Source organism: Kitasatospora sp. A2-31 (assembly GCF_022288725.1).
In the GTDB taxonomy this organism is placed as follows: Bacteria; Actinomycetota; Actinomycetes; order Streptomycetales; family Streptomycetaceae; genus Kitasatospora.
Genome location: NZ_JAKNTA010000001.1, coordinates 488,242 through 544,338 on the forward strand (window position 1 = coordinate 488,242; position 56,097 = coordinate 544,338).

Sequence of the window (56,097 nt, forward strand, 5' to 3'; positions counted from 1 at the left end):
GCCCGGGCGATGGGCGGCGGAGTGGAGGCGGGCGGTGACGTTCTCAGGGTGGCCGATGGTCATGGTCTCCCCCGTTCCGAGGCAGCGCGCGGGCCGGACGGCCCGTGCTCCTCCATGGTGAACGGCGCCACTGACAATGCGTCGGGTGCGGCCCGGGGCAGTCCCCGGGCCGCCCCCGGACGTGCGTGCGGGCGGCAGCCGCCGACCGTCTCCCTCCGCCGGTCCGCGTCCTGCCGCCCCGCACCCGCCGAACCGCCGTCCCCCCGCGGGCGGCGCTTCGGATTCCCCGGGTCGCCGGTCCCCCCTGACCCGCTCCGCCGCCCCGTGTCGGCGGTGCGCGCCTGCGGCCGGCTCCGGTGCGGACCCGCCGGTGGCGGCCGCCGTCCCCGTGAACCGGCGCCGCCACGTGTCCGCAGCCCCGGGCGCGGCGCCCGACGCGCCGCCTCCCGGTGCCCACCACTCTCCCGTCTCCGCAGGTCGGGGGCCATCCGCTCGGGTACTCAAGTGCGGTTCTGAGTATCCGTACTCACTCGGCGGGCCCCGGGAACCGACGAGCACGGCTCCGGCGTCCCGGTACGGTACGGCGGGCCGGACGGATCCGGCACCCGCCCCGTCGAGGAGGACCGGATGACGATCGTGCCGCTGATCTTCACCAGCGGACTGGCCAGCGGGATCAACGCCTACGCGGTGGTCCTGCTGCTCGGCCTGCTGGGCCGGTTCGGCGGGGCCGACTCGGTGCCGCCCGCGCTGGAGCGCACCGACGTGCTGGCCGCCGCGGCCGTCCTGTTCCTGCTGGAGGCGGTGGCCGACAAGATCCCGTACGTGGACAGCCTCTGGGACGCCGTCCACACCGTGGTCCGCCCCATCGCCGGCGCGACGGTCGGGGCGCTGCTCGCGAGCGCCGATCCGGGCTCGCTGGGCGAGGTCGCGGCGGGGGCGATGGGCGGCACCACCGCACTGGTCAGCCACCTGGTGAAGGCCTCGCTGCGGATGGCGGTGAACACCTCTCCCGAGCCCGCGAGCAACATCGCGGTCAGCCTGGCCGAGGACCTGGCGGTGGCCGGCCTGGTCACCCTGGCGATCTTCCACCCGTGGCTGGCCGCCTCGCTCGCCGCCGTCCTGCTGGCCGCGGGCCTGCTGCTGGTCTGGTTCGCGATCAACCGGATCCGCGCCTTCCGGGCCCGCCGGCGCGAGCGGAAGGCCGCCCGGGCGGCCGGCCGGGCGGCACCGGCGGCGGGGGTGCCCGCAGCCCGGCCATAGGATTCGGGCCATGGCACGGATCGTCATCATCGGCGCAGGAATGAGCGGGCTCGCGGCGGCCTCCCGGCTGGCGACCCTGGGACACCGGGTGACGGTCTGCGAGGCGGGCGCCACGTACGGCGGCATGGTCGGCCGCTACGAGCGGGACGGCTTCGCCTTCGACACCGGCCCCGGCCTGCTCACCCTGCCGGCGGTCTACCGCGACCTCGCGCTGAAGACCGGCAAGGAGCCGTTGGAGCAGCTGGTCGAGCTGGCCCCGGTCGACCCGGAGAGCCGCCACCTGCTGCCCGACGGCACCGACCTGGTGCTGCCCAACGCCTCCCGGGGCGGCGTCGTCCAGGCGCTGGACGGCGCGTTCGGTCCCGGTGCGGGCGCCCGGTGGGCCGAGGTGATGAACCACGGCCGCACGGTCTGGGAGGCCACCCGTCGCCCGCTGCTGGAGGAGCCGCTCCCGGCCGACCGCACGGCACTGCACACCGACCCCTACCCCGTCCCGCCGCAGCGCGGACTGCTCGCCCGGCTGCGCGGCCCGCGCGAGTGGACCCTCGCCGACGTGGCGCGGCACCAGCTGGGCGGCCACCCGGGCCTGACCGCGTTGCTGAACGAACACGCCCTGCGGTTCGGTTTCGTCCCCGACACCGCACCCGCCGGCGCGACCGTGCTGCCGTACATGGAGCTGTCCTTCGGCGTCTGGTACGTCAAGGGCGGCATCCGCGCGCTGGCCGGCGCCGTCCACCGGCGGTGCGAGCAGCGCGGAGTGGAGTTCCGCTTCGGCACCCCGGTCACGAGGGTGCTGGAGAAGGACGGCCGCGCGTGCGGCGTGGAGACCGCCGAGGGCCCCGTCGAGGCCGACCTGGTGATCTCCTCCATGGACGCCCGGACGCTGTTCCACGACCGGGTCGCGCAGTGGCCCGGCGGCGATCCGCAGGTGGGGGGGCACTCCGAGGTGCTCACGGGGCGGTTCGTCGTCCTGCTCGCCCTGCGCGGGGCCCGGCCCGCGGGCACCGCGCACCGCACCGTGGTGCACGCCGCCGTCCCGGCGCGGGAGATCGACGCGCTGACCCGCTCGGCCGGCCTCTGCGAACGTCCGACGGTGCAGGTGCTGCGCCCGGACGACCCGGCGCTGCGTCCCGACGACGACCACGAGACCGTCGTGCTCACCGCCACCGTCCCGGTGCAGGGCGACGTCGACTGGACGGCGCCGGGCGTCTCCGAGCGCTACGCGGACCGGCTGCTGGAGCACGTCGACGCGGCCGGTCTCGGCCTGCGCGAGCGGGTGCTGTGGCGGGTCGTCCGGACGCCCGAGGACACCCGCCGGGAGACCGCGGCGTTCGGCGGCGCCGTGCACCGGCCGGCCCTCGCCGGACGCGGCGGGGACTGGCTGCAGCTCGCCACCGAGTCGCCGGTGCCCGGCCTCCGTCTGATCGGCGGCGCCGCCCACCCCGGCGGCGGGCTGGCCCGCGTCGGGATGTCGGCCTGCATCGTGGCCGGCCTCGTCGGCCCGGCCTGAGGCCGGCTCGGGATCCGGCCCCGGGATCCGGCCGGGCGGCGTGCGGGCCCGGCCCGCGCCCGCGGGTCAGCCCTGCTGCTGCCAGGTGTTCGGCTGCTGGTAGCCGTAGTCGTACTGCGGCTGGTGCGGGATGCCCTGCTGCGGCTGCTGCAGGTCGGGCTGCTGGGGCTGCCACTGCTGCTGGTCGTAGCCGTACTGCTGGGCGGGTTGCTGCTGGTACCCGCCGTACGGGTCCACCTGCTGCTGGTAGCCGCCGTACGGGTCCGGCTGGAGGGGCTGCTGCGGGTAGCCGCCGTAGCCCTGGTCGTAGGCGAAGGCCGGCTGCTGCTGGGCCTGCCACTGCTGCTGGACCTGCTGGTCCCAGGCCTGCTGCTGGACCTGCTGGGCGGCCGGGTCGTAGCCGGACTGGTAGGCGTCCGCGTACGGGTCCGGCTGGTGCTGGACCTGGGCCTGGAGCTGGGTCTCGGCCTGCGCCTGCTGCTCGTAGTAGGAGGAGGAGTAGACGCCGTCCGCCGTGAGCTCCTGCATCTCGAAGGCGGCGGTCTGCTCGACGGCCGGGAGGTCCTCGTCGGACGGCTCCGGCTCGGTGGTCGGCTCCACCTCGCTGACCGTGCCGATCCGCTCCACCGCCACCGCGGTGGCCGCGACCGCCGCGCCGCCGCCGGTCAGCGCGCCGAGCAGCGGCACCTTGGCGAGCGGGCCGGGCAGGCTGCCGTCGGCCGCGCGCAGCGACCAGCCGGTCGCGTAGCCGCGCTTCACGGAGAGGGTGACGAAGGTCTGGCCGACCGCGAACAGCGCGGCGCCGGCGCCGATCACCACGACGGAGCCCAGGGTCATGCCGCCGACCACGCCGAGGAAGCCGACCAGGGCCAGCCCGCGCCAGTGCAGCGGAGCCCGGTTCTGCAGCAGCAGCTCGGCCACCAGCCAGAGCGCCACCACCGCCAACGCGACGTACAGCAGCAGGTACCCGATGCCCATCCGCCCGCTACCTCCAGTCGCGTGCCCGCGCGCGCCGCGCGTGTGCGGCGACTGTACCCGTTCAACGGCCGGGGTACCGCATCGCGTTCCCGGCCGCCCCGGGCGGCCGCGGGGCCGGGGCGGCGGGTACGCGGGGCAGGTCAACGCCGGTGCAGGCCCAGGTTCTGGTAGATCTCCAGCGTCGCGGTGGAGTGGTTGAGCGTGATGAAGTGCAGGCCGGGGGCACCCTCCGCGAGCAGCCGCTCGGACATCGCGGTGGCGTGCTCCATGCCGATCTCGCGCAGCGCCGCCGGGTCGTCGATCGCGGCCCGCAGCCGGGCCTCCAGCTCGGCCGGGAAGGCCGAGCCGCTCAGCTGCGGGAAGCGCTCCAGCTGCTTGGCGTTGGTGACCGGCATGATCTCCGGGATGATCGGCGCGTGGCAGCCGGCCGCGGCGACCCGGTCCCGCAGCCGCAGGTAGTCGTCGACCTCGAAGAACATCTGGGTGATCGCGTAGTCGGCGCCGGACCGGATCTTGGCCACGAAGTGCCGGATGTCGTCGTCCCAGTTGGTCGACCGCGGGTGCATGTTCGGCGAGGCCGCGACGCCCACGCAGAAGTCGCCGATCCCCTTGATCAGCTCCACCAGCTCGTACGCGTAGGTGACGCCCTCCGGATGGCTGACCCACTCGCCCATCGGGTCGCCGGGCGGGTCGCCCCGCACCGCGAGGACGTTGCGGACGCCCTGGTCGGCGTACTGGCCGATGATGTTGCGCAGCTCGGCGACCGAGTGGTCGACCGCGGTCAGGTGCGCGACGGGCGTCAGGGTGGTCTCGGTGGCGATCCGGCCGACCATGTTGACGGTGCGCTCGCGCGAGGAGCCGCCGGCCCCGTACGTCATGCAGACGAAGTTGGGGTCGAGCGGTTCGAGCCTGCGGATGGCGTCCCAGAGGCGCTGTTCGCCGACCTCGGTGCGCGGGGGCATGAACTCGAAGGAGAAGGACCGCTTGCCGGCCGCCAGAAGCTCGCGGACCGTCAACGCGCGGTCGGTTCTGGTGGAAGCGATGCCGAGTGCCATGCTGGCAGGTTAACCACCGGTCGCACGGCCCGGACAACTCGATCCCAGCTATTGAGACAAGCGGTGGACACCGTTCCGCATCCGCCCCGCGGCCGTCCGGACCGGCTCGCGGACAGGGCGGCCCCGCCCCCCGGCCCGGACCGGGACCGGGCGGATCAGCCCCGCGGGCACTGCTCCGTACGGGTGTTCCCGGCCGCCCGGCTAGGCTTGCTGCACCCCAGCGAAACCCCCGGAGCCTCATCGTGACCTCGTCCAGCCCCCGGCCGGCCAACCCGATTGACGTGGAGGACGTGCGCGAGCGCGTCAACGCCGCCCTGGCCGGCTTCATGGACGGCCAGTCGGCCCTGCTCGGCAAGATCTCGCCCCGGCTGGCCCCCGCAACCGAGGCCCTGCGCGACTTCCTGCTCGACGGCGGCAAGCGGCTGCGCCCGGCGTTCTGCTACTGGGGCTGGCGCGGGGCGGGCGGCCCGGCGGCCGGCGAGGGCATCGCCAACGCGGCCGCGGCCCTGGAGCTGCTGCAGGCCAGCGCGCTCGTCCACGACGACCTGATGGACCGCAGCGACACCCGGCGCGGTCTGCCCTCGGTGCACCGCCGTTTCGAGGCGCTGCACCGCGAACACGGGTGGCGCGGCGACCGCGAGCAGTACGGCGCCTCGGCCGCGGTGCTGCTCGGCGACCTGCTGCTGATCTGGTGCGACGAGCTGTTCCTGCGCTCCGGGCTCGACCCGGCCGCGGTGCTGGCCGCCAAGCCGATGTTCGACCTGATGCGCACCGAGGTCATGGTCGGCCAGTACCTGGACGTGCTGGAGCCGGTCGCCGGCGACTCCGCCGACGGGGGCGCGCTGGAACGGGCGCAGACGGTGCTGCACTACAAGTCGGCCAAGTACACCATCGAGCGGCCGCTGCAGGTCGGCGCGCTGCTCGCCGGCGCCCCGACCGGGCTGGTCGAGGCGTACGGGGCGTTCGGCCTGCCGCTGGGCGAGGCGTTCCAGCTCCGGGACGACCTGCTGGGCGTCTTCGGCGACCCGGCGGTCACCGGCAAGCCGGCCGGTGACGACCTGCGCGAGGGCAAGCGGACCCTGCTGGTCGCCCACGCGATGCGCGACCTCCCGGCCGCCGACGCCCGCCACCTGGACGAGCGGCTCGGCGCGCCGGACCTCGCACCCGAGGAGGTGGACCGGCTGCGCGGCCTGATCGAGCGCAGCGGAGCGCCCGAGCGGGTGGAGCAGCGGATCGCCGAGCTGATGCGCCAGTCGCTCGCCGCGCTGGAGGCGGCTCCGCTCGCCGACGAGCGGGCCCGCGAGGTGCTGCTGGCGCTGGCCGAGGCCGCCACCGTCCGCAAGTACTGAGACGTACCGGCCGGGACGGCGGCGGGCCCGGGGCCGCCGGTCGCGGTGGCCCTCGAACCCCCGCGAGCGGGGGTTCGAGGACGGGCCCCGTGGGGTCAGGCGCGCAGGCGGCGGGCGAGCTCGGCGGCGGCCGCCTGCGGGTCGTCCGCGGCGGTGATCGCGCGGACCACCACGATCCGGCGGGCGCCTGCGGCCAGCACCTCGTCCAGGTTGCCCAGGTCGATGCCGCCGATCGCGAACCACGGCCGGTCGGTGGGCTGCTTCGCGGCGTACCCGACCAGGCCGAGGCCCGGCGCGTGGCGGCCCGGCTTGGTCGGGGTGGGCCAGACCGGGCCGGTGCAGAAGTAGTCCACGCCCGGCTCGGCGATCGCCGCGTCCACCTCGGACTCGGCGTGGCACGAACGGCCGATGATCACGTCCTCGCCGAGGACGGCGCGGGCGGCCGGCACCGGCAGGTCGTCCTGGCCCAGGTGCAGCACGTCCGGGCGGGCGGCGTGCGCGACGTCGGCCCGGTCGTTGACGGCGAGCAGCTTGCCGTGGCGACGGCAGGCGTCGGCGAACACCTCCAGCGCGGCCAGCTCCTGCCTGGCCTCCAGGCCCTTGTCGCGGAGCTGGACGACGTCCACCCCGCCGGCCAGCGCGGCGTCCAGGAACTCGGCGAGGTCGCCCTGCTCGCGGCGGGCGTCGGTGCACAGGTAGAGCCGGGCGTCGGCGAGCCGGGCGCGGGCCGCCGCGCCGGGCGTCGCGGTGGTCACAGCGCCATCGCCTGGGCGCGGCGCTTCACCTCGGTCGCACGGTTCTCCCAGAGCGCCTGGACCGGGGTACCGGGCAGCGACGGGTCCTCGGTGAACATCCACTCCAGGATCTCCTCGTCGCTGAAGCCGCTGTCGCGCAGCACGGTCAGCGTGCCGACCAGGTGTTTGACCGGGCCGGCGTCGTCGATGAAGGCCGCCGGCACCTGCAGCGACTTGTTCGGGCCGCGGCGGACCGCGATCAGGTCACCCTTCTTGACCATGTTGCGGACCTCGGTGACCACGACGCCCCACCGCTCGGAGATGTCGGGCAGGTACAGCCACTCGGGGACCAGGGACTCAATCTTGGCTTCGATCTCACTCACGGCACCAGACTGCCACCTCCGCGGCCCGCGGCGCACCAACCGGCCGCTCGCGCTGGCCGGCCCTACCCCGCGACGGCCGCCTTCAGCGGCACCGACGGGTCCGCCGCCCGGGCCGGGTCCAGCACCGCGCCGCGCTCGACCAGCCGGCGGGCCTGGGTGAGGTCGCGCGGGCGGTCCACCGTGAGCACGGCCCGCAGCGCGCCGTCGCGCAGCCAGAGCACCGCCCAGGTCGGGTCCTGCGGCGAGCCGCGCCAGACCTGATCGTCCCCCGCGCCGTGCCGGCCGACGTACTGCACCGTCCGGCCGAACTGCTCCGACCAGAAGTACGGCACCGGGTCGTAGGGCGCGTCCGCGCCGAGCACCGAGGCGGCCGCGGCCTGGCCGGACTGCAGCGCGTGGTCCCAGTGCTGGACGGTCAGCCGGGCGCCGGCGCGGGCGGACGGGTAGTTCGCGCAGTCGCCGGCCGCGAAGACGCCGGGCAGGCTGGTGCGCAGCCGGTCGTCGACCACGACGGCGCCGGCCGCGTCCAGCTCGACACCGGAGCCGGCCAGCCAGTCGGTCGCCGGGCGGACGCCGATGCCGACCACCACCTCGTCGGCCGGCAGGCGCGAGCCGTCCGCCAGCAGCACCGCACCGGGCTCGACGGCCGCCACGGCCGCGTCGCACCGCAGTTCCACCCCGGCCTCGGCGTACCAGGCGGCCATCGCGCTGCCGACCGCGACCGGCAGCGCGCCGGGCACCGGCGCCGGGCCCGCCTCCACCACGGTGACCCGGCAGCCGGCCGCGCGGGCCGCGGAGGCCACCTCGGCGCCGATCCAGCCGGCACCGACCAGCACCAGCCGCAGGCCCGGGCGGAGCAGGGCCCGCAGCGCCAGCGCGTCGTCCAGGGTGTGCAGCAGGTGCGCGCGCTCGGCGCCCGGCAGCACCCGCGGGGCGGCGCCGGTGGCGATCACCAGCGCGCCGTACGGCAGGTCGCCGCCGTCGGTGTGCAGCACGCCCGGGGTCAGCCCGGTGGCCCGGCGGCCGGCGTGCACCTCGATGCCGAGGTGCGGGAAGTCGATGTCCAGCGGGGTGGCGTCGGCCTTGCCCAGCAGGACCTCCTTCGAGAGCGGCGGCCGGTCGTACGGGGCGTGCGGCTCCTCTCCGACCAGGACGATCCGCCCCTGCCAGCCGCCGCGCCGCAGCCCGGAAGCGCACTGCGCCCCGGCCAGCCCGGCCCCGACCACGACCACCTGATCCGTTCCGCTCAGATCTGCCACGCCCGTCACTGTACTGGTGTGCGGTGCGGCGGCCGGGCCGGTCCCACCCCTCGTACGCGCCTTCAGCCGTGACCGGGCTCGGTCTAAGGTGGTGGCACCATCACGGGAGCCCGGCGTACCGGGCTGAGAGGCGGGCTGGCACGGCCCGCGACCGTCCGAACCTGATCCGGGTCATACCGGCGAAGGGAGAAGCGACTTTGACACGCTTGGCAGCGGGCACCCGCGCCGACGTGCTGGTGATCGGCGGCGGCGTCATCGGCCTCGCCGTCGCCTGGCGGGCGGCGCAGCGCGGGGTCGGGCGCGTGTGCGTGGTCGATCCGGACCCCGGTGGCGGCGCCGCCCGGGTCGCGGCCGGCATGCTCGCCCCGGTGACCGAACTCCAGTACGGCGAGGAGCCGTTGCTGCGCCTCGGGATGGCCTCGAACGAGCGGTACGCCGACTTCGCGGCCGAGCTCGCCGAGGCGGGCGGCGGCGCGGACACCGGCTACCGGCGCTGCGGCACGCTGGCCGTCGCGCTCGACTCCGACGACCGCGAGGAGCTGCGCGAGCTGCACGCCTTCCACCGGCGGCTCGGCCTGGACTCGCAGTGGCTGACCGGGCGGGAGGCCCGCAAGCTGGAACCGATGCTGGCGCCCGGCGTCCAGGGCGGCCTGCACGTCGCCGACGACCACCAGGTGGACGGCCGCCGGCTGCTGAGCGCGCTGCTGCGGGCCTGCGAAGCCGCGGGCGTCGTCGTGCACCGCGCCGAGGCGGTCGAGCTGCTGGTCGAGCACGACCGGGCGGTCGGCGCCCGGCTGGCCACCGGGGAGGTGGTGACGGCCGGGCGGACCGTGCTCGCCGCCGGCCCGCACAGCCACCGGCTGCCCGGCCTGCCACCGGGCGTGCTGCCGGCGATCCGCCCGGTGAAGGGCCAGATCCTGCGGCTGCGCATCCCCGAGCCGTACCGGCCGTTCCTGTCCCGCAACGTCCGCGCGGTGGTGCGCGGGCAGCACCTCTACCTGGTCCCGCGCGAGAACGGCGAGCTGGTGGTCGGCGCGACCAGCGAGGAGCAGGGCTACGACACCACCGTCACCGCCGGCGGCGTCTACGAGCTGCTGCGCGACGCCCACGACCTGGTCCCCGGGATCACCGAGCTGCCGCTGGTGGAGACCACCGCCGGACTCCGCCCGGGTTCGCCGGACAACGCGCCGCTGCTCGGGCCGACCGCCCTGCCCGGCCTGGTCGCCGCGACCGGCCACTACCGCAACGGCGTGCTGCTCACCCCGGTGACCGCCGACCTGCTCGCCGAGTACCTGGCCACCGGCACCCTCCCGGCCCTCGCCGAGCCCTTCTCCCCCACTCGCTTCACCACGAAGGTCCCCGCATGAGCGACATCCCCCTCACCGTCAACGGCCGGCCTCGCGAGGTGCCCGCAGCGACCACGCTCGCCGAAGTGGTGGCCACCCTGAGCAAGGCCCGGTCCGGCGTCGCCGCCGCGCTCAACGAGACCGTGGTACCGCGCAGTTCGTGGCCGGACACGCGGCTCTCGGCGGGCGACCGGATCGAGATCCTCACCGCCGTCCAGGGGGGCTGACCGATGGCCGACACCACCCTCGACGACAAGGACTTCCTCACCATCGCCGGGACGGCCTTCGGCTCCCGCCTGATCATGGGCACCGGTGGCGCCCCCAGCCTGGAGGTGCTGGAGCAGGCACTGCGGATCTCCGGCACCGAGCTGACCACCGTGGCGATGCGACGGGTCGACCCCGGCACCCAGGGCTCGGTCCTGGACGTCCTGACCCGCAACGGCATCCGGGTGCTGCCCAACACGGCCGGCTGCTTCACCGCCGGCGAGGCCGTGCTGACGGCCCGGCTGGCCCGCGAGGCGCTCGGCACCGACTGGGTGAAGCTGGAGGTCATCGCCGACGAGCGGACCCTGCTGCCGGACCCCATCGAGCTGCTCGACGCCGCCGAGACGCTGGTCGACGACGGCTTCACCGTGCTGCCCTACACCAACGACGACCCGGTGCTGGCCCGGAAGCTGGAGGACGTCGGCTGCGCGGCGATCATGCCGCTGGGCTCGCCGATCGGCTCCGGCCTGGGCATCCGCAATCCGCACAACTTCCAGCTGATCGTGGAGAGCGCCGGCGTCCCGGTCATCCTGGACGCCGGCGCCGGCACCGCCTCGGACGTCGCGCTGGCGATGGAGCTCGGGTGCTCCGCCGTCATGCTCGCCTCCGCGGTGACCCGCGCCCAGGACCCGGTGCTGATGGCCGAGGCGATGCGGCACGCCACCGAGGCCGGCCGGCTCGCCCACCGGGCCGGCCGCATCCCGCGCCGCTTCCACGCGGAGGCCTCCTCGGCGATGGCCGGCCGGGCCGACCTGGACACCCGCGAGCACCCGGCGTTCTGACGGAGCGGGGGCCGGCGGCCGGGGCCCGCGGTGGGGGGCGCCCTCCACCGCGGGCCCCGGCCGCCGGTGCGTCGGAGGCCGGCCGCCCGGAACGGGCGCGCGCGGAACCCTCGCACTGTCACAGCCCGGCCACGAAGCCAGGCGCGCGCCCCCGGGGGCGGCGCCGTGCCCGGGCCCCGCCACTAGACTCGCCGGGTGGACAAGGCGGACATGGCACTGCACGACCCCCTGATCGGATCCCTCCTCGACGGCCGCTACCGGGTCGAGCAGCGCATCGCGTCCGGCGGGATGTCCACCGTCTACAAGGGCACCGACACCCGGCTCGACCGGATCGTCGCACTCAAGGTGATGCACCCCTCGCTGGCCGGCGACGAGGGCTTCACCGGCCGGTTCATCCGCGAGGCCAAGGCGGTCGCCCGGCTCGCGCACCCCAACGTGGTCAACGTCTTCGACCAGGGCGCCGACGGCGGCACCGTCTTCCTCGCCATGGAGTACGTGCCCGGCCGCACCCTGCGCGACCTGCTGCGCGACCGCGGCGCGCTGTCCATCCGGGCCGCGCTGGACGTCCTGGAGCCGGTGCTGGCCGCGCTCGGCGCCGCCCACCGGGCCGGCCTGGTCCACCGCGACGTCAAGCCGGAGAACGTGCTGATCACCGACGGCGGCCTGGTCAAGGTCGCCGACTTCGGCCTGGTCCGGCTGCTCGACGCGGGGGACGGCGCGGCGACGTCGGGCACCGCCACCACCGGCACCGTGCTCGGCACCGTCTCCTACCTGGCCCCCGAGCAGATCCGCCCGGGCGCCCCCACCGACCAGCGGGTCGACGTCTACGCGGCCGGCATCCTGCTCTACGAGATGCTCACCGGCCACCGCCCGCACACCGGCGAGAACCCGGTCCAGGTCATGTACCGCCACCTGCACGAGGACGTCCCCGCGCCGTCCCTCGCCGTGCCGAACGTCGTCCCCGAGCTGGACGCGATAGTGGCCGCCGCCTGCTCCCGTGACCCGCAGGGCCGGCCGTACGACGCGGTCGAGCTGCTGGCCGCCCTCCAGCGGGTGCGCCGCACGCTCACTCCGGCCCAGCTGGACGCCGAGCCGCCGGCCTCCACCCGGCCCAGCCCGCAGTACCCGACCAGCGAGCCGACTTCGGTGATCCAGCCCGCCGTACCCGCGCCGCCGGTGGAGCGGACCAGCGTGCTGGACGTCCCGCCGGAGGTGATGGAGCAGCTGCTCGCCGAGCCGCGTCCCTACGACGAGCCGCCCCCGCCGGGCCGCCCCCCGCGGCCGGGCCGGCTGCGCCGCCTCCCCCGCAGGCCGCTGATCTGGACCTCCGTCCTGACCGCCCTGGTGCTGCTGGTCGGCGGCGCCACGTACGCGCTCTCCTCCGCGCTCTACACGACGGTGCCGAGCGTGCTCGGCAAGGACCGGGCCGAGGCGCAGCGGATCCTGGACGGCGCGGGCATGCACGGGCGGTTCACCGAGGTCTACAGCGAGACCGTCCCGGCCGGGCAGGTCATCTCCACCGACCCGGGGGTCGGCGCCCGGGCCCGCAAGAGCGACGCCGTCGGCGTCACCGTCTCCCGGGGCCCGAAGCGGATCGCCGTGCCCGAGCTGGCAGGGAAGCCGGCCGACCAGGCCGCCGCCGCCCTGGCCGGCGCCCAGCTGGCGCGCGGCGGGGTGAGCGAGACGTACAACGACGCGGTGGCCGAGGGCGCGGTGATCAGCAGTTCCCCGGCGGCGGGGCAGCAGGTGCCGGAGAACACGCCGGTCTCGCTGGTGGTCAGCAAGGGCATGGTGCCGGTCCCGGACGTGACCGGGATGTCCAAGGACGACGCCGCGCGGACGCTGCAGGCCGCAGGGTTCGTGATGCAGAGCAGCGGGGTCAACCTCTTCGGCACCGGCAAGGTGTCCAGCCAGTCCCCCGCCGCGGGCGAGCGCCGCGCGCAGCGCACCGTGGTGACGGTCACCTTCCCGTTCCTGTAGGCCGGACGGGCCCGGCGGGAACGGTCGGACCCGCCTAGCGCAGCGGGCCGTCGCCGGGCTCCTCCTGGTAGGAGTAGCGCTGCTCGCGCCACGGGTCGGCGAGGTTGTGGTAGCCGCGTTCCTCCCAGAAGCCGCGCCGGTCGGCCCGCATGTACTCGACCGCCCGGACCCACTTGGGGCCCTTCCAGGCGTACAGGTGCGGCACGACCAGGCGGACCGGGAAACCGTGCTCGGCGCTCAGCGGCTCGCCGTTGCGGTGGGTGGCGAAGACGGCCGACGGGTCGGCGAAGTCGGTCAGCCGCAGGTTGGCGCTGTAGCCGTACTCGGCCCAGACCATCACATGGGTGACGCCCGGCGCCGGCGGCACCCGCTGCAGCACCTCGGACGCCGGCACACCCGTCCACTCGTTGCCGAGCAGCGAGAACCGGGTGACGCAGTGCAGGTCGCCACGGACGGTGGTGCGCGGCAGGGCGGTGAAACCCGCGAAGTCCCAGCTGTGCTTCTCCGCCGAGGCGGTCGCACCGAACACCTGGAAGTCCCAGGTCAGCGGCTTGAAGCGGGGCACCGGACCGTAGTGCAGGGCCGGCCATCCGCGCTGTCGGCGCTGGCCGGGTGGGAGCCTGGGGTCAGACGACGGCAGCGGTTCTCGTTCGGACTGACCCATGGCTCCATGGTGACAGACGGCGGGCGACGCCCGGCGCGCGCCCCTTTCCGGGGCTGTGCGCCCGCCCGTACGGGCCAAGGATCAACCCAAATCGGATATTCCGACACATGTCCTAGTGAGTGTGAACTTACTGGAATTTCTTCCCATCCCGGTGCCAGGATGCGTGCAGCCGGGAGGTACGGCCGAGGATCCGGACGCACAGCAGGAAGGCAGCCGCCATGAAGGGCGACGCAGAGGTCATCGAATTCCTCAACGAGCAGCTCACCGCCGAGCTGACCGCCATCAACCAGTACTTCCTGCACGCGAAGATGCAGGAGAACTTCGGCTGGACGAAGCTCGCCAAGTACACCCGGCACGAGTCGTTCGACGAGATGAAGCACGCCGAGACGCTCACCGACCGGATCCTCTTCCTGGACGGGCTGCCCAACTACCAGCGGCTCTTCCACGTCCGGATCGGCCAGACCGTCAAGGAGATGTTCGAGGCGGACCGCCAGGTCGAGGTCGAGGCGATCGACCGGCTCAAGCGCGGGATCGTGGTGATGCGGGCCAAGAACGACATCACCTCGGCCAACATCTTCGAGGACATCCTGGCCGACGAGGAGCACCACATCGACTACCTCGACACCCAGCTGGAGCTGCTGGAGAAGCTCGGGGAGGCGCTCTACCTGGCCCAGCTGATCGAGCAGCCCGAGTCCTGAGCCGCCCCGCTCAGGCCGCGCGCAGCGGCGCCGACGGGGCCGCCGGGGCTGCTTCCGACGGCGCGGCCTCCGGGTCGGCGAGCCCCAGCCTGGCGGCGAGCCGGGCGGTCGGACACGGCCGCGCGCCGTGCTCGCCCAGCAGGGCCTGTATCCGGCGGACGCAGGAGCCGCAGTCGGTGCCGGCCCGGCAGCCCTTGGCGATCTGCCGCGGGGTGTCGGCCCCGGCGTCGATCGCCTTCTTCACCTGGTCCTCGGTGACCGCATGACACATGCACACGTACATCGCGGTCTCTCCCGGGGTGGTGCGGGCCTCTTCGGCCTGGAACGATCTTGACTAAGGCTTGCCTTAGCTCACTAAGCCTCACCTTACCCAATGGGCCGGGCGTGAAAAAGCCTCTCCGGCCTCGGATGTCCCGAGACCGGAGAGGCTTCGCTCACATCCGCTCGTCCGAGCGGGCGCCGTCGCTCAGTGGCCGCCGCGGTACATCTCGGCCACCAGGAAGGCCAGGTCCAGCGACTGGCTGCGGTTGAGCCGCGGGTCGCAGGCCGTCTCGTAGCGCTGGTGCAGGTCGTCGACCAGCACCTCGTCGCCACCGCCGACGCACTCGGTGACGTCGTCGCCGGTCAGCTCCACGTGGATGCCGCCCGGGTGGGTGCCGAGGGCCCGGTGCACCTCGAAGAAGCCCTTGACCTCGTCGAGCACGTCGTCGAAGCGGCGGGTCTTGTGGCCGCTGGAGGCCTCGAAGGTGTTGCCGTGCATCGGGTCGCAGATCCAGACCGGCTGCGCGCCCGAGGCGGTGACCTTCTCCACCAGGGTGGGCAGGTGGTCGCGGATCTTGCCCGCACCCATCCGGGTGATGAAGGTGAGCCGGCCGGGCTCGCGCTCCGGGTCCAGCTTCTCGATCAGGGTGAGCGCCTCGTCGACCGTGGTGGTCGGGCCCAGCTTCACACCGATCGGGTTGCGGATCCGCGAGGCGAACTCGATGTGCGCGTGGTCCAGCTGCCGGGTGCGCTCACCGATCCAGACCATGTGGCCGGAGACGTCGTACAGCTCCCCGGTGCGCGAGTCCACCCGGGTCAGCGCGGTCTCGTAGTCCAGGACCAGCGCCTCGTGCGAGGAGTAGAACTCGACGGTCTTGAACTCCTCCGGCGCGACACCGCAGGCGTTCATGAACGCGAGCGCGTTGTCGATCTCACGGGCCAGCTGCTCGTAGCGCTGGCCGGCCGGCGAGTTGCGCACGAAGTCCTGGTTCCAGGCGTGCACCTGGCGCAGGTCCGCGTAGCCACCGGTGGTGAAGGCGCGGACCAGGTTGAGCGTCGCGGCGGACGCGTTGTACATCCGCTTCAGGCGCTCCGGGTCCGGAATGCGCGACTCCGGGGTGAACTCGAAGCCGTTCACCGAGTCGCCCCGGTAGACCGGCAGGGTCACGCCGTCGCGGGTCTCGGTCGACTTGGAGCGGGGCTTGGAGTACTGCCCGGCGATCCGGCCGACCTTCACCACGGGCACCGAGGCGGCGTACGTCAGCACGGCCGCCATCTGCAGCAGGGTCTTCAGCTTGTTCCGGATGTGTTCGGCCGAGACGCCGTCGAAGGCCTCGGCGCAGTCGCCGCCCTGCAGCAGGAACGCCTCACCACGCGCCACGGCACCGAGCCGGGCGCGCAGCTGGTCGCACTCGCCGGCGAAGACGAGCGGCGGATACGAGGCGAGCTCGGCAAGGGTCTTGCGCAGAGCCTCTTGGTCCGGCCATTCAGGCTGCTGCGCCGCGGGCAGGGACTGCCAGGGGTGGGGATTCGTCACGGTCACACGGCAAGGCTACGGGGTGCGACAACCGATTTGTGACCGTTGCCCGAGGGATGAGACACGTCGCGGACATTCGCGTGACCGGCCTCACCCGTCCGTCGCATCGGCTAGTCTCGACGCATGAACGCGCCGCACACCTGCTCCTGCTGGTGGGCCGACCCCTTGGGCGGCCCCCTCCTCGCGCGTTCCTAGACGAACACGACGGCCGCCCCCCGGGGCGGCCGTCGGCGTATCACCAGGCGGCCCTCCCGGGAGCGGAACCCAGCACCGCACCCCGCCCTCCACCCGGAAGGAAGCCGCACGTGACCACCGCCGCCGACCTGCTCGCCCGCCTCACCGGCCCGGACGCACCCGCCTTCGCCCTGCTGCACCGCCGCACGCCCCGGCTCGCGCCGGACACCGTCGAGGTGCTCCTGGGCACCGTCGGCGACTACGAGCACCTGGCCGACCTGCCGGTCCGCGAGGGCGTCCCCGCCGACGGCCCGGTGCACGACCTGCTGGCGCTCGTCCCGTTCCGCCAGCTCCGCGAGCGCGGCTTCCAGGTGCACGACGACGCCACCCCGCTGCGGGCCCTCTCGGTGGCCGAGCAGTACGCCCTCCCGCTGGCCGAGCTCGCCCCGCTGCTCCCGCGGGTGCCGGTCCCGCTCTCCGGCGGTTCGTTCGACATCGACGACCAGGAGTACGCCGCGATCGTCCGGCGGGTGATCGAGGACGAGATCGGCCGCGGGGAGGGCGCCAACTTCGTGATCCGGCGCGACTTCACCGCCACCCTGGGGGCCGGCGCCGGAGCCGCCGGCGGACACTGCCCGCCGGAGCTCGCGCTCTCGCTCTTCCGCCGGCTGCTGGAACAGGAGCGGGGCGCCTACTGGACCTTCCTGGTGCACACCGGGGACCGCGTCCTGGTCGGTGCCTCCCCCGAGGTGCACGTGCGCCAGAGCGGCGGGACCGTCGTGATGAACCCGATCTCCGGCACCTACCGCTATCCGGCCGGCGGCGCCGACCTCGACTCGCTGCTCGCCTTCCTGCACGACCCCAAGGAGCTGGAGGAGCTCACCATGGTGGTCGACGAGGAGCTCAAGATGATGTGCACCGTCGGCGACCTCGGCGGCCAGGTGCTCGGCCCGCGGCTGAAGGAGATGTCCCACCTCGCGCACACCGAGTACGAGCTGCGCGGCCGCACCTCGCTGGACGTCCGCGAGGTGCTGAAGGAGACCATGTTCGCCGCCACCGTCACCGGCAGCCCGGTGCAGAACGCGGCCCGGGTGATCAGCCGCTACGAGCGCGGCGGGCGCGGCTACTACGCCGGTGCGCTGGCCCTGATCGGCCGCTCCGCCAGCGGCGGCCAGCTGCTCGACTCGCCGATCTGCATCCGGGCCGCCGACATCGACCCGGCCAACGGCCGGCTGGTGGTCCGGGTCGGCGCGACCCTGGTGCGGCACTCGGACCCGGCCTCCGAGGTGGCCGAGACCCACGCCAAGGCCGCCGGTGTGCTCACCGCGATCGGCGCCCGCCCGGCGCCCGCCCGGGTCCCGGGCCCGGTCGGACCGCGACTCGCCGACGACCACCGCGTCCAGGCGGCCCTGGACGCGCGGCGCGCCGGCCTGGCCCCGTTCTGGCTGCGGATGCAGCAGCCGGCCGTCCCCGTCCAGGCCGAGCCGACCCTGGTGGTGGACGGCGAGGACACCTTCACCGCGATGCTCTCCCACCTGCTGACCTCGCTCGGGCACCGGGTCGGCGTGGTCCGCTACGACGAGCCCGGCCTGCGCGCGAAGGTCGCCGCCCACCGCGGCCCGCTGGTGCTCGGCCCCGGTCCGGGCGACCCGGCGGCCGTCGGCGACGCCAAGATGGCCGTGCTCCGCCCGATCGTCGCCGACGCGCTGGCGGCCGCCCGAGCCGGCACCCGGACCGCGCCGCTGCTCGCCGTCTGCCTGAGCCACCAGCTGCTCGCCGACGCGCTCGGGCTGCCGCTGGCCCGCAAGGCCGTCCCGTTCCAGGGCGCGCAGGAGGTGATCGACCTCTTCGGCACCCGGCACACGGTCGGCTTCTACAACACCTTCACCGCCCGCGCCTCGGACGAGGACGCCGCCCGGCTCGCCGCCGAAGGGGTCGAGCTCTCCCGCGACCCGCTGACCGGCGACGTCCACGCACTGCGCGGCGCCGGCTTCGCCGGGCTGCAGTTCCACCCGGAGTCCGTGCTCACCCGCAACGGCGTGGACATCGTCGCCGGCCTCCTGCGCGAGGCCGCCGCCGTCCGCGGCTGAGGGCGGGCGGGGCGCGCCGGCCGGCGCGCCCCGCTCAGATCCCGTCGTCCAGGCCCTGCTCGATCGCGTACCGGACCAACTCCACCCGGTTGTGCAGCTGGAGCTTGCCCAGGGTGTTCTGGACGTGGTTCTGCACGGTGCGGTGCGAGAGCACCAGCCGGTCGGCGATCTGACGGTACGACAGGCCCTTGGCCACCAGCCGCAGCACCTCGGTCTCCCGGGCGGTCAGCTTCGGCACCGCGGGCGCGGTCGGGGCCGCCGGCTCGGCGGCGAGCCGGCGGAACTCGCCGAGCACCAGCCCGGCCAGGCCGGGGGTGAACACCGCGTCGCCCACGGCCGTCCGGCGCACCGCGTCCAGCAGTTCCTCCCGGCCGGCCGACTTCACCAGGTAGCCGGTCGCGCCGGACTTCACCGCCTCCAGCACGTCGGCGTGCTCGCCGCTCGCCGAGAGCACCAGGACGCGCACCGACGGGTCCTGCGCGACCACCTGGCGGCAGACCTCGGCACCGGACAGCCCGGGGAGGTTGAGATCCAGCACCACCACCTGCGGCGAGCAGGCCCGCGCCCGGCGGACCGCCTCCTCGCCGTCGCCGGCGGTGGCCACCACGTCCAGCCCCGCCTCGGCGAGGTCGCGCGAGACGGCGTCGCGCCACATCGGGTGGTCGTCCACGACCATCACCCGTACCGGCCGGCCGGCCGCCGCCCCGTCGGCGGTCGCCCGGTCGGTGGTCGTCCCGTCAGCGGTCGTCCCGTCAGTGGTCGGCTGGTCGGTCATCGGAACCCTTCCTGGGGACGCGGAGTTCGACCTCGACGCCCTCCCCGGGCGCCGAGTACAGCTCGGCCGTGCCGCCGAGGTCCAGCAGGCGTCCGCGGATCGACTGGGAGACGCCCAGCCGGCCGGCCCGCTCCGCCTCGCCCAGCCGGCCGGGGGCGAACCCCGGGCCGTCGTCGCGGATGCTGACCGTGACGGCGTCCGGCTCGTCCTCGACCAGGATCCAGGCCCGGGCCCCGGACCCGGCGTGCCGGCGGACGTTGTCCACCGCGGCCCCGACCGCGGCGGCCAGCTCGCCCGCCGCCGGGGCCGGCAGCAGCACCGGGGTCCCCGGCGCGGAGAGCGTGATCCGCTCGTCCGCGTAGGGTCCGAGCAGGGTGCGCAAGTCCTGCGGCTCCAGCGGGGTGCGCTGGGCCGGCAGCGGACCGCCGCTCACCAGCGCCCGCAGTGCGCGCTCCTGCTCGCCGGCCAGCCGGCCGAGTTCGGCGAAGTCCGCGCCGGGCTCGCCGCCGCGCCGCTGGACCAGCGCGAGCACCTGGAGCACGCCGTCGTGGATGTCCCGGGAGAGCCGCTCGCGCTCGCGGGTGGCGGCCTCCACCTGGAGCGCCCGGGTGAGCGTCGCCTCGCTGGCCCGGGCCAGTTCGATCACGTAGCCGATGGCGCAGCCGGCCAGCATCAGCAGCACGATGTTGTGGATGTTGTCACCGGTCGGACCGCCGTGGCCGAGGATGTTCGCCACCCCGATCACCGAGCCGGCCGCGGCCGCCCAGCGCCAGCCCCCCTTGCCCGCGAAGCCGAGCACGGTGCCGGCCGCCCAGATGGTGGGCAGGGTGGGCGCGCCGTGGCTGATCCGGTCGGGATCGTCGGTCAGCCCGCTCATCACGATCCCGGTGACGGCGAGGGTGAGGTCGGTGCCCAGCACGTACCAGGTGCAGCGCTGCGGCCCCGCGAAGGCCCGGGTGCTGGCCAGCGTCCAGAGCGTCAGCGCGCCGAAGTAGATCCAGCCGGCGACGGGGTGACGGAAGGCCAGGTAGGAGTCCAGGTAGCGCAGCACCGCGTAGGCGAGCGCCAGGACCCGGAAGAACGAGATGGCCCGCCAGATCGGCAGCTCGACGGACATGCCGCCGGCCGCGACCGCCCCGCCGACCGACCCCGCTCTGCTGCCGTCCGTCATCGCCCCGCCCCTCCCCCGTCCGGGCCGGACCTAGGCCGACCCGTTCTCCTTCTGCTGCTCGGCCCTCTGCTCCTGCTCGGCGGCCTTCTGGGCCTTCTCGGCCTTCTCCGCCTCGGCCTTCTCCGCCTTGGCGGCGGCCTGCTCCGCCTTCTGGACGGCCTTGCGCTCGGCGTCCGCGCGCTTCTTGTCGTCGGCGATCTGGCGCTTGGCGGCGGTCGCGTAGATGTCCACGTACTCCTGGCCGGAGAGGCGCATGATCTCGTACATCACCTCGTCCGTCACCGAACGGAGGATGAAGCGGTCGTTCTCCATGCCGTGGTAGCGGGAGAAGTCCAGCGGGCGGCCGATCCGGATGCCCGGACGGATGCCGAAGTTGGGGACCACCTGGCCGGGCGGCTGCACCTTCTCGGTGTCGATCATCGCGACCGGGATCACCGGCGCGCCGGTGGCCAGCGCGACGCGGGCCAGCCCGCCGACCTTGCCGCGGTAGAGCTTGCCGTCGGGCGACCGGGTGCCCTCCGGGTAGACGCCGAACAGCTCGCCGCGCTCCAGGACCGCGATCGCGCTGCGGATCGCCGCCTCGCCGGCGCCGCGCACACCCGAGCGGTCGACCGGGAGCTGGCCGACGCCCTTGAAGAAGGCGGCCGTCAGCTTGCCCTTGACCCCGGGGGTGTTGAAGTACTCGGCCTTCGCGATGAAGGTCACCCGGCGCTTGATCAGCGCGGGGAAGAAGAAGGAGTCCGAGAAGGAGAGGTGATTGCTCGCGATGATCGCGGCACCCTCGGCGGGGATGTTCTCCTCGCCCTCGATCCACGGCCGGAAGAAGATCCGAAGCAGTGGCGCGACGATCATCTTCATCAGTCGGTAGAACAACCCGGGCCTCCTGTTATGCGGACCGGTCGATCCTAATGCCCCGCGGGCGCCGCCCGCGCCCCGCCCCGCCCCGGCGGGCCGCTCGCCGGACTCCGCCACCGGTCGTCCGGCCACCGTCCCGCGGGGTGTACGGCGCGGGCGCACCCGTGGGACGATGCGGTTCCCGCAGCTCCCGCTCCCGCGCGCCCCTCCCGGCGCCGCCACCGCGTCCTCGTACTCCAGCGTTCCCGCCCGTCCTCCGGCGTCCCCGCCCGTCCTCCAGCGTCCCCGCCCGCGAAGGAGTCCGCCATGCCGCTGCTGCCCGGTGCCGAACCGTTCCGCCACCGGGGCGGGCCGGTGGGCGTCCTGTTCTGCCACGGGTTCACCGGCTCGCCGCAGTCGCTGCGCCCCTGGGCCGAGGAGCTGGCGGCGGCCGGCTTCACCGTCTCGGTGCCGCTGCTGCCCGGGCACGGCACCCGCTGGCAGGACATGCAGGTCACCCGCTGGGAGGACTGGTACGCCGAGGTCGAGCGCGAGCTGCTGGCGCTGTCGGCCGAGTGCGAGCAGGTCTTCGTCTGCGCGCTGTCGATGGGCTCCGCGCTGGCACTGCGGCTGGCCGCGCTGCACGGTCCGACCGTCTCCGGGCTGGTGCTGGTCAACCCGTCGGTGCGATCGGACAACCCCGCGAGTGTGCTCCTGCCGGTGCTGCGGCACGTGGTGCCGAGCATGGCCGGAGTGGCCAACGACATCGCCCGGCCGGACGCGGTCGAGGTCGGCTACGACCGGACGCCCCTGCACGCCGCGTGGTCGCTGGCCCGGCTCTGGAAGGAGGTCCAGGGCCGGCTGCCTCAGGTGACCCAGCCGGTGCTGCTCTTCCACAGCCCGCAGGACCACGTCGTCTCCGCGGCCAACTCCGAACTGGTGCTGGCCCGGATATCCTCGACCGACGTGACGGAGCGGCTGTGCCAGCGCAGCTACCACGTCGCGACGCTGGACCACGACGCGCCGGAAATATTCGCGGCCAGTGGGGACTTCATCCGACGGCTGGCTTCCGCGCACGCGGCGGGCGCCACCCGGGTCGAATCCGACGATCACCAGGGCTGAAGGGCCGGAAGTGCACGAGAGCAGCACGGCGGGCGGCGAGGACGAGGCGCCCCGCGAGGACGCGCAGGACACGAAGGCCCAGGATACGAAGGCCCAGGACAGCAGGGCTTCCGCCGGGGCCGCGGAAGCCGGGCCGGCCGGGGCCGGCGCGGGTCGCGCCGACCTCGAGAAGGCGGACCGGAGCAGGGCCGACCTGGGCGAGGCGGCGCCCGGCGGCGCCGGCCCCGAGGGTGTGGCCCGGGGGGCCGCCGAGCCGCCGCGGGTGCGGCGCGCCCCCGAGCGCAGCCAGGCGGAGCAGGACGAGATCTTCGCCGCGCTGATCGCCCAGTTCGACGACCCCGTGGACCTCAACAACCCGGACTGGCCGGAGATCGAGGACCTGCGCGCCCGCGGCGAGCTGAAGGGCGGCTTCAAGGACGGCGCCGGGCCGCGCACCGATCCGGACGACCTCTCCGACCTCGCGCCGCAGCCCCGCCCCCGGTCCGGCCGGCCGGTGATGCCCGCCGCCGGTTCGGGTCCGCGGGACTTCGAGCTGGCCGCGGAGACCGACGAGGAGCACTTCGTCCCGCCGGAGCCGCCGCCGCTGCCCCCGGCCGACACCACCGCCAAGTTCGCCTGGCTGGCCGTGCTCGGCGGCCCGGCGCTGCTGCTCTTCGACGCGGTGGTCTGGCGCGAGGTCGCCGGCTGGCCGGCCTGGGTCGGCGTGACCGCCTTCCTCGGCGGCTTCGTCACCCTGGTGGTCCGGATGAAGGAGCGCGACGAGGACGAGCCCGAGGACCCGCACGGCGGCGCCGTCGTCTGACGGCAGCCCTTCTGCCGGCCCGGCAGAGGCCCGGCGCGGCGCGCCAGCGGGGTGGCCCGGCAGAGGCCCGGCCCGGCGCCCGTCCGGGGCCGCCCGGCCCCGGCCCCGGCACCTCAGCCCGGCGCCTCAGCCGGTCGGCAGCTCCAGGACGGCAAGCACCGGCAGGTGGTCGGTGGCGGCCCGCAGGTCGGCATCGGTGACCCCGGGCAGCCCGTGCGGGACACCGCAGGCGAGGACCCGGACGTCGGGAGTGGCGAAGACGGCGTCGATCCGCTGGTACGGGTTGTCCGGGACGGACGTGAACTCGCCGCCCCAGGGCGCGGCGAGGTGGCCGTCCTGCAGCCGCTCGGCCAGCAGGCGCCACCCGGGCCCGTCCGGGTGCTCGTTGAAGTCGCCCGCGACGACCCCGGGGCCGGCGGTCCGTAGCCGGTCGAGCAGCATCCCGAACTGGCCGTACCGCTCGTCCGGGTCCAGGCTCAGGTGACAACTGGTCACGGAGAAGGGCACCGAGCCGGCCACCCGGACCAGAGCGCCGGCGAAGCCGCGCGCGTGCAGGCCGCGGGTCTTGGGCAGCAGCCGGTCGTGCACCGCGAGCACGTCCACCGCGAGCCGGCCGAGCAGCAGCGGGCCGGCCGCGATCCGGCCGCCGCCGGAGAGCACCACGGTGCCGGTCTCCCGGGCGAGCCAGGCGGCCCGGCCCTGCGGGCGCCAGTAGCGCGGCGACTCCTGGATGCAGACGATGTCCGGCTCGCAGGCCCGGATCACCCTGACCAGGGCGTGCCGGTCGTCGCGCAGCGAGCGGATGTTGTAGCTGAGCAACCGCAGCCGGCCCGGTCCGGGCGGCGGCAGCTCGGTCGGTCCGGTGGTCATGCGCGGTCCTCCCCGTGCGTCCGGTGGCGCTCCGGTGACGACCGTACGGCAGCGGGCCCACCGGGCGGGGTGGAACACGGCGGCGGCGCGGCCGGAGCTCCGGGGGCTCCGGCCGCGCCGCCGTCGGGGTGCGGCCCGCGGTCAGACGGTGCGGGCCAGGTCGGCCGCACCGGCGATGCCGGCGGCCGAGCCCATCGAGGCGAGCACCACCTCCGCGCGCGGGCGGTGCACCCCCCCGGTCAGGTAGTGCTCGAAGGCCTTGGCGACCGGGTCGAGCAGCAGCCGGCCGGAGTCGGAGACGCCGCCGCCGAGGACGAACACCCCGGGGTCGAAGAGGGCGGCCAGGTCGGCCATCCCGCGGCCCAGCCAGTCGGCCAGCTCGGCGTAGCACTCCAGGGCGAGCGGGTCGCCCTCCTCCGCGGCCTGGGTGATGTGGATGCCGCGGATGGTCTCGGCGACGCCGTCGTTGAGCTCCAGCATCCGCGCCCCGCGGAGCGGGTCGGCGGCGGCGCTCTCGCGGCCGTAGCGGCGCAGCGCCCGGCCGGAGCCGTACTGCTCCCAGCAGCCCCGGCCGCCGCAGCCGCAGGGCAGGCCGTCCGGGACCATGTTGAGGTGGCCGATCTCGCCGGCCACGCCGAACCGGCCGCGGTGCAGCCGGCCGTCCAGCACGATCCCGCCGCCGATGCCGGTGCCGACGGTGATCAGCACCATGTCCTCGTGCTCGGCGGCGGCGCCGAAGCGGAACTCGGCCCAGGCGGCGCAGTTGGCGTCGTTCTCCACCACGGTGTCGAGGCCGGTGAGCTCCTCGATCCGGGTGCGCAGCGGCTCGTCCTCCCAGTCGATGTTGGGGGCGAAGATCACCGTGGAGCGGCTGCGGTCGACGAAGCCGGGGGCGCCGATGCCGGCGGCGACCACGTCGGGGTACTGCTCCTTGAGCTCGCGTACGGCCTGCGCGATGGCGTCGACGGCCCACTGGGGGTCGGCCGGGGTGGGCACCCTGGTCCTGGCCAGGATCTCGCCCGCCTCGTCGACCACGCCTGCCGCGATCTTGGTCCCGCCGACGTCGACGCCGATGGTCAGAGCCATGTGTCCCTCAGCTATTCACTCGTTCCCGCTGGACGGAACGCTACCGCCCAACCCAGCCCCCGTACACACCGTCGCATACATTAACCGAAGACAATTTGGCGGCCAGCGCGCCGGACTCCTTCAAAAGTCGTACATTCCCACCCGGTTTGTCACGGTCGGGATCCGGACGATCACCGGTCGGATGTCAGGGCTTCACTGCTTGTCGGAGGGCCCGTCAGGGGTGTCGAGGTCGATGTGCTCGCTGCGGGCGCGGTCGCCCGCGGTCCAGCGGTGCTCGTGGCCGACCACGGCGGCCCGGTAGGCGGCCACCAGCTCGGCACCGACCGCGGCCAGGCCGCTCCCCGCGGCGGCCAGGTGCCCGTACACGTCGGGCTGCTGCTCGCGCAGGCGGTCGGCGAAGCCGGCCAGCGAGATCAGGGTGTCGGCGCTCGCCTCCTGCGCCTTCTGGCCGACGGCGGAGGCCAGCCGTCGCACCTCGTCCACCAGCGGGCCCAGCTCCGGGCCGAAGGGGTGCTCGGCGGCCTGCTCGGTGCGGTCGTCGGCGGTGGTCATCGCGCGTCTCCTCGGCTCCGGCCGCGCCCGCGGCCACTGTCTCCGACGCTACCGGACAGCCCGAAGGATCCCGCCCGGGCGATCTTGCCGCACACCGGCACCACCGGCCGGGCGGGCCGGGCCCGGACGGGTCAGCCGCGGGGCCAGAGCGCCGGGTCCGGCGCGAAGCGGACGGCGAGCGCCCCGTTCTGAAGCCCCGCGCCGGCGACGGTGCAGCGGCGCAGCGCCGAGGGCAGCGGGAGGATCCGGCGGTGGGCGCCGAGGCCGACCACCAGCTCGTCACCGCGGCGGACCAGGTCGAGGTCGGCGCGCTCGGCGCCGGGCAGCGCGAGGTGCCAGACCAGCAGACCGTCCTCGGCCAGCCGGTCCTCCACGGTCCACGGTACGGGGGCCAGCGGGGCCGGGCCGGACCCGGTGCCGTAGAGGCGGTCGGCGACGGCCTCCAGGGTGGCCTCGGCGGGGCCGGTGGCCAGCACCGGGACGTCGCTCGCCGCGGCCAGCTCGGCCAGCTCCTCGCGGCGGCGGCGGGCCAGCCCGGCCAGCCACGGGTCCGGCGAGTCGGCGGCGGCGTCCGGGAGCACGCCGTGGAGGACCACGGCGTCCGGCCGGTGGCCGTGCAGGGCCAGCCCGGCGCGGATCCGGCGCAGCTCCTCGAACGGGTGGCCGTCGGCGCCGGCGACCAGCCGCACGCTGGTGCCGGGGGCGGTGATCGCGGCCCGGGCGGCGGCGAGCGCCTCGGCGGCCCTGGTCCGCAGCTCGTACAGCCAGTCGGCGGGCATCGGCACCCCGGCGAGGCCGGCCAGCAGCGGCCGCAGCGCCCGGGCCGCCTGGCGCTGCTCGGGGACGAGCCGGGCGAGGTAGCGCTCCAGCTGCTCGGGCAGCGCGAGGGTGGCGATCAGCTCGGCGGGCGGCGGGGCGAGCACCACCAGGACGTCGGCCTCCGCGGCGGGAAGGGCGCGCAGCAGGGCGAGCCGGGCCGTACCTGGGAGGGCCGTGAGCTCCTCGGGGTCGAGCGGGTCGGCGCCGAGCAGGTCGAGGGCGGGCTTGAGCCGGCCGCCGATCTCGCCGAGGGTGTGCCGGAAGGCGGCCTGCTCGTCGGTCCGCAGGACGTGCAGCCCGGGGGCCCAGGCGGTGGGCTCCGGCTCCACCCGGGTGCCGAGGACCGTGTCCAGGGTGCGGTGCGGGTCGTCGGCGGCCAGGAGCAGGGTGCGGTGCCCCTGCCGGGCGGCGTGCAGCGCGGTGGCGGCCGCCACCGTGGGTGCCGCCGCGTCTCCGCTGACCAGGATGGTGCGTGTCGCCGTCATGCCCTGCCCCGTTCCTCGGTGTCAGCCCTCGGCGCGCTTCCCGGCGCCGGTGTCCTCGACGCGCTTCTTCAGGCCGGCCAGGGCCCGGTCGATGATGACCTTCTCCGCCTTGCGCTTGATCATGCCGAGCATCGGGATCTTGACGTCGACGGCGAGCTGGTAGGTCACCTCGGTGCGGCCGCCGCCGAGCGGGGCGAGCGCGTAGGAGCCGTCGAGCGAGCGGAGCATCTGGCTGCGCACCAGGGTCCAGCCGACCTCGCGGTCGTCGTCCCAGGTGTAGGCGAGGACGTGCTCGTCGCGGATCGCGCCGGCGTCGAGCACCAGACGCACCTGGGCGGCGCGGCCGTTCTCGTCGCGCTCGAGCACCTCGACCTCGGTGACCTCACCGGTCCACGCCGGGTAGGCGGCGAAGTCGGCGATCACGGCCATCACCGCCGCCGGGGTCGCGTCGATGGTGATGCTCGACCTGGTGTGCTCCGCCATGGAATGGCCCTCCGCGTCGTCCCTTGCTGCCGGCCCGGCCGAGCCTGCTCGGTCGGGTGCGCCCGGAGCAGGCTATCGCGCCCGGCGCCGGCGTCCGGCCCGGGGCTCGGCCCGCCCGGGACGCTCCGGCGGGCGGGCCGCGGGCGGGGACGGCGGGCTACCGGCCGGTCACCGGGGCCCTGCCGTAGGGTGCCAGTCGAACGACCCGGTCACGGCCTGGTCGGACGGGTAAAGGTGTGACACTTCGAACACCGGAGCCGACCCCCCTGGTCGAAGCTGCCTACCGGGCAGTAACGTCCTGCCGTCCCGCAGCGTCGCGAACGAGGAGCAGTCTTGCTCGACTTCAGCCTTCCGGCCCTCTACCAGGTACCGAGCGGCGGTAACCTCTCCGACCTCGTGCACCAGAACGCCGAGCGGCACCCCGACGTCGCGGTGCTCAGCCGCAAGGTGGACGGCCGGTGGCAGGAGTTGACGGCCGCCCAGTTCCTGGTCGAGGTGCGCGCCGCCGCGAAGGGCCTGATCGCCGCGGGTATCGAGCCCGGCGACCGGGTGGGGCTGATGTCCCGCACCCGCTACGAGTGGACGCTGCTGGACTTCGCGATCTGGACCGCCGGCGCGATCACGGTGCCGGTGTACGAGACCTCCTCGGCCGAGCAGGTCGAGTGGATCCTCGGCGACTCCGGGGCGGTCGCCGTCCTCACCGAGACCGCCCAGCACGCGGCGGTGGTCGCGGAGGTCCGCGAGCGCCTGCCGGAGCTGAAGCACACCTGGCAGATCGAGAACGGCGCGCTGGGCGCGCTGACGGCGGCCGGGCAGGACGTCGCCGAGACCACCGTCGACGAGCGCCGCTCGGTGGCGAACGCCGACGCGATCGCCACCATCGTCTACACCTCGGGCACCACCGGCCGGCCGAAGGGCTGTCAGCTCACCCACGCCAACTTCATGGCCGAGTGCGGCAACGTGGTCGAGCGCCTGGCGCCGCTGTTCCGCACCGGCGAGAGCTCGGTGCTGCTCTTCCTGCCGCTGGCCCACGTGCTGGCCCGGATCGCCGAGATCGCCCCGGCGATGGCGCCCATCAAGCTCGGCCACGTCTCGGACATCAAGGATGTCACCGCCGAGCTCGCGGCCTTCCGGCCGACCCTGATCCTGGGCGTGCCCAGAGTCTTCGAGAAGGTCTTCAACACCGCCCGTGCCAAGGCCCAGGCCGACGGCAAGGGCAAGATCTTCGACAGGGCCGCCGAGACCGCGATCGCGTACAGCCGCGCGCTGGACGCCGGCGGCGCCGGTCTGGTCCTGCGGATCAAGCACGCGGTCTTCGACAAGCTGGTCTACAGCAAGCTGCGCGCCGCGCTCGGCGGCCGGGCCACCCATGCGATCTCCGGCGGTGCCCCGCTCGGCGAGCGGCTCGGCCACTTCTACCGGGGCATCGGCTTCACCGTGCTGGAGGGCTACGGCCTCACCGAGACCTGTGCGGCCACCGCCTTCAACCCGTGGGACAAGCCCAAGATCGGTACGGTCGGCCAGCCGCTGCCCGGCTCGGCCGTCCGGGTCGCCGAGGACGGCGAGGTCCTGTTCAAGGGTCCGCAGGTGTTCACCGGTTACTGGAACAACCCGGAGGCCACCGCCGCCACGCTCAAGGACGGCTGGATCGCCACCGGCGACATCGGCTCCCTGGACTCCGAGGGCTACCTCACCATCACCGGCCGCAAGAAGGAGATCATCGTCACCGCGGGCGGCAAGAACGTCGCCCCGGCGGTGATCGAGGACCGGATCCGGGCCCACGCCCTGATCGGCGAGGTGATGGTGGTCGGCGACCGCAGGCCGTTCATCGGCTGCCTGGTCACCGTGGACGAGGACTTCTTCCCCAAGTGGAAGGAGCTGAACGGCAAGCCGGCCACGGCCACCCTCGCCGAGCTGCGCGAGGACCCGGACCTGCTGGCCGCCATCCAGTCCGCCGTCGACGACGGCAACGCGGCCGTCTCGCACGCCGAGGCGGTCAAGAAGTTCCGCCTGCTGGACACCGTCTTCTCGGAGGAGAGCGGGCACCTCACGCCCTCGCTCAAGCTCAAGCGCAACGTCGTGCTGAAGGACTTCGCCGCCGACGTCGAGGCCATCTACCAGCGCTGAACCCCCGAACCCCGGTGCGGCCCGCCCCCTGAACGGTGGGGCGGGCCGCACCGGCCGTCCCCGGACGCTACGACCGGTCGGAACCGGCCAGCAGCGAGGTGAGCCGCCCGGCCAGCAGGTCCCAGCGCCAGGAGCGCTCCACCCAGCGGCGCCCGGCCTCGCCCATCCGGCGCCGCAGTTCCTCGTCCTTCAGCAGCCGGACGATCCGCTCGGCCGACGCGGCCGGCGAGCCGCCCGGGACGACGTATCCGGTCTCGCCCTCCAGCACCGCGTCCGGCGCACCCCCGGAGTCCCCGGCCACGACCGGCAGCCCGGTCGCCGACGCCTCCAGGTAGACGATGCCCAGGCCCTCGACGTCCAGCCCGCCCCGCCGGGTGCGGCACGGCATCGCGAAGACGTCCCCGGCGCCGTAGTGGGCCGGCAGCTCCTCCCACGGCACCGAGCCGGTGAACACCACCGAGGCGCGCACGCCCCGGGCGTCGACGAGCTTCTCCAGCTCCGCCCGGTACGGGCCGCCGCCGACGATCAGCAGCACGGCGTCCGGCACGTCGGCGAGGATCTGCGGCATCGCCTCGATCAGGGTGTCCTGGCCCTTGCGGGGCACCAGCCGGGAGACGCAGACCACCACCGGCCGGTCCGCCAGGCCGAGCCGGCGGCGCACCTCGGCCCCGCCGGACTCCGGGTGGAAGGTCGTCTCGTCCACGCCGGGCGGCAACTGCACCATCCGGGCGGCCGCCTGCGGGCCGACCGCGCCGGCGATCCGGGAACGGGTGTACTCGCCGAGGTAGGTCAGGGTGTCGGTGCCCGCGCCGATCCGGCGCAGCAGCTGCCGGGCGGCCGGAAGCTGGGCCCAGGCCGCCTCGTGCCCGTGCGTCATGCCGAGCAGCCGGCCGGCCCCGGCACGGCGCAGCGCGGGCGCCATCAGCCCGAGCGGGGCGGCCGCGCCGAACCAGACGGCGTCACAGCCCTCCGCGCGCAGGATCTCGGCGGCCCGGCGGGTGACCCGCGGTGTGGGAACCATCACCTTCGTGCGGTCCCGGATCACTTGGAAGGGCTGTTCGGCGTCGAAGCGCGCCACCTCGCTGCCGTCGCGCCAGGTCGAGGCGTACACCACGATGCTCCCGGCGGGCTGACGGACAGCCATGTTGTGGACGAAGGCCTGGATACCGCCGGGCCTGGGCGGGAAGTCGTTGGTGACGATCAAGGTCTTGTGCATCGGGCCACGGCTCGCTCGGTCGGGGGGTGCTCGGTGTACCGCTGGGTGATCCGTACGATAGGTCAACACCACGACCCGCCGGGAACGCATCCGCGCACGGCAACCGTTCCACCCCCGGGTCTGTCCTAGTACCTAGGCAGCCGGTGGGGCCCGCCCGGACGAGGGCGCAGCGCCCTCCACCGACCGCCCGGGCGTCCGTCGCGCGGCGCCTCCGGTGGGACGTCCGAGACGAACGAGGGAGCGCAGTGGAGTTGGCCCCGGCCACCGAGTCCGGTACTTCCAGCGGCGCCGACGGCCCCGGCACGGCCCTGGCCGTCCGCCGGGAGCCCGCACCCGCCCCGGGTGCCCCCGGCGGCCCCGCCGGCCGTACCGGGGCGCTCCTCGCCCTGGGGGGGACCTGGCTGGCCACCCGGGCACTGCTCGTGCTGCTGGTGACCGGTGTGCTGCGGATGCCCGGCGGGGACATCACCGCCGACGTCTGGCTGATCTACCACGGCTGGTACGGCGTGCTGCAGACCGGCACCTTCCCGCTGGACGACGTCACCTGGCAGTACCCGCCCGGAGCCGCCCTGGTGATCATGCTGCCCGGGCTGCTCCCCTGGTCCTACCTGGTCTCGTTCTGGGTGATCTGCGGTGTCGCCGACGCGGTGGCGATGGCCCTGCTGGTCCGGGCCGGCGTGCGCAAGGGCCGGGCGCTGACCGGCGCCTGGGTCTGGGTGGCCGGCGTGCCGCTGCTCGGCCCGATGATCTACAACCGGTACGACGTGATCGTCACCGCGGTCGCGGTGGCCGGCCTGCTGGCGCTGATCCGCCGCCCGGCGCTCGGCGGTCTGCTGCTGGGCCTGGGCGGGATCGTCAAGATCTGGCCGCTGCTCGGCCTGATCGGCACCCCGTCCGGGCGGCGCACCCGCCGCGCCTGGACGTCCGCGGTGGCCGCCGCCGTCTCGGTGGGCTTCCTGCTCGCGGCGGGGATGAACGGCGCGTTCGAGTTCCTGACGTTCCAGAAGGACCGCGGCGTCGAGGTGGAGTCGGTCGGCGCGCTGCCGCTGCACTTCGCCCGGATCGCCGGGGCCTGGGACGGCAAGGTGATGATGAACTACGGCTCGGTGGAGATGCTCGGGCCGTGGGTGGACGTGGTCGGCAAGGTGATGATGGCCGGCACCCTGCTGGGCTTCGCCTGGCTGCTGCTCTGGCGCTTCACCGCCCGCCGCCGCAACGCTGCGACCATGTACGACGCGGCCCTGGCCGCCCTGCTGGTCTTCACCGTGACCAGCCGGGTGATCAGCCCGCAGTACCTGGTCTGGCTGGTCGGCGTGGCGGCGGTCTGCCTGACCGTGCGCGGCAGCAGCCAGCGGCCGGTGGCGGTGCTGATCCTGGCCGCGACGCCGCTGACCCTGGTGGAGTTCCCCCTGATGTTCAGCAAGGTGGTCGGCAGCGAGCCGGGCGCGATCACCGTGCTGGCCCTGCGCAACCTGCTGCTGGTGGCCGCCGCCGTGCTCTCCTGCGTCCGGCTCTGGCGCTCCACCCGCGGTCCGGTCCAGCTCCCGGCCACCGTGGTGCTGGAGCGGCCGGAGCCGGTGGGCGCCTACCCGGTGCGGCCCGGCATCGCCTACGAGCAGGACCTGCTGGACGGCATCGACCACCGCCCGGCCACCACCGGCGAGCGGCGCTAGGGATCCTGCCGGGCGCTCAGGAGGCGAGCCGCCGGACCTCGGCCAGCCAGAGGGCGGTGAACTCGGCCAGCCCGAGCCCGAGTTCCGACCGGAACAGGCGGTCCAGCCACGGCTCCCGGTCCTCACCCTCCGGGCCGGACGCCCCGACCGCCCGGTAGAGCGCGACCAGCCGCGCCGGGCCGTACCGGCGCGCGACCACCTCGCAGGCCAGCCAGGACTGCTCGTACGCCTGGGCGATGCCGGCGGCCCCCGCCGTGAAGTCCTCGTCGGCGGGCAGCGCCACGGGCAGCCGTCCGGCCGCGACGTCCCGGGCGAGCTCGGGGGCGATCTGCTTCGGCGTACGGCCGGAGCCGCGGTAGCCGGTCCAGTCGGCGACGCCCTCGGAGAGCCAGAGCGGTGTCCAGGCCCGGGTGTCGGCCCTGGTCGCCACGTGCACCGCCTCGTGGGTGACGACCACCTGCCGGCCGAAGCCGCTCAGCCCGCCGTACGCCTCGGGGTTGACCAGCACCCGGTCGGCCGGGGTGTGCCGGGGCGCGCCGGACGCCGCGGTGGTGACGGCCGCCATGCCGGTCCAGCCGTCCGGGTCGGCCTCCAGCAGCCGGGCGAACTGTTCCTCGGTGGCGGGCAGGTGCAGCAGCAGCCGGCCGGGCCAGTCGGTCCCCCAGACCTCGCTCACCGCCGGGACGGCCCGGTCGGCCACCACGGCGAGCTCGGCCGGGTCCGGCCCGCCCGCCAGGCCGAGGACCAGGCAGAACCCGCCGTTCGCGGCCGCGACCGTGCCGAGGTCCCAGACCGGGGGCGGGCCGCCCGCGCCCTCCTCCCGTTCCACCTGCCACCCGGCCGCGGTGCGCAGCAGCGCCAGCCGGCGCTGGTGCACCACCGGGTACGCGTCGTAGCCGGCCACCCGGACGGCCAGCTCGGCGGTGGCCACGGCCCGGTCCGGCGCACCCGCCGGGCCCAGTAGGAGGTTGCGGTACGCCGCCTCGGCCAGCGGCACCCCGGCCGCCCCGGCGGCCAGCGCGCGGGCACGCCCGGCCAGCACCGCCGCGACCTCCGAGCGCCGGTCCGCCGCCACCGCGCCCGCCGGTGCGGCGGGAGCGGCCCAGGGCAGCGACAGCTGGGCCAGCCCGCCGGCCGCGAGCAGCAGGGCGCCGCGCCGGGACAGCGCGCAACGGCGGGCCGCGGTGTCGGCCGGGGCGTCGGCGGGGGCGGGCGGGCGGCCGGACCGGCTCAGAGCCGGATCACCCCCGCGACGGGCATGGCGTTGACGCTCTCGTACCGCACCTTCGCGCCCGGGTAGGGGGCGTGCACGATCACCCCGCCGCCGGCGTACATGCCGACGTGGTGCATGTCCCGGTAGAAGATCACCAGGTCTCCCGGTCGCGCGTCGGAGAGGCTGACCCGCTGGCCGGCCGACGCCTGGGCCTGCGAAGTGCGCGGCAGGGTCACTCCGGCCTGCCGCCAGCTCCAGTACATCAGACCGGAGCAGTCGAACGCGCGGGGCCCGGTGGATCCGTACACGTAGGGCGAGCCGATCATCTTCACGGCGGCGGCCAGCGCGGCCGCACCGCGCTCGGAGGCGGGCGGGGCGGTCCCCAGGTCGAGCCGGTCGGTGCCGCGGGTGGCGCGCTGCTCGGCCTCGCGGGCGTCCTGGGCGGCCATCCGGGCCCGCTCCGCCTCGCCCAGGCTGTTGAGCAGCCGCTGCGCCTTGGCCAGCCGCTGCTGGATCTGCTGCTTGCTCTCGGCCAGGGCGCGGCGGGTCTGCTCCAGCTCGGCGAGCTTCGCGGAGGCCTCGGTGCGGCGCTGGTCGAGCCGCCGCTGGCGGGCCACCACCTCGCGCAGCGTCTCGCTCTGCCGCTCGGCGGCCTGGTCGAGGGTGCGGGCCCTGGCCAGGTACCCCTCGGGGTCGGTGGCGAGCATCAGCTGGACGGTCTGCGCCATGCCGCCGCCGCGGTACTCGGCGCCGGCCACGGTGGCGAGGTCGCCGCGCAGCTGGTTGAGCTCGTCCTGGGCCACGGCGACCTGCTGCTGGAGGGCGCCGGTCTCGTGCTGCAGCTGCTGCTGCGCCTCCTGCGCCGCGTTGAACCGCTCACAGGCCTGCTCGGCCTCGTCGTACAGCTGCTCCACCTGGGCCTTGACGTCCTTGCGGTTGACCGGTCCGTCCGGTCCCGGGGCGGCCTGGGCGGGGCCGCCCGTCGCCATGCCGAGCACGGTGGTGGCCGCGGCGGTCAGCACCAGCGCACGGGCGAGGGTGTGTGCCCCCGACAGCGGGGAACGGCGGTGCACGGACATGCGACGGCGGCTCCGATCCTGCGGCCCGGCCCCGCGGCCGCGCCGGGGTGGGCGGCTCTCGACGGGAGTCCGGTGGCAGACGTTAGCGAGTCCGGGCAAGCGAGTCCAAACCCCTCCCAACCCGAATATTTGACTCCTTGTCGGACACCAGGGCGAGCCCCCGGAAAAGCCGCAGGCCCGGCCTCCCCACCTGGGGAGACCGGGCCTGTCGGAACCGACTGCGGATCAGACGCGCACGATGGAGGACAGCGGCATGTTCGAGACCGCCTCGTAGCGCACCGAGGCACCCGGCTTGGGCGCGTGGAGCACCTGGCCGTTGCCCGCGTAGATCCCCACGTGGTGGGCGTCGCTGTAGAAGATCAGCAGGTCGCCGGGCTGGGCCTGGGAGAGGTCCGAGCCGATCCGGGTGCCGGCGTGGGCCTGCTCCTGGGAGGTGCGCGGCAGCGACACGCCGGCCTGGTTGAACGCCCAGACCATCAGGCCCGAGCAGTCGAAGGAGTTCGGGCCCGCGGCGCCGTAGACGTACGGGCTGCCGACCTTGCCCGCGGCGATGGAGAGCGCGGCGGCGCCGCGCGAGCTGCCCGCGGCGACCGGCTTGGGGGCCGGGGCGGGGTCCGCGGTGGCGGCGCCCGAGCCGGAGCCGGAGAGGTCGGTGCGGTTGGTGTCGCGGGAGGCGCGCTCGGAGTCCGCCTTCGCCTTCGCGGCCTTCGCGGCGGCGTCCGCCTGGGCCTTCGCCTCGGCGGCGGCCTTCTCCTCGGCCTCGCGGATCGCGCGGCGCTCCTGCTCGGTCAGCGTGTTGAGCAGGTCCTGGGCCTTCGCCAGCTTGGCCTGGACCTCCTCCTTGGAGGCCTTCAGCTGCTGGGTGGTGGTCTCGAGCTCGCCGAGCTTGGCCTGGGCCTCGTTGCGGTCCTGGTCGAGCCTGCGCTGCTGCTCCTGGAGGTCCTTCAGCGCGCCGGACTGGGTGCTGCTCGCCTGGGTCAGCGCCCCGGCCTGGTTGAGGAAGTTGTCGGGGCTGGACGAGAGCATCAGCTGGACGGTCGACGATATGCCGCCGGTCCGGTACTGCTCGCCGGCGATCTCGGCGAGGCCGCCCTGGGCCTCGGTGACCGCGGCCTGCTGACGGGCCACCTTGTCCTGGAGCTCGCCGACCTGCTTCTGCAGCTCCTGCTGCTTGGCCTGGGCGCCGTTGTACTTCTCGGTCGCGACCTCGGCCTGCTCGTTGAGCTGGTCGACCTGCTCCTTGACCTGGTCCTTGGTCGGCGTCGGGTCGGCGTGGGCACCGGACTGCGCGGAGAGGGCGACGGCTGCGGCGGCGACACCGGTCAGGATCGAGACACGGGCGCGGCCGGCGGGCTTGGGACGACGATGGGACGCCACGAAGGCGGACTCCTTCTTCCAACGTCCGCCTACCGGGTGAGCTGACGGGTTCGGGCCGGAAGAAGGCCCTACGACGCCTCACCGGCCGTTCCACCGGCCGACCTGGCGCCGATTCACCCCGGAGGAACATGGTTCCCCGGCTCCGTTCCACAGCGCCCCCGACTACTGGGCTCCCACTCGGACGGGCCTGCGGCCCGTCCCGCTGCTTCGCGAACTCGGCGGTAAACCTCCGCCGCCACCCAGGCTGGGTGATCGACTGTGCGGTGGTTCAAGGCCCGACCCTAGTAACAGAACCGTGATCCGTTCAAATCCTTGTCAGAAAAAAGCCGGAACATCATCCATGTTCATTTGTGAATATGACCGGGCGTGATCGGTGCCGCACACGGAGCTGATCGCTTGTCATCGGAACAGGAGAAATCCGCGCCACCCCCCAGATCGGGGTGGCGCGGATCACAGGTGCGTTCCGGGGCCAGCGGGGCGTGTCGGTCCGTCAGACCCGGCGGATCGTGTTGATCGGCATCGCGTCGGCCTTCATCACCTTCACCACGTCACCGGTGTGCGGCGCGTGCACCACCATGCCGTTGCCGATGTACATCGCGACGTGGCTGCGGTCGCTGCGGTAGATGATCAGGTCCCCGGGCTGCGCCTCGGCGAGCGAGGGCACCCGGGTGCCGACGTTGCCCTGCGCCTGCGAGGTGCGCGGCAGCGAGACGCCGGCCTTGCCGTACGCGAAGACCATCAGGCCCGAGCAGTCGAAGGTGCTCGGCCCGGTGGCGCCCCAGACGTACGGGGAGCCCTGCTTGCTCATCGCGATGGAGACGGCCGTGCCGGCGTAGCCGCTCGCCTGCGGCAGGCTGCCGAGGTCCGCGCGCTCGGAGCCGCGCGAGGCGCGGTCCTCCGCCTGCTGCGCGGCGCGCAGGGCGGCCCGGTCCGCGGCGCTGAGCGAGTTCAGGAGGTCCTGGGCCTCCTTGAGCTTCTTGTTGACGTCCGTCTTGGCCTGGTTGAGGTCCTTGGTGGTGCTGTCCAGCGAGGCGAGGACCGCGGCGGCCTCGGCCTTCTGCTGGTCCAGCCGGCGCTGCTGGTCCTGCAGCCCCTTGAGCGCCTCGGTCTGGCTGGAGGAGGCCTGCTGCACGCTGGAGGCCTTGTCCAGGTAGCCCGACGGGTCGGAGGAGAGCATCAGCTGGACCGACGGGTCGATGCCGCCCGTGCGGTACTGCTCACCGGCCACCGCGGCCAGCCCGCCCTGAAGCTGGGTCATCTCGTCCTGGCCGCGAGCCACCTGGTCCTGCAGCTGGTCGGCCTGCTTGCGGAGCTGGTCGGCCCGCTCCTTGGCGCCGTTGTACTTCTCGGTGGCCTGCTCGGCCTCCTCCTGCAGCTGGTCGATCTGCGCCTTGACGTCGTCCTTCTTCGGCGACGGGCTGGGCGCGGCGTGGGCGGCGACCTGGGCGGAGAGAGCGACCGCGGTCGCAGCGGCAGCGGTGAGCACGGAGACCCGCGCGCGGCTCGGCTGCTTGGGACGGCGGTGGGAGGCCAAGGGACCGGCTCCTTCTTCCAATGGACTCACCCGAACGAGTGAGAATCCGGAAAATAGGTTTGACGCCAGACCCTAGTGAAGATCCAGGCTTTCCGCCACTCCCCCGATGGCGTGACCCCCGGCCGCCCGCCATGACTTCACGAGATCGCCACATCGCCGCAAACCGGCCGCTGAGCAGGCGTCACGCGGGTCCGCCCGACCATTCCGGAAGCCTACGGCCGGGCCAGCCGGTTCAGCAGCAGCACCGACGCGACGGGGCGCGCGCCCGCCTTCCGCACGCCCTCTGCGACCTCCCGGTCGGTGGAGACCACCACCACCGGACGGCCCTGCGGCTCGGCCCGCACCAGGCGGCGGATCAGCTCGTCCGCGGTCTCCCCGGTCCGGCTGAAGCGCACCCGGACGCCGCGCGGCGGCGCCATGATCACCGGCACGTCGAGGTCCTGCCCGTCGAACACGCAGGTGACCTCCGCCTGCGTGCGCTGCGCCAGCATCGCCAGACCGCCCAGCAGCCGGATCCGCTGCTGCTCCAGCGGCAGCGTCGGATAGCCGGTCTTGGTCACGTTGTAGCCGTCCACCACCAGGTGCACCTGCGGGATCGCCAGCAGCTGGTCCAGCAGCGCCGGATCGTCCTCGGCCAGGGCGCGCCGGGCCACGTCGTGCGGCGAGGCCGACCCCGGCACCACCGCCTCCACCAGATCGGCCGGGCGGATCTGGGAGACCGGCAGCGCCAGCTCCCGCTGCAGACCCTGCGCCGACTGCAGCACGGTGTCCAGCAGCAACCGCAGCCGCATGTCCTCGACGCTGCGCCCCTCGCGGGCCGAACGGCGGCCCTGCTCCACGGTGGTCTCCAGCTCGGAGATCCGGTGCCGCAACCGCCGCGCCTCGCTCTCGGCCGCACTGCGCTCGGCGGCGGCCTGCGCCTTCAGCGCCTCCAGTTCGGCGGAGACCCGGCGGGTCTCGGCCTGGGCCCGACGGGTGTCGCTCTCCAGCGACCGCACCTTCCGGCGCAGCGAGTCGCCCTCCTTGCGGACGTCCTCCGACTCGGCCCGGTGCCGCTCCAGATCGGCCCGGGCGGCGGCCCGCAGCTCGGCCAGCTCCGTCTGCAGCTTCTCCACCAGCTGGGCGGCCTCCGCCGCCGCACCCTCGGCGCCGGCCCGTTCGGCCTCGTCGCCGGCCTCGGCCACCAGCCGGCTCCAGCCCGCCGACCGGACCAGGTAGGCGGCGGCGGCGACGTCCATCGGGTCGGCGGCCGCGGGGACGGTGCCCGACTCCAGCGCCCGGACGAGGTCGGGCTGGCCCAGCCGCAGCCGCTCCGCTATCCGCACCCGGAAGGCCGGCTCGGACTCCAGCGCCGCGGCCAGCGCGGTGGCGGCGTACTTGGCCCGCCGGGCCGGGGTGAACTTCGCGTACTGACGCAGCGACTGCGGCAGCTCGCCGGCGGGCAGCCCGCCGAGCGCGTCGGCGGCCAGGCCCACCACCCGGCGGCGCACGCCCTCGGGCAGCGGCCGGTCGAGCTGCTCGGCGGCGCGCCCTGCCGCCGGCTCCTCACCGGGCTCCTCACCGGCGGCCGGCCCGGCCGGGGCCGCGGTTGCGGACGGGGCGGCCTCGGTCTCGGCCGCGTCCGGCGCCTGCGTGTCCACAGCGGGCTGCCGCCCCTGCGGCCCCGCGGGCTCGTTCGCTGCGTCCACCACGTCCTCGGCTCCGATCCTGGTCCAGCGGGTACGGCCGTCCGCGGCCGCCCCCGTCGTCACGCTCCGTGCGCTCCGCCTGTCATTGTCCCGTGCGGCGGGCGGCCCTGCCGCCCACCGCACGGCCCGGCATCAGCCCTGCTCGGCGCCCTCGGCCGGCGCCGCGTCCTCGGCGCCCGGGCGGGCCACCAGCTCGACCTGGTCCACCGCGTTGCACCAGCGGCAGCGCACCGACTCGACGGTCTCGCTGTGCACCTCGGTCTCCTCCACCTCGGACTCGCCGGCGAGGTCGAAGTGGAGGAACTCGGTCACCCGCAGGGACCGGGTCACGTCGAAGCGGGTGAGGTTGCCGCAGAGCGTGCAGCGCCAGCGGGTCTCGGGCGTCAGAGCGGGGACGGTCATCGGGGATCCTCTCGGGTGGTCCCTGGGTGGGCTCAGGCGCTCCCCCCGGAGCCCCGGCATCGGCGGCGGGAGGCGGGAATGCCCGCCCCAAGCCTATTGCCTGGGGCAGCCACCGCGGCCACCGGTCAGGGCGTTGTGCAGTTAGCCCACCTGCCGCACGCCCGGTGTCACCGGGGCCCGGCGGAGGGATGCTTGGCCGCATGGCGATCCCGGTCCTCGACCACACCGGTGCGCGGGGCGGTCGCCCGACCGCGGGCGTCCCGGCCGTCAGTTACGCCCTGATCGCACTGAACACCCTGGTCTTCCTGCTCGGCCCGGCGGCCGGCATCAACCCCTTCTACGGCCGCGGGCAGGCCCGGGTCTGCGCCGAGCAGCGGTACGAGCAGCGCTGGGGGGCCGTCCCCGCCGAACTGCTGGCGGGCCGGCCGCTGACCGCCGAACAGCTGGCGCAGGCCCCCGACCCGGTGCCCGGGTGCCCCGCCGCCCCGACGCCGGGCAAGCACCCGGCGCTCTCGGTGCTCAGCGCGCTCTTCCTGCACGCCGGCTGGCTGCACCTGCTGGGCAACCTGCTCTTCCTCCACGTCTTCGGCCCCACCGTCGAGGAGCGGTTCGGCCGGGCCCGGTTCGCCCTCTTCTACCTCGCGGCCGGCTCGCTGGCGACGTACGGGTTCGCGCTGGCCGAGGCGCACGCGCCGGACTCCACCCGGGTCCTGATCGGCGCCTCGGGGGCGATCTCGGCCGTGCTCGGCGCCTACCTGCGGCTGAACCCGCGGGCCCGGGTCACCACGCTCGTCCCGCTGCTGCTCTTCCTGCCGCTGCGCTTCCCGGCCTGGCTGGTGCTCGGGCTCTGGTTCGCCCTCCAGTGGTGGTCGGTGCACTCGGCCGGGCCCGGGGTGGCCTACCTGGTGCACGTGATCGGCTTCGCCGCCGGCTTCCTCTACGCCTGCACGCTCGCCACCCGTCCCCCGCGACGCCCCGGCTGACGCCCGATACCCTGGCGGCACCTCACAAAGGAGCCGGAACAGTGATCACCGCCATCGTCCTGATCAAGACCAGCGTCGACCGCATCCCGGAGATCGCCGAGGCGATCGCGGCCATCGAGGGCGTCAGCGAGGTCTACTCGGTCACGGGTGGCTACGACCTGGTGGCGATGGTGCGGGTGCGCCGCCACGACGACCTGGCCGAGGTCATCCCCGGCCGGCTGAACAAGGTCCCGGGCGTGGCGCACACCGAGACCCAGATCGCCTTCCGCACCTACTCCCAGCACGACCTGGAGGCCGCCTTCGCGCTCGGCCTGGACGAGTAGCCCCCGTCCGCGACGGCCGGTTCAGCCCGCGCGCCGGCCCCGGTCGACCTGCACCGCCGCGACGCAGCGGCCGCCCTCGTTGCGGTAGGTCCACGCCGCGCCGTCCGTGACCAGCTCGCGGACGGCGGTCAGGAACCGCTCGACGTGCTCGTCCGGGGTGCCGGCCCCGAAGCTGACCCGGATCGCGTTCAGGCTCCGCTCACCCGGCAGCGACGGCTCGGGGGCGCCGCACTCCGACGGCGCCACCTCCTCGTCGCCGAGCAGCGTGCGCACCAGCGGGTGCGCACAGAACAGGCCGTCGCGCACCCCGATGCCGTACTCGGCGGAGAGCGCGGCGGAGAAGTGCGAGCTGTTCCAGCCCTCGACGACGAAGGAGAGGACGCCCACCCGTGCGGAGCCGGCGCCGAACAGGTTCAGCACCTTCACCTGCGGGATCTCGGCCAGGCCGGCGGTGAGCCGGGCGACCAGCTCCTGCTCGCGGGCCTCCAGCGCGTCCCAGCCGGCCTCGGTGAGGGCCCGGCAGGCCGAGGCGATGGCGTAGGCGCCGATGACGTTCGGCGAGCCGGCCTCGTGCCGGGCCGGGCCGGTGTGCCACTGCACGTCGACCGAACCGTCGGCCTCCCGGGCGACCGTCCGGGTCGCGCCGCCGCCGGCCAGGTAGGGCTCGGCCGCGTCCAGCCAGTCGGCGCGGCCGGCCAGCACCCCGGCACCGAACGGCGCGTAGATCTTGTGGCCGGAGAAGGCGATCCAGTCCACCCCCAGCTCCCGGACCGAGACCCGGTGGTGCGGGGCGAGCTGGGCTGCGTCCAGCACCACCCGGGCGCCGTGCCGGTGGGCGGTCCGGGTCAGCTCGGCGACCGGCCAGAGCTCGCCGGTGACGTTGGAGGCCCCGGTGACGCAGAGCAGCTTGGGCCCCTCGGGCGCCGCGGCCAGCGCGGCGTCCAGGGCCGCGACCGCCTCGGCCCGCGAGCGCGGGGCCCGCAGGTAGGTGACGGCCAGCCCGGCGTGGGCCCACGGCAGCAGCGAGGCGTGGTGCTCGGTCTCGAAGGCGAAGACCCGGGTGCCCGCCGGGACGGCGCCGGCCAGCAGGTTGAGCGAGTCGGTGGTGGCCCGGGTGAAGACCACCTGGTCGCCCTCGCGCAGGTCCAGGAACTCGGCGACGGTGCGGCGGCTCTGCTCGAACAGGTCGGTGGAGAGCTGGGAGAGGTAGCCGGCGCCGCGGTGCACGCTGCCGTAGTAGGGGGCGTAGGCGGCCACGTCGTCCCAGACCCGCTGCAGCGCCGGGGCGCTGGCGGCGTAGTCGAGCGCGGCGTACCCGACCTTCGCACCGTCGGCGAGCGGGACCTGCACGTCGCGGCCGAGGACGGCGAGCGGGGCACGGAGTTCGGTGGGGACGAGCGACACGGGTGCACTCCTTCACGGGGTGGGGACCCCGGGGTGCATGTCGCCCGGCGTCCGCGCTTGCCCCGCGGACGGATCGCCACGGAGCCCGGTCCTCACCCAGGGCACCCCGCCACGGACGGAGGGTTGCCGGACAGCAAGCTGGGGCTTCGCGCTGTCACTCATGACCTGGCCAAGACTCTAGGTCGCGGCCGCCGGGGCGGTCAAACAGCGTTCCGCCATCCGGACAGCGCGAGGGGCCCGCGGGAACGCCTCCCCGCGGGCCCCCAACTGCCTTCTCACGCCTTGCTGGTGGCCTCCGCCCAGCGCTTCAGCAGATCCTGCGCGGCGCCGGAGTCGATCGCCCGGGCGGCCCGCGCCATGCCCGCCGCGAGCTGCTCGGCGAGCGGCGCGTCGGTGAGCTCCAGCGCCACCAGGGCCGAGGCCGTGTTCAGCAGGACGGCGTCGCGCACCGGCCCGTGCTCGCCCGCCAGCAGCCGGCGGGCCACGTCCGCGTTGTACGCCGGGTCGCCACCGCGCAGCGCCTCGATGCCGACCGGCTCGATGCCGACCGTGCGCGGGTCGAAGGTGGTCTCGGTGACCTCGCCGTCGCGGACGACCCAGACCCGCGAGGTGGTGGTGATGGTCAGCTCGTCCAGGCCGTCGTCACCGCGGAAGACCAGCGCGCGGGCACCGCGCCCGGCCAGCACGCCGGCGATCAGCCCGGCCAGCCGGGTGTCGAAGCAGCCGACCGCGTGCGCGGTCACCCGCGCCGGATTGGTCAGCGGGCCGAGGATGTTGAACGCGGTCGGGACGCCGAGGTCGCGCCGGGCGGTCGCGGCGTGCCGCATCGACGGGTGGAAGCGCGCCGCGGAGCAGAAGGTGAGGCCGACCTCCTCGGCCACCTCGGCCACCCGCCGGGCGGACAGGTCGAGGCTGATGCCGAGCTTCTCCAGGACGTCCGAGGAGCCGCTGGCGGAGCTCGCCGCCCGGTTGCCGTGCTTGACCACCTTGGCGCCGGCCGCGGCGGCGACGATCGCGGACATGGTGGAGATGTTCACCGTCTTGGCCCGGTCGCCGCCGGTGCCCACGATGTCCACGGCCGGGCCGGGGATGGTGAGGGGCTCGGCGTGCGCGTACATCGCGTCCACCAGGCCGGTGACCTCTTCCACCGTCTCGCCCTTGGAGCGGAGCGCCACCATGAAGCCGGCCACCTGGGCCGGGGAGGCCTCGCCGCTCATGATCCGGTCCATCGCCCAGGAGGAGGCGGAGCGGTCGAGGTCCTCGCCCCTGAGCAGTGCCGACAGGACGTCGGGCCAGGTGCGGACCACCTGCACGGGGTCGTTGCCGCCGTTCGCAGGGTTCACGTTCACCATGGCTGACTCCAGCTGTTGTCGGTTCCCGGAAGGGATGTCCGTACGGATGGAGCCAGCCTATCGAGCGGCGGGACACCGAAGTCCCGCCGCCGGACTTCTTCTCTCGTACTGAGACGGGCGCCGGCGGGGCGCGCCCTAGCGGACGGCCGGCGTCCGCTTCGCCACCCGGGCCCGGAGCAGCGTGGCGGCCGCCTCCGCGAGCGCCACCGGGTCGACCGGCCGGGAGATCGCGGCGTCGGCCCGGCTCCAGGCGGCCAGCCAGGTGTCCTGCGGCCGACCGATCAGCACCAGCACCGGCGGGCAGCCGTAGATCTCGTCCTTCAGCTGCCGCCCGAGCCCCAGCCCGCCGGCCGGCACCGCCTCGCCGTCCAGCACGCAGAGGTCGACGCCCCCCTTCTCCAGCGCCTTCAGCACCGCGGGGTGCGTCGCGCACTCCAGGTAGTCCAGCTCCGGAAGGTCCTCGGCGGGGCGGCGGCCGAGGGCCGTCAGCACCTGCTCGCGGGTGTTGCGGTCGTGGCTGTAGACGAGGACGGTCAGCGTCTCGTCGGACTTGTACGCCATGGGCCCTGCTCCCTCACGTGTGATCCGGACCACGTTCACCTCACTCCGGATGCTACTCCCGATCACCTCCTGCGGAGGCCGTCCCGCACGATCCCCCTCAAGCCGCCGCGCCCCCGGCTCACCCTCCCGGAGGACGGTCCGTCACCCCCGCGCACGCAGTCCACCCGTACGGCCGACCGCGGGGCCGCTCCCCTTACTTCCCGCGCCCCCCGCAGCGGTGCAGCGACACGCTGGGCAAGGGGGTCGAACGGCCCCGCGAAGAACCATCAGAAAAGGGACACGCCGCTGCTCAGCCCCCGTCCGGACGCCCCGCCCGGCGCCACCGGGGCATACCGCACGCACCGGACACTCCGAGGGAGACCCCCCGGCGTGAAGACGGAATAAGGGACCGACATAATGTCCGTCGTGGCGACAGCAACAGCAGTAGAAACCGGGCACGCGCACGGATCGGTCAACCGGCCGAACATGGTCAGCGTCGGAACGATCGTCTGGCTCAGTTCCGAGTTGATGTTCTTCGCGGCCCTCTTCGCGATGTACTTCACGCTCCGCTCCGTCAAGGGAGCCGAGTTCTGGACCGAGAAGGCGCACGCCCTCAACGTGCCCTTCTCCTCGGTCAACACCACGATCCTGGTGCTCTCCTCGCTGACCTGCCAGCTCGGCGTCTTCGCCGCCGAGCGCGGGGACGTGAAGAAGCTCCGCTCGTGGTTCGTCATCACCTTCGTGATGGGCGCGATCTTCATCGGCGGCCAGGTCTTCGAGTACACCGAGCTGGTCAAGAAGGACGGCCTCTCGCTGTCCTCCGACCCGTACGGCACGGTGTTCTACCTGACCACCGGCTTCCACGGTCTGCACGTGACGGGTGGTCTGATCGCCTTCCTGCTGGTCCTGGGACGGACGTACGCAGCCAAGCGGTTCACGCACGAGCAGGCCACCGCCGCGATCGTGGTGTCGTACTACTGGCACTTCGTCGACGTCGTGTGGATCGGCCTGTTCGCGACCATCTACCTGATCAAGTAACCAGCTGATCAGGTCGCTGGCCACCGGCGCACGGCCCCGCCCTCACCGGCGACGGGCCGCTTCGTCCGGTGCCGACGCTCCCACCGACCGACCGCGCGCGCAGCCCTAGAGAGGCAGCCTCGTGCCGGCCAGACCGGCCGCCGGGTGCACCCACCAGTCGACCAGATCCTGACACCGGGGTTATTCCGTGAAAAAGCTCTCCGCACGACGGCGCCACCCATTGGCGGCGCTGGTCGTCCTACTTCTCGCCCTGGCGGCAACCGGGGGGCTGTACGCCGCGTTCGCGCCCGCCGACAAGGCGCAGGCCGACGTCGCCGCGCAGTCGCTCGCGATCGATGAGGGCAAGAAGCTCTTCGCCGTGGGCTGCTCCTCCTGCCACGGCCTGAACGGCCAGGGCAGCAGCGACGGTCCGAGCCTGGTCGGCGTCGGCTCCGCCGCGGTCGACTTCCAGGTCGGCACCGGTCGCATGCCGGCCCAGCAGCCCGGCGCCCAGGTGCCGCGCAAGAAGAACATCTACTCGCAGGCGGAGATCGACCAGCTCGCCGCCTTCGTGTCCTCGCTCGGCCCCGGCCCGGTGACGCCGACCGAGGAGCAGTTCACCTCGACCAACCCCGAGGACATCTCCAAGGGTGGCGAGCTGTTCCGCACCAACTGCGCCCAGTGCCACAACTTCGCCGGCCAGGGCGGTGCCCTGACCAAGGGCAAGTACGCCCCGTCGCTGGAGGGTGTGGACGCCAAGCACATCTACGAGGCCATGCAGACCGGCCCGCAGAACATGCCGTCGTTCCCGGACACCACCATGCCCGAGGAGCAGAAGAAGCAGATCGTGGCCTTCGTCCGCCACACCACCAACGATGAGCCGAACCCCGGTGGTCTCACGCTCGGCAGCCTCGGTCCGGTGACCGAGGGCCTGTTCGGCTGGATCTTCGGTCTCGGAACGCTCATCGCGGTCGCGATCTGGGTCGCCGCCCACACCACCAAGGCCAAGAAGTCATGAGCCACGACATGTCAGAAGAGAAGCTCCCGGAGTCGCACGGCTCCGCCGGGCACCACGAGGTGGCCGCCCACGGCGACCCGTTCGCCGACCCGGGCCTGCCGGCCCACGAACCGCGTCGCACCGACATCGACGAGCGGGCCGCCAAGCGCGCCGAGCGCCAGGTCTCGCTGATGTTCGTGGTCTCGATGCTGGCCACCATCGGCTTCATCGCGTCCTTCGTGGCCATCGACCCGGACAAGATCATCTTCGTCTGGCCGCTCGGCCACATCAGCGAGATGAACTTCGCCCTGGGCATGACCCTCGGCCTGGCCCTGTTCATGATCGGCGCGGGCGCGGTCCACTGGGCCCGCACCCTGATGTCGGACCACGAGCTGCCGGCCGAGCGTCACCCGATCGAGGCCGACGACGAGCTCCGTGCCGACGTCATCCAGCAGTTCAAGACGGGTGCCGCGGAGTCCGGCTTCGGCCGCCGCAAGATGATCCGCAACACCCTCATCGGTTCGATGGCGCTGGTGCCGCTGTCCGGTGTGGTGCTCCTGCGCGACCTGGGCCCGCTGCCCGAGGACAAGCTGGCGCACACCGGGTGGCGCGAGGCCACCGAGGCCAAGCCGCTGCAGCTCATCAACATGAACACCAACCTGCCGATGAAGGCCGAGGACATCATCACGGGGTCGCTGACCTTCGCGATGCCCGAGGGCCTGCACGTCCACGACGAGGACTTCCAGCAGCAGATCGCCAAGGACGCCCTGATGCTGGTGCGCATCGCGCCGGAGGACATCAAGGACGACAAGTCCCGGGAGATGGGCTTCGAGGGCATCCTCGCCTACTCGAAGATCTGCACCCACGTCGGCTGCCCGATCAGCCTCTACGAGCAGCAGACCCACCACGCGCTCTGCCCCTGCCACCAGTCGACCTTCGACCTGTCGGACGGCGCGCGCGTCATCTTCGGCCCGGCCGGCCACCCGCTGCCGCAGCTGAAGATCACCACTGACGAGAAGGGCTTCCTGGTCGCCACCGGCGACTTCGAGGAGCCCGTCGGCCCGAGCTACTGGGAGCGTGCTCGATGAGTAGCGCGAGCAGCACCACCTCCGGTGCCGCCAAGCCCGCCAGCACGCGTGCCAACCCCGCCAACAAGTGGGAAGCCGCTGCTGACTGGACGGACGGCCGGCTGGGGATCTACTCCCTCGCCAAGGCCAACCTGCGCAAGATCTTCCCGGACCACTGGTCCTTCATGCTGGGCGAGATCTGCCTCTACACCTTCATCATCATCATCATGACCGGCGTCTACCTGACGCTGTTCTTCAAGCCCTCCATGGGCGAGGTGATCTACGACGGGTCGTACGTCCCGCTCAAGGGCATCCAGATGTCCGAGGCGTACGCGTCGACCGTCGACATCAGCTTCGAGGTCCGCGGCGGTCTGCTGATCCGCCAGATCCACCACTGGGCCGCGCTGGTCTTCGTGGCCGCGATGCTCGTGCACATGATGCGCGTGTTCTTCACCGGCGCGTTCCGCAAGCCGCGCGAGATCAACTGGGTCTTCGGCTTCCTGCTGCTGGTCCTGGGCATGTTCGACGGCTTCTTCGGCTACTCGCTGCCCGACGACCTGCTCTCCGGCACCGGTATCCGGTTCATGGAGGGCGCCGTCCTGGCGACCCCGCTGGTCGGCACCTACATCCAGATGTTCCTGTTCGGGGGCGAGTTCCCCGGCCACGACATCGTGCCGCGGTTCTTCACCATCCACGTGCTGCTGATCCCGGGCATCATGCTGGGCCTGCTGGTGGCCCACCTGATCCTGGTCTTCTACCACAAGCACACCCAGTGGGCGGGCCCCGGCAAGACCGAGAAGAACGTCGTCGGCATGCCGCTGATGCCGGTCTACATGGCCAAGGCCGGTGGCTTCTTCTTCCTGGTGTTCGGTCTGATCGCGGCCGTCTCGGCGATCGCCTCGATCAACCCGATCTGGGCGTACGGCCCGTACCGTCCGGACCAGGTGTCCACCGACGCCCAGCCCGACTGGTACATGGGCTTCTCCGAGGGTCTGATCCGCGTCATGCCGGGCTGGGAGATCGGCCTGTGGGGCCACACCCTCAACCTGGGTGTCTTCATCCCGCTGATGGTGATCTTCCCGCTGGTGCTGGTCTCGATCGCGGTCTACCCGTTCATCGAGGGCTGGATCACCGGTGACAAGCGCGAGCACCACATCCTGGACCGCCCGCGCAACGCCCCGGTCCGCACCGCGCTCGGCGCCGCCTGGATCAGCCTCTACCTGGTCCTGCTGGTCGCCGGTGGCAACGACCTCTTCGCCACCCACCTGCACCTGTCGCTCAACGACGTGACGTACTTCGTCCGCGTGGGCTTCTTCGTGGTGCCGGTCCTCACCTTCATCGTCACCAAGCGCTGGTGCCTCGGCCTCCAGCGCCGGGACAAGGAGAAGGTGCTGCACGGCCGCGAGACCGGCGTCATCAAGCGCCTGCCGCACGGCGAGTTCGTCGAGGTCCACGCGCAGCTGCCGCAGGCCGACCTGTACAAGCTCACCGCGCACGAGCAGATCCAGCCGGTCGAGCTGCCGGCCCAGACGGACGAGAACGGCGTGGCCCGCAGGGCCGGCGTCCTCACCCGCACCCGGGCCAAGCTCTCCCGCGGCTTCTACGGCGAGGGCAGCCAGATCCCCAAGCCCACCTCCGAGGAGCACCACGAGATCACCAGCGGCCACGGCCACCACTGATCCCGTCGCACCCCGCGTCACCCCCGAGGGCCGCCGACCAGAACTCCTCTGGTCGGCGGCCCTCGGGCTTTCCCGTCCGTCCGCCACCCCTCGTCAGGAGCCATCGTGGAGCTGTCCGTCGACCCCGCCGCCGCCACTCCCCCGTTCGAGCAGATCCGGTCGCAGATCGCCGACCGGGCCCGCAGCGGCGAGCTGCCGACCGGGCTGCGGCTGCCCACCGTGCGGGCCCTGGCCGAGCAGCTCGGGGTGGCGGCCGGGACGGTCGCGCGGGCCTACCGTGAGCTGGAGGCGGACGGCGTGGTGGAGACGCACGGGCGGCGCGGGACGCTGATCGCCGCGACCGGGGACACCGGTCACCGGCTGGCCGCCGCGGCCGCCGCCGAGTACGCCGAGCGGGCCCGGCGCCTCGGGGTCCCGCTGGCGGACGCCCTGGCGGCCGCGCAGACCGCCCTGCGGCTGGCCTACGGGGAGCCGGACCGGCAGGGCTGACGGGACGGAGGAGGGCGCGGACCGGGCGGGCTCGCGGACCGGGCGGGGCGGCCCCGCCCGGTCCGCGGCGCTCAGACCTCCGGGCGGATCATCCCGGCGGCGGGGGCCCGGGAGGCCGGCGCCGTGGTGTTGACGGTCTGCCCGAGGGCGCTGTGCTTGACCCAGTCGGTCCAGGACACGTTCCAGTCGCCGAAGCCGTTGCCGAAGGGCTCCATGGTCGCGCCGTGGCTGTTGACCACCGTGACCAGGTCGCCGATCCGGGTGTTCTCGTAGAACCACTTGGCGTTCTCGGTGCTCATGCCCGTACAGCCGTGGCTGACGTTCGCCGAGCCCTGCGAGCCCACCGACCAGGGCGCCGCGTGCACGTACTCGCCGCTCCAGGTCACCCGGGTGGCCCACTCGACGTTCAGGTCGTACGACTCCGAACTGCCGGCGGCTATGCCGATCGTCTCGCCGCTCATCCGCACCTGGCGCTCCTGGCCGAGCACCACCTTGACGCCGTTGCGGGTGTCGAAGCCCGGCTTGCCGGTGGTCACCGGGATCGTCCGGACCACCTGGCCGTTGCGCTTGAGGGTGAGCTCGTGGGCCGCGGCGTCCACCACCGACTCCACCCGCTCCCCGATCCGCAGCGCCAGGGCGGCGCGGTCGCCGCCGTAGAGGCCGTCCGCGATCCGGCTGCCGGTGCCCCCGAAGACCAGGCTGACGGTGGTGCCGACGGGCCAGTACTCCTGCGGGCGGAAGTGCAGGTTCTTGTCGTCCACCCAGTACCAGCCGCCGGTGACGGCCGGCTGCGAGGTGACGGTCAGGGCGCGCTCGACCTCCTGGCGGGCCTGCGGGTCCTTGACCGCCTCGGAGAGCTGGACGGTGAGCGGCTGGCCGACCCCGTAGAGGCCGGTGCCGGAGGAGTCCGGGCCGAGCTTGGCCGTCAGCAGTCGCTGCGCGGCCTGGGTGGAGAAGGCCGAGGTGGTCTCACCGCGGCCGCCCTTGCCGTCGTCCGCGGCGATCCGGACGGTGTAGTCGGTGGCCGCCTTCAGCCGCCCGGTGGTCTGCCAGCTGCGCTGGTCCTGCGAGAGCGTCCCGGCCACCACCCGGCCGTCCGGGCCGACCACGGTGACGTCGGTGAGCCGGCTGCCGGCCACGGCGGTCACCGTGACGGGCTGGGACGGGTCCACCTTGCCCTCGGCCGAGACGTGGACGAGCGGGGCCGCGTCGACCTTGTGGACGGCCCCGGCGGAGTCGTCCTTGTCGCCCGACGTGCAGGCGGCCAGCGGGACCAGCACTGCGAGGGCCAGCGAGATGCTGCCTATACCTGCGATTCCGCGCCTGTCGGCCATGACCGCCTCCGAGGGTTCGCACGATTGATCAGATCGTAGGAACGGTGGGCTGCGGAGCGACATCCGGGGGAAGCGCCGTTGGGCCGGCGGAGTGAGGGCCTCACTCCGGGGACGCAACAGGGCCGGGCACCCCGTGCGGGATGCCCGGCCCTGTGCGAGGGACGGAACCTACTGGTTCTGGTTCTCGCCCCGGTAGAACTCGAAGACCCAGCCGAACAGGCCGATCAGGATGATCGGGATCGACCAGTAGAGCAGCCACCAACCGAAGATCACGCCCATGAAGGCGAGCGCGCCACCGATCGCGAGCGAGAGCGGCTGCCAGCTGTGCGGGGCGAAGAAGCCCAGCTCGCCGGCGTCGTCGGCGACCTCGGCCTCGGGGTTGTCACCCGCGCCGCTGTCCACCCGGCGGGCGGTGAAGGCGAGGTAGTACCCGATGAAGGCACAGAGGGCGAACGCCAGGAAGAGCGCCGTGGTACCGGCCGCCTCGATGCCGAGGTCCGAGTTGTTGGTCCACAGACCGTAGGTGATCGCCATCGCGAGGACGAAGACCGCCAGGCCGAGGAAGATCTTTCCCTGTTCCTTCATCAGGCGTCGCCCTCCTTCTTGCCCTTGCCCAGCTGCGGGTTGTCGTACTTCGCCGGGGTCACACCGGCGAGGTGCTTGGCCGGCTCACCGTGGTTCTCCAGGTAGTCCAGCGCGGCGATCTCCGGGTGGTGGAGGTCGAAGGCCGGGGATTCGGAGCGGATCCGCGGGAGGGTGAGGAAGTTGTGCCGCGGCGGCGGGCAGGAGGTCGCCCACTCCAGCGAGCGGCCGTAGCCCCACGGGTCGTCGACCTCGATCTTCTCGCCGTACTTGGCGGTCTTCCAGACGTTGTAGAGGAACGGCAGGATCGACAGACCGAGCAGGAACGAGCCGATGGTCGAGACGGTGTTCAGGGTGGTGAAACCGTCCGAGGCGAGGTAGTCGGCGTAGCGGCGGGGCATGCCCTCCGCGCCGAGCCAGTGCTGCACCAGGAAGGTGGCGTGGAAGCCGATGAACAGCGTCCAGAAGGTGATCCGGCCGAGGCGCTCGTCGAGCATCTTGCCGGTCATCTTCGGCCACCAGAAGTGGAAGCCGGCGAACATCGCGAAGACGACGGTGCCGAAGACCACGTAGTGGAAGTGGGCGACGACGAAGTACGAGTCCGAGACGTGGAAGTCGATCGGCGGGGAGGCGAGCAGAACACCCGTCAGACCGCCGAAGAGGAAGGTCACCAGGAAGCCGACCGTCCAGAGCATCGGGGTCTCGAAGCTCAGCGAGCCCTTCCACATGGTGCCGACCCAGTTGAAGAACTTCACACCGGTCGGGACCGCGATCAGGAAGGTCATGAAGGAGAAGAACGGCAGCAGCACCTGGCCGGTGACGTACATGTGGTGCGCCCACACCGTCACGGACAGACCGGCGATCGCGATGGTGGCCGCGATCAGGCCGGAGTAGCCGAACATCGGCTTGCGGCTGAAGACCGGGACGATCTCCGACACGATGCCGAAGAACGGCAGCGCGATGATGTACACCTCGGGGTGGCCGAAGAACCAGAAGAGGTGCTGCCAGAGCAGCGCTCCACCGTTGGCCGGATCGAAGACGTGTGCCCCGAACTTGCGGTCCGCCTCCAGGGCGAACAGCGCGGCGGCCAGCACCGGGAAGGCCAGCAGGACCAGCACGGCGGTCAGCAGGACGTTCCAGACGAAGATCGACATCCGGAACATCGTCATGCCGGGCGCGCGCATGCAGATGATCGTGGTGATGAAGTTGACCGCGCCGAGGATCGTGCCGAAGCCGGAGAAGGCCAGACCCATGATCCACATGTCGGCGCCGACACCCGGCGAGCGGACGGCGTCCGACAGCGGGGAGTAGGCGAACCAGCCGAAGTCGGCCGCACCCTGCGGGGTGACGAAGCCGGCCACCGCGATGGTCGAGCCGAACAGGTACAGCCAGTACGCGAACATGTTCAGACGCGGGAACGCCACGTCCGGGGCGCCGATCTGGAGCGGCATGATCCAGTTCGCGAAGCCGGCGAAGAGCGGCGTCGCGAACATCAGCAGCATGATCGTGCCGTGCATCGTGAACGCCTGGTTGAACTGCTCGTTCGACAGGATCTGGGTCCCGGGACGGGCGAGCTCGGCGCGCATGACCAGCGCGAGGATGCCGCCGATCAGGAAGAAGGCGAACGACGTGCCCAGGTACAGGGTGCCGATCGTCTTGTGGTCGGTGGTGGTCAGCCACTTGATGATGGTGGAACCCGGCTTGCGGGTCCGCTGCGCCCCGACCGTGACGGCCCCGGCGCCCCCGCCAGCCGCGGCGGGCTCGTTGAGGATGGTCACTTCTCTTCACTTCCCATGGTCGTGATGCCGGAGGGCACCGCGCCGGTCTGGCCCTTGGCCCGCAGCTCCGCCAGGTGCTTGTCGTAGTCGGCACGGTCGACGACCTTGACGTTGAACAGCATGCGCGAGTGGTCGGTGCCGCAGAGCTCGGCGCACTTGCCCATGTACTCGCCCTTGACGTTCGGGGTGACCTCGAACTGGTTCACCACGCCCGGGACGACGTCCATCTTCATCAGGAAGTTGACGGGCCAGAAGTCGTGGATGACGTCCCGGGAGGTCAGGACGAACTTCACCGACTCGTTGACCGGCAGGTACAGGGTCGGCACATCGGCCGGCGTGCCCACGTCGTAGGCGGCGTCCTTGTTGGCCGGGTCGGGCGTCTCGGTGTTCTCGTAGTTGAACGCCCAGCTCCACTGGAAGCCGACCACGTTGACCGTGTGCTGCGGCTTGGCGGAGATGGCGGTCAGCCTCGTCTCGTCGCGGGCGACGAAGTAGAAGAGGACCGAGACGATGATGATGGGGACCGCGGTGTAAAGCGCCTCGATGGGCACGTTGTACCGGGTCTGCGGGGGGATCTCCACGCCGGTGCGGCTGCGCCGGTGGAAGATCACGCTCCAGATGATCAGACCCCACATCAGTGCGCCGACCACCAGTGCCGCGATCCAGGACCCCTGCCACATGTGGAGGACCAGCGGCCCTTCCTCGGTGACGGGGCTTGGCATGCCAAGCCTGGGGAGGTCGTTGGCCGAGCAGCCGGTGGCGGTCGCGATGACGAGGCCCAGTGCCAGCGCCTGAGGCAGCTTCCGCCGCATCGTGCGCCGCGGCGAGCGGTCGGAGCCGTTGGGACTCACGTAGCGCCTTCCCGAAGTCTCGCCCGCCTTCGCGTCGCCCCGGAGAGGATTGGACCTCCCCGGCGACCCGACCACGGGCACGGTTTGAATGCTTATGCGGGCCAAACCCTACTCCAGCCTTATGCGCTGCTGACGGGCAGGTCCCGGTAACGCGCCGCCCGGTCGCCCGATCAGGCCCGGCAAGGGCTGCGTCGCAGGTCATCGTAGGCATTCGAGGCCCTTACGCCCGATCGGGGGATGACCTCGAACAACGTGGTGACGGCCCGTCCGGTGCGGACGAATCGGACATTCGGGTTGATCGACTGACGGCCGGTGAGTGGAGCGGCCGGACCGGAACGCGGCCGGGAGTGTCGTTAAATGTGACCGTGTACTTCGATGTGGCCTCCACCGCACCGCTCCACCCCGTCGCGCGGCAGGCGCTGACCGCCGCCCTGGACGAGGGCTGGGCCGACCCGGCCCGGCTCTACCGCTCCGGCCGGCAGGCGCGGATGCTGCTGGACGCCGCCCGGGAGACCGTCGCCGAGGTGCTCGGTGCCCGGGCCGACGAGATCTCCTTCACCCCCAGCGGGACCCAGGCCGTGCAGCTCGGGATGCTCGGCGCGCTGGCCGGCAACCGGCGGCGCGGCTCGCACCTGGTGCACTCGGCGGTCGAGCACTCCAGCGTGCTGCACACCGCCGAGCGGTGGGCGTCGCCCCGGCCGGAGGCCGGCGGAGAAGCGGCCGGCGGCTCGGTGACGGCCGTCCCGGTCGACCGGTACGGGCGGGTCTCCCCCGAGGCGTTCGCGGCCGCGCTGCGGCCGGACACCGCACTGGCCGTGCTGCAGTCCGCCAACCACGAGGTGGGCACGGTCCAGCCGGTGGCGGAGGTCGCCGAGCGGTGCGCGGACGTGCCGCTGCTGGTGGACGCGGCGCAGAGCGCCGGCCGTGTGGACGTCCCGGCCGGCTGGTCGCTGCTGGCGGCGAGCGCGCACAAGTGGGGCGGCCCGGCCGGGGTCGGCGTCCTGGCGGTGCGCAAGGGCGTCCGCTACGCCTCGCCGCTGCCGGCCGACGAGCGTGAGCGCGGCCGGGTGCCGGGGTACGTCAACGTCCCCGCGATCGTGGCCGCGGCCGCCTCGCTGCGGGCCGTGCGGGCCGAGGCCGAGCGGGAGAACGCCCGGCTGCACGCCCTGGTGGAACGGATCCGGACGGCGGTGCCGCGGCTGGTGCCCGAGGTGGAGGTGGTCGGCGACCCGGTACGGCGGCTCCCGCACCTCGTCACGTTCTCCTGCCTGTACGTCGACGGCGAGGTGCTGCTGACCGAGCTGGACCGGGCCGGCTTCGCCGTCTCCTCGGGCTCCTCCTGCACCTCGTCCACCCTGACGCCGAGCCACGTGCTGGCGGCGATGGGCGTGCTCACCGAGGGGAACGTCCGGGTGTCGCTGCCGTTCGGAGCGGCGGAGGAGGACGTGGAGCGGTTCCTGGCCGTGCTGCCCGGCCTGGTGGCCGGCGTCCGCGCCCCGCTCGGGCTGGACCTGCCCGCGCCGGCGGGCGCCGGGGCCGCCGGGGCGGCGCCGGAGGCCGCGCAGGCTCCGGGGCCGGCCGCCGACCTGGTGATCGACGCGCTCGGCAAGCGGTGCCCGCTGCCGGTGATCGAGCTGGCCAAGCGGATCGGCGACGTCCCCCCGGGCGGCACCGTCGCGGTGCTGTCCGATGACGAGGCGGCCCGGCTGGACATCCCGGCCTGGTGCGGGATGCGCGGCCAGGAGTACGTGGGCGAGGCCCCGGCCGGCGACTACGGCGCCGACCGGGGCGCGGCCTACCTGGTCCGGCGGTCCGCCTGACCGGTGCGCCTGACCGGTCCGCCCGAAGGCTCCCCCCGGGGCGGACCGGACCGGCCGGACCGCTACTTGACCAGGTGGGCCCGGATCTCGGCGGCGGCGTCGGCGCCGTAGGCGGCCTCGAAGCGCTTCAGGAAGGCCGACGGGCGCAGCTCGTACTCCTGGGTGCCGACGGTCTCGATCACCAGGGTGGCGAGCATGCAGCCCAGCTGGGCCGCGCGCTCGAGCTCCAGCTCCCAGGAGAGGCCCGCC

Annotated in this window: 53 protein-coding genes and 3 riboswitches (2 of these 56 cut by a window edge); of the genes, 21 read left to right on the forward strand and 32 right to left on the reverse strand. The window is 73.6% G+C overall.

All coding sequences use genetic code 11. From position 1 onward, the window contains the following. A protein-coding gene (locus MCM47_RS02160; RefSeq protein ID WP_238740364.1) for an SAV_6107 family HEPN domain-containing protein crosses the window boundary here: on the reverse strand, nt 1-63 show its 5' end (the start). It extends 510 nt beyond the left edge of the window; only the first 63 of its 573 coding nucleotides appear in the window; its start codon is at nt 61-63; its stop codon lies beyond the left edge, outside the window. Nucleotides 64-627: 564 nt separating this feature from the next. Between MCM47_RS02160 and MCM47_RS02165 the strand changes: the two genes are divergently transcribed. Both MCM47_RS02165 and MCM47_RS02170 read left to right on the forward strand, forming a co-directional pair. Further along, nucleotides 628-1,260, forward strand: a complete 633-nt coding sequence (locus MCM47_RS02165) for a DUF4126 domain-containing protein (protein WP_238740366.1) — start codon at nt 628-630, stop codon at nt 1,258-1,260. A 10-nt stretch (nt 1,261-1,270) separates the two neighbouring features. After that, a complete protein-coding gene (locus MCM47_RS02170) occupies nt 1,271-2,770 on the forward strand; it encodes an NAD(P)/FAD-dependent oxidoreductase (RefSeq protein ID WP_238740368.1) in 1,500 nt (499 codons plus the stop codon). 66 nt (nt 2,771-2,836) lie between these two features. Here the strand turns inward: MCM47_RS02170 and MCM47_RS02175 are convergent, their stop codons facing one another. Together MCM47_RS02175 and metF are read right to left on the reverse strand one after the other, a co-directional pair. Continuing rightward, nucleotides 2,837-3,748, reverse strand: a complete 912-nt coding sequence (locus MCM47_RS02175) for a hypothetical protein (protein WP_238740371.1) — start codon at nt 3,746-3,748, stop codon at nt 2,837-2,839. 140 nt (nt 3,749-3,888) lie between these two features. Continuing rightward, complete coding sequence (metF, locus tag MCM47_RS02180) at nt 3,889-4,803, reverse strand: methylenetetrahydrofolate reductase [NAD(P)H] (RefSeq protein WP_238740373.1); 915 nt, start codon at nt 4,801-4,803, stop codon at nt 3,889-3,891. 242 nt (nt 4,804-5,045) lie between these two features. Here metF and MCM47_RS02185 point away from each other — a divergent pair, with 242 nt between their 5' ends. Further along, entirely contained in the window at nt 5,046-6,152 is a 1,107-nt protein-coding gene (locus tag MCM47_RS02185; RefSeq protein ID WP_238740375.1) for a polyprenyl synthetase family protein, read from the forward strand. Nucleotides 6,153-6,247: 95 nt separating this feature from the next. Here the strand turns inward: MCM47_RS02185 and thiE are convergent, their stop codons facing one another. The 3 genes from thiE to MCM47_RS02200 form a co-directional block, all read right to left on the reverse strand. Next, complete coding sequence (thiE, locus tag MCM47_RS02190) at nt 6,248-6,907, reverse strand: thiamine phosphate synthase (protein ID WP_238740377.1); 660 nt, start codon at nt 6,905-6,907, stop codon at nt 6,248-6,250. Continuing rightward, nucleotides 6,904-7,269: an Rv2175c family DNA-binding protein gene (locus MCM47_RS02195; protein ID WP_238740379.1), complete on the reverse strand. Its 366-nt coding sequence runs from the start codon at nt 7,267-7,269 to the stop codon at nt 6,904-6,906. Before MCM47_RS02195 ends, thiE begins: the two co-directional genes overlap by 4 nt. A 62-nt stretch (nt 7,270-7,331) precedes the next feature. Continuing rightward, on the reverse strand, nt 7,332-8,537 hold the full coding sequence (locus tag MCM47_RS02200; protein WP_238740381.1) for an FAD-dependent oxidoreductase: 1,206 nt from the start codon (nt 8,535-8,537) through the stop codon (nt 7,332-7,334). Between the two features lie 83 nt (nt 8,538-8,620). Beyond that, a riboswitch (TPP riboswitch) is annotated at nt 8,621-8,733 on the forward strand. Between the two features lies 1 nt (nt 8,734). Here MCM47_RS02200 and thiO point away from each other — a divergent pair. The 4 genes from thiO to pknB all read left to right on the forward strand — a co-directional run bounded on the left by thiO (nt 8,735) and on the right by pknB (nt 12,900). After that, nucleotides 8,735-9,895, forward strand: a complete 1,161-nt coding sequence (gene thiO / locus MCM47_RS02205; RefSeq protein ID WP_238740383.1) for a glycine oxidase ThiO — start codon at nt 8,735-8,737, stop codon at nt 9,893-9,895. After that, a complete protein-coding gene (gene thiS, locus MCM47_RS02210) occupies nt 9,892-10,101 on the forward strand; it encodes a sulfur carrier protein ThiS (protein ID WP_238740385.1) in 210 nt (69 codons plus the stop codon). Before thiO ends, thiS begins: the two co-directional genes overlap by 4 nt. 3 nt (nt 10,102-10,104) lie before the next feature. Further along, nucleotides 10,105-10,920: a thiazole synthase gene (locus MCM47_RS02215; RefSeq protein ID WP_238740387.1), complete on the forward strand. Its 816-nt coding sequence runs from the start codon at nt 10,105-10,107 to the stop codon at nt 10,918-10,920. Between the two features lie 195 nt (nt 10,921-11,115). After that, nucleotides 11,116-12,900: a Stk1 family PASTA domain-containing Ser/Thr kinase gene (gene pknB, locus MCM47_RS02220; RefSeq protein ID WP_238740389.1), complete on the forward strand. Its 1,785-nt coding sequence runs from the start codon at nt 11,116-11,118 to the stop codon at nt 12,898-12,900. Between the two features lie 34 nt (nt 12,901-12,934). On the opposite strand, the gene MCM47_RS02225 is transcribed toward pknB, so the two are convergent. Continuing rightward, nucleotides 12,935-13,564, reverse strand: a complete 630-nt coding sequence (locus tag MCM47_RS02225; protein ID WP_238740391.1) for a sulfite oxidase-like oxidoreductase — start codon at nt 13,562-13,564, stop codon at nt 12,935-12,937. 218 nt (nt 13,565-13,782) lie between these two features. Between MCM47_RS02225 and bfr the strand changes: the two genes are divergently transcribed. Continuing rightward, nucleotides 13,783-14,262 carry a bacterioferritin gene (bfr, locus tag MCM47_RS02230; protein WP_238740393.1) on the forward strand — a complete coding sequence of 160 codons (480 nt, stop codon included), beginning with the start codon at nt 13,783-13,785 and terminating at the stop codon, nt 14,260-14,262. Nucleotides 14,263-14,272: 10 nt separating this feature from the next. Here bfr and MCM47_RS02235 read toward each other — a convergent pair whose 3' ends face one another. Both MCM47_RS02235 and MCM47_RS02240 read right to left on the reverse strand, forming a co-directional pair. Next, nucleotides 14,273-14,545, reverse strand: coding sequence for a bacterioferritin-associated ferredoxin (locus MCM47_RS02235; protein WP_238740395.1), 273 nt, complete (start codon nt 14,543-14,545; stop codon nt 14,273-14,275). A 183-nt stretch (nt 14,546-14,728) separates the two neighbouring features. After that, on the reverse strand, nt 14,729-16,066 hold the full coding sequence (locus tag MCM47_RS02240) for a class II 3-deoxy-7-phosphoheptulonate synthase (RefSeq protein ID WP_238740397.1): 1,338 nt from the start codon (nt 16,064-16,066) through the stop codon (nt 14,729-14,731). Nucleotides 16,067-16,365: 299 nt separating this feature from the next. Between MCM47_RS02240 and MCM47_RS02245 the strand changes: the two genes are divergently transcribed. After that, complete coding sequence (locus MCM47_RS02245; protein ID WP_238740399.1) at nt 16,366-18,324, forward strand: anthranilate synthase family protein; 1,959 nt, start codon at nt 16,366-16,368, stop codon at nt 18,322-18,324. A gap of 34 nt (nt 18,325-18,358) precedes the next feature. Here MCM47_RS02245 and MCM47_RS02250 read toward each other — a convergent pair whose 3' ends face one another. From MCM47_RS02250 to MCM47_RS02260, 3 genes are all read right to left on the reverse strand, one after another. Then, entirely contained in the window at nt 18,359-19,000 is a 642-nt protein-coding gene (locus MCM47_RS02250) for a response regulator transcription factor (protein WP_238741475.1), read from the reverse strand. A gap of 76 nt (nt 19,001-19,076) precedes the next feature. Then, complete coding sequence (gene macS, locus MCM47_RS02255) at nt 19,077-20,270, reverse strand: MacS family sensor histidine kinase (RefSeq protein WP_238740401.1); 1,194 nt, start codon at nt 20,268-20,270, stop codon at nt 19,077-19,079. A gap of 30 nt (nt 20,271-20,300) precedes the next feature. Beyond that, nucleotides 20,301-21,143 carry a lysophospholipid acyltransferase family protein gene (locus MCM47_RS02260; protein WP_374209050.1) on the reverse strand — a complete coding sequence of 281 codons (843 nt, stop codon included), beginning with the start codon at nt 21,141-21,143 and terminating at the stop codon, nt 20,301-20,303. Nucleotides 21,144-21,431: 288 nt separating this feature from the next. On the opposite strand from MCM47_RS02260, the gene MCM47_RS02265 reads away from it, so the two are divergent. Further along, entirely contained in the window at nt 21,432-22,226 is a 795-nt protein-coding gene (locus MCM47_RS02265) for a carboxylesterase (protein ID WP_238740403.1), read from the forward strand. 10 nt (nt 22,227-22,236) lie between these two features. Continuing rightward, nucleotides 22,237-23,028 carry a hypothetical protein gene (locus MCM47_RS43120; RefSeq protein WP_308222272.1) on the forward strand — a complete coding sequence of 264 codons (792 nt, stop codon included), beginning with the start codon at nt 22,237-22,239 and terminating at the stop codon, nt 23,026-23,028. A 126-nt stretch (nt 23,029-23,154) separates the two neighbouring features. Here MCM47_RS43120 and MCM47_RS02275 read toward each other — a convergent pair whose 3' ends face one another. The 5 genes from MCM47_RS02275 to MCM47_RS02295 all read right to left on the reverse strand — a co-directional run bounded on the left by MCM47_RS02275 (nt 23,155) and on the right by MCM47_RS02295 (nt 27,323). Then, on the reverse strand, nt 23,155-23,898 hold the full coding sequence (locus tag MCM47_RS02275; RefSeq protein ID WP_238740405.1) for an endonuclease/exonuclease/phosphatase family protein: 744 nt from the start codon (nt 23,896-23,898) through the stop codon (nt 23,155-23,157). A 141-nt stretch (nt 23,899-24,039) separates the two neighbouring features. Beyond that, on the reverse strand, nt 24,040-24,984 hold the full coding sequence (locus MCM47_RS02280; protein ID WP_238740407.1) for an ROK family glucokinase: 945 nt from the start codon (nt 24,982-24,984) through the stop codon (nt 24,040-24,042). Nucleotides 24,985-25,176: 192 nt separating this feature from the next. Continuing rightward, a complete protein-coding gene (locus tag MCM47_RS02285; protein ID WP_238740409.1) occupies nt 25,177-25,536 on the reverse strand; it encodes a DUF5304 family protein in 360 nt (119 codons plus the stop codon). A 131-nt stretch (nt 25,537-25,667) separates the two neighbouring features. Next, entirely contained in the window at nt 25,668-26,840 is a 1,173-nt protein-coding gene (locus tag MCM47_RS02290) for an ArsA family ATPase (RefSeq protein ID WP_238740411.1), read from the reverse strand. A 21-nt stretch (nt 26,841-26,861) separates the two neighbouring features. Continuing rightward, nucleotides 26,862-27,323 (reverse strand): SRPBCC family protein, encoded by a 462-nt coding sequence (locus MCM47_RS02295; protein WP_238740413.1) that lies wholly within the window; start codon nt 27,321-27,323, stop codon nt 26,862-26,864. A 333-nt stretch (nt 27,324-27,656) separates the two neighbouring features. On the opposite strand from MCM47_RS02295, the gene MCM47_RS02300 reads away from it, so the two are divergent. Then, nucleotides 27,657-29,450 (forward strand): long-chain fatty acid--CoA ligase, encoded by a 1,794-nt coding sequence (locus MCM47_RS02300; protein ID WP_238740415.1) that lies wholly within the window; start codon nt 27,657-27,659, stop codon nt 29,448-29,450. Nucleotides 29,451-29,517: 67 nt separating this feature from the next. Here the strand turns inward: MCM47_RS02300 and MCM47_RS02305 are convergent, their stop codons facing one another. Beyond that, nucleotides 29,518-30,666 carry a glycosyltransferase family 4 protein gene (locus MCM47_RS02305; RefSeq protein WP_238740417.1) on the reverse strand — a complete coding sequence of 383 codons (1,149 nt, stop codon included), beginning with the start codon at nt 30,664-30,666 and terminating at the stop codon, nt 29,518-29,520. A 245-nt stretch (nt 30,667-30,911) separates the two neighbouring features. On the opposite strand from MCM47_RS02305, the gene MCM47_RS02310 reads away from it, so the two are divergent. Next, entirely contained in the window at nt 30,912-32,339 is a 1,428-nt protein-coding gene (locus tag MCM47_RS02310; protein WP_238740419.1) for a glycosyltransferase family 87 protein, read from the forward strand. Nucleotides 32,340-32,355: 16 nt separating this feature from the next. Here the strand turns inward: MCM47_RS02310 and MCM47_RS02315 are convergent, their stop codons facing one another. The 6 genes from MCM47_RS02315 to MCM47_RS02340 all read right to left on the reverse strand — a co-directional run bounded on the left by MCM47_RS02315 (nt 32,356) and on the right by MCM47_RS02340 (nt 39,632). Continuing rightward, nucleotides 32,356-33,414 (reverse strand): hypothetical protein, encoded by a 1,059-nt coding sequence (locus tag MCM47_RS02315; protein WP_238740421.1) that lies wholly within the window; start codon nt 33,412-33,414, stop codon nt 32,356-32,358. 155 nt (nt 33,415-33,569) lie between these two features. Then, on the reverse strand, nt 33,570-34,631 hold the full coding sequence (locus MCM47_RS02320) for an NlpC/P60 family protein (protein ID WP_238740423.1): 1,062 nt from the start codon (nt 34,629-34,631) through the stop codon (nt 33,570-33,572). Nucleotides 34,632-34,856: 225 nt separating this feature from the next. After that, nucleotides 34,857-36,008 (reverse strand): NlpC/P60 family protein, encoded by a 1,152-nt coding sequence (locus MCM47_RS02325; RefSeq protein WP_238740425.1) that lies wholly within the window; start codon nt 36,006-36,008, stop codon nt 34,857-34,859. Nucleotides 36,009-36,018: 10 nt separating this feature from the next. Then, nucleotides 36,019-36,173, reverse strand: a riboswitch (cyclic di-AMP (ydaO/yuaA leader). Nucleotides 36,174-36,498: 325 nt separating this feature from the next. Beyond that, a complete protein-coding gene (locus tag MCM47_RS02330; protein ID WP_238740427.1) occupies nt 36,499-37,542 on the reverse strand; it encodes a C40 family peptidase in 1,044 nt (347 codons plus the stop codon). A gap of 212 nt (nt 37,543-37,754) precedes the next feature. Next, entirely contained in the window at nt 37,755-39,233 is a 1,479-nt protein-coding gene (locus MCM47_RS02335; protein WP_374209073.1) for an NYN domain-containing protein, read from the reverse strand. 129 nt (nt 39,234-39,362) lie between these two features. Continuing rightward, nucleotides 39,363-39,632, reverse strand: coding sequence for a hypothetical protein (locus MCM47_RS02340; protein ID WP_238740429.1), 270 nt, complete (start codon nt 39,630-39,632; stop codon nt 39,363-39,365). 200 nt (nt 39,633-39,832) lie between these two features. Here MCM47_RS02340 and MCM47_RS02345 point away from each other — a divergent pair, with 200 nt between their 5' ends. Then, nucleotides 39,833-40,615 carry a rhomboid family intramembrane serine protease gene (locus tag MCM47_RS02345; RefSeq protein WP_238740431.1) on the forward strand — a complete coding sequence of 261 codons (783 nt, stop codon included), beginning with the start codon at nt 39,833-39,835 and terminating at the stop codon, nt 40,613-40,615. Nucleotides 40,616-40,656: 41 nt separating this feature from the next. Next, nucleotides 40,657-40,938: an Lrp/AsnC ligand binding domain-containing protein gene (locus MCM47_RS02350; protein WP_030240061.1), complete on the forward strand. Its 282-nt coding sequence runs from the start codon at nt 40,657-40,659 to the stop codon at nt 40,936-40,938. 21 nt (nt 40,939-40,959) lie between these two features. On the opposite strand, the gene MCM47_RS02355 is transcribed toward MCM47_RS02350, so the two are convergent. The 3 genes from MCM47_RS02355 to MCM47_RS02365 form a co-directional block, all read right to left on the reverse strand. Then, entirely contained in the window at nt 40,960-42,342 is a 1,383-nt protein-coding gene (locus tag MCM47_RS02355; RefSeq protein ID WP_238740433.1) for an aminotransferase class V-fold PLP-dependent enzyme, read from the reverse strand. Between the two features lie 48 nt (nt 42,343-42,390). Further along, a riboswitch (SAM riboswitch) is annotated at nt 42,391-42,508 on the reverse strand. Between the two features lie 109 nt (nt 42,509-42,617). Further along, nucleotides 42,618-43,694, reverse strand: a complete 1,077-nt coding sequence (gene trpD / locus MCM47_RS02360; protein ID WP_238740435.1) for an anthranilate phosphoribosyltransferase — start codon at nt 43,692-43,694, stop codon at nt 42,618-42,620. A 135-nt stretch (nt 43,695-43,829) separates the two neighbouring features. Then, the gene (locus MCM47_RS02365) at nt 43,830-44,255 is read right to left on the reverse strand and encodes a hypothetical protein (RefSeq protein ID WP_238740437.1); all 426 of its coding nucleotides are present in this window, start codon (nt 44,253-44,255) and stop codon (nt 43,830-43,832) included. A gap of 396 nt (nt 44,256-44,651) precedes the next feature. Between MCM47_RS02365 and MCM47_RS02370 the strand changes: the two genes are divergently transcribed. The 5 genes from MCM47_RS02370 (at nt 44,652) to MCM47_RS02390 (ending at nt 49,483) form a co-directional block, all read left to right on the forward strand. After that, on the forward strand, nt 44,652-45,272 hold the full coding sequence (locus MCM47_RS02370) for a heme-copper oxidase subunit III (protein WP_238740439.1): 621 nt from the start codon (nt 44,652-44,654) through the stop codon (nt 45,270-45,272). Between the two features lie 187 nt (nt 45,273-45,459). Further along, nucleotides 45,460-46,269, forward strand: coding sequence for a c-type cytochrome (locus MCM47_RS02375; protein WP_238740442.1), 810 nt, complete (start codon nt 45,460-45,462; stop codon nt 46,267-46,269). Nucleotides 46,270-46,277: 8 nt separating this feature from the next. Beyond that, nucleotides 46,278-47,336 carry a ubiquinol-cytochrome c reductase iron-sulfur subunit gene (locus MCM47_RS02380; RefSeq protein ID WP_238740444.1) on the forward strand — a complete coding sequence of 353 codons (1,059 nt, stop codon included), beginning with the start codon at nt 46,278-46,280 and terminating at the stop codon, nt 47,334-47,336. Next, nucleotides 47,333-48,994 (forward strand): ubiquinol-cytochrome c reductase cytochrome b subunit, encoded by a 1,662-nt coding sequence (locus MCM47_RS02385; RefSeq protein WP_238740446.1) that lies wholly within the window; start codon nt 47,333-47,335, stop codon nt 48,992-48,994. The genes MCM47_RS02380 and MCM47_RS02385 overlap by 4 nt, the downstream gene beginning before the upstream one ends. Before the next feature lie 105 nt (nt 48,995-49,099). Next, on the forward strand, nt 49,100-49,483 hold the full coding sequence (locus MCM47_RS02390; RefSeq protein ID WP_238740448.1) for a GntR family transcriptional regulator: 384 nt from the start codon (nt 49,100-49,102) through the stop codon (nt 49,481-49,483). Between the two features lie 71 nt (nt 49,484-49,554). On the opposite strand, the gene MCM47_RS02395 is transcribed toward MCM47_RS02390, so the two are convergent. From MCM47_RS02395 to coxB, 4 genes are all read right to left on the reverse strand, one after another. Further along, nucleotides 49,555-50,817: an Ig-like domain-containing protein gene (locus MCM47_RS02395; RefSeq protein ID WP_238740450.1), complete on the reverse strand. Its 1,263-nt coding sequence runs from the start codon at nt 50,815-50,817 to the stop codon at nt 49,555-49,557. A 168-nt stretch (nt 50,818-50,985) separates the two neighbouring features. Further along, nucleotides 50,986-51,402 carry a cytochrome c oxidase subunit 4 gene (locus MCM47_RS02400; RefSeq protein WP_238740452.1) on the reverse strand — a complete coding sequence of 139 codons (417 nt, stop codon included), beginning with the start codon at nt 51,400-51,402 and terminating at the stop codon, nt 50,986-50,988. Next, entirely contained in the window at nt 51,402-53,177 is a 1,776-nt protein-coding gene (gene ctaD, locus MCM47_RS02405; protein ID WP_374209051.1) for a cytochrome c oxidase subunit I, read from the reverse strand. Before ctaD ends, MCM47_RS02400 begins: the two co-directional genes overlap by 1 nt. Then, a complete protein-coding gene (gene coxB, locus MCM47_RS02410; RefSeq protein ID WP_238740454.1) occupies nt 53,174-54,028 on the reverse strand; it encodes a cytochrome c oxidase subunit II in 855 nt (284 codons plus the stop codon). The genes ctaD and coxB overlap by 4 nt, the downstream gene beginning before the upstream one ends. Before the next feature lie 365 nt (nt 54,029-54,393). On the opposite strand from coxB, the gene MCM47_RS02415 reads away from it, so the two are divergent. Further along, nucleotides 54,394-55,848 (forward strand): aminotransferase class V-fold PLP-dependent enzyme, encoded by a 1,455-nt coding sequence (locus MCM47_RS02415; protein WP_238740456.1) that lies wholly within the window; start codon nt 54,394-54,396, stop codon nt 55,846-55,848. 62 nt (nt 55,849-55,910) lie between these two features. On the opposite strand, the gene MCM47_RS02420 is transcribed toward MCM47_RS02415, so the two are convergent. After that, nucleotides 55,911-56,097: the 3' portion of a carbohydrate kinase family protein gene (locus MCM47_RS02420; RefSeq protein WP_238740458.1), read on the reverse strand. Its footprint extends 791 nt past the window's final position; the window shows 187 of its 978 coding nt (coding positions 792-978); the start codon falls outside the window, past its right edge — the gene reads right to left on this strand; its stop codon occupies nt 55,911-55,913.

What these genes read in the sequence shown, in the direction of transcription:
- MCM47_RS02370 (WP_238740439.1), top strand. Translation starts at nt 44,652, where the DNA reads ATGTCCGTCGTGGCGACAGCAACAGCAGTAGAAACCGGGCACGCGCAC.
- bfr (WP_238740393.1), top strand. Translation starts at nt 13,783, where the DNA reads ATGAAGGGCGACGCAGAGGTCATCGAATTCCTCAACGAGCAGCTCACC.
- MCM47_RS02385 (WP_238740446.1), top strand. Translation starts at nt 47,333, where the DNA reads ATGAGTAGCGCGAGCAGCACCACCTCCGGTGCCGCCAAGCCCGCCAGC.
- MCM47_RS02235 (WP_238740395.1), bottom strand. Translation starts at nt 14,545, where the DNA reads ATGTACGTGTGCATGTGTCATGCGGTCACCGAGGACCAGGTGAAGAAG.
- thiS (WP_238740385.1), top strand. Translation starts at nt 9,892, where the DNA reads ATGAGCGACATCCCCCTCACCGTCAACGGCCGGCCTCGCGAGGTGCCC.
- metF (WP_238740373.1), bottom strand. Translation starts at nt 4,803, where the DNA reads ATGGCACTCGGCATCGCTTCCACCAGAACCGACCGCGCGTTGACGGTC.
- MCM47_RS02170 (WP_238740368.1), top strand. Translation starts at nt 1,271, where the DNA reads ATGGCACGGATCGTCATCATCGGCGCAGGAATGAGCGGGCTCGCGGCG.
- MCM47_RS02175 (WP_238740371.1), bottom strand. Translation starts at nt 3,748, where the DNA reads ATGGGCATCGGGTACCTGCTGCTGTACGTCGCGTTGGCGGTGGTGGCG.
- MCM47_RS02395 (WP_238740450.1), bottom strand. Translation starts at nt 50,817, where the DNA reads ATGGCCGACAGGCGCGGAATCGCAGGTATAGGCAGCATCTCGCTGGCC.
- MCM47_RS02285 (WP_238740409.1), bottom strand. Translation starts at nt 25,536, where the DNA reads ATGACCACCGCCGACGACCGCACCGAGCAGGCCGCCGAGCACCCCTTC.
- MCM47_RS02365 (WP_238740437.1), bottom strand. Translation starts at nt 44,255, where the DNA reads ATGGCGTACAAGTCCGACGAGACGCTGACCGTCCTCGTCTACAGCCAC.
- trpD (WP_238740435.1), bottom strand. Translation starts at nt 43,694, where the DNA reads ATGGTGAACGTGAACCCTGCGAACGGCGGCAACGACCCCGTGCAGGTG.
- MCM47_RS02250 (WP_238741475.1), bottom strand. Translation starts at nt 19,000, where the DNA reads ATGGTCGTGGACGACCACCCGATGTGGCGCGACGCCGTCTCGCGCGAC.
- MCM47_RS02295 (WP_238740413.1), bottom strand. Translation starts at nt 27,323, where the DNA reads ATGGCGGAGCACACCAGGTCGAGCATCACCATCGACGCGACCCCGGCG.
- MCM47_RS02215 (WP_238740387.1), top strand. Translation starts at nt 10,105, where the DNA reads ATGGCCGACACCACCCTCGACGACAAGGACTTCCTCACCATCGCCGGG.
- MCM47_RS02275 (WP_238740405.1), bottom strand. Translation starts at nt 23,898, where the DNA reads ATGACCACCGGACCGACCGAGCTGCCGCCGCCCGGACCGGGCCGGCTG.
- MCM47_RS02280 (WP_238740407.1), bottom strand. Translation starts at nt 24,984, where the DNA reads ATGGCTCTGACCATCGGCGTCGACGTCGGCGGGACCAAGATCGCGGCA.
- MCM47_RS02380 (WP_238740444.1), top strand. Translation starts at nt 46,278, where the DNA reads ATGTCAGAAGAGAAGCTCCCGGAGTCGCACGGCTCCGCCGGGCACCAC.
- MCM47_RS02400 (WP_238740452.1), bottom strand. Translation starts at nt 51,402, where the DNA reads ATGAAGGAACAGGGAAAGATCTTCCTCGGCCTGGCGGTCTTCGTCCTC.
- MCM47_RS02165 (WP_238740366.1), top strand. Translation starts at nt 628, where the DNA reads ATGACGATCGTGCCGCTGATCTTCACCAGCGGACTGGCCAGCGGGATC.
- MCM47_RS02340 (WP_238740429.1), bottom strand. Translation starts at nt 39,632, where the DNA reads ATGACCGTCCCCGCTCTGACGCCCGAGACCCGCTGGCGCTGCACGCTC.
- MCM47_RS02305 (WP_238740417.1), bottom strand. Translation starts at nt 30,666, where the DNA reads ATGCACAAGACCTTGATCGTCACCAACGACTTCCCGCCCAGGCCCGGC.
- MCM47_RS02225 (WP_238740391.1), bottom strand. Translation starts at nt 13,564, where the DNA reads ATGGGTCAGTCCGAACGAGAACCGCTGCCGTCGTCTGACCCCAGGCTC.
- MCM47_RS02265 (WP_238740403.1), top strand. Translation starts at nt 21,432, where the DNA reads ATGCCGCTGCTGCCCGGTGCCGAACCGTTCCGCCACCGGGGCGGGCCG.
- macS (WP_238740401.1), bottom strand. Translation starts at nt 20,270, where the DNA reads ATGACGGACGGCAGCAGAGCGGGGTCGGTCGGCGGGGCGGTCGCGGCC.
- MCM47_RS02345 (WP_238740431.1), top strand. Translation starts at nt 39,833, where the DNA reads ATGGCGATCCCGGTCCTCGACCACACCGGTGCGCGGGGCGGTCGCCCG.
- MCM47_RS02320 (WP_238740423.1), bottom strand. Translation starts at nt 34,631, where the DNA reads ATGTCCGTGCACCGCCGTTCCCCGCTGTCGGGGGCACACACCCTCGCC.
- MCM47_RS02290 (WP_238740411.1), bottom strand. Translation starts at nt 26,840, where the DNA reads ATGACGGCGACACGCACCATCCTGGTCAGCGGAGACGCGGCGGCACCC.